This window comes from Anaerovorax sp. IOR16 (assembly GCF_017168145.1).
Lineage (GTDB): Bacteria > Bacillota > Clostridia > Peptostreptococcales > Anaerovoracaceae > IOR16.
Genome location: NZ_JADQTL010000010.1, coordinates 346,030 through 403,700 on the forward strand (window position 1 = coordinate 346,030; position 57,671 = coordinate 403,700).

Genomic DNA, 57,671 nt, shown 5'->3' on the forward strand with positions numbered 1-57,671 from the left:
TACTGTAAAATAATCTGTTCGTTCTCTCAGAAGAGAACTTTCTGCTCTATATTTGCTCTTACCATAATAACTCTTAGGATGGAGTGGTGTCTTTTTATTAATATAAATCGTTTCTCCTACTTTTCCTTCTAATCCGTAAACTGCCATTGTACTTAAAAAAACAAACTGTGAAACCCCTTCCGCTTTTGCTTTCTTAGCTATTGCAACAGGAAGTTCACAGTTTATTTTTATGTACTCTTTTTCTGTATACTGAGATTCATTCTTATGTACAATAGCTGCACAAAACAGTATAATATTATAATTAGAAAAATCCATTTGATACCATTGATTATCCTTTACGGATATCTTTTTTACTTTTATGAATTTTGTATCTATGTATTTTTCAAATGCCGTTGCAATATAGCTAGTAGCCCCAACAATTAGTACATGTTTCATATACAACGCTCCTCTTTTTCCTGCATCGGGGGGCCTACTACTGCATCCTCTGCTTCATCCACTGTGCCTTCTCGGATTCCTTTCTTGGTTATAACACTTAAAATTGTTAGAAGTAATATTTTAATATCCATTAGTAGGCTAATATTCTTTAAATAATATTCATCCAATGCAATTTTTTCTGTAATACTGATTTCATCTCGCCCATTAATCTGTGCCCACCCTGTAATCCCTGGTTTTAAAAGTTCCACCATTACCTCTTTCCTTCCTTTAATCAAGTCGAATTGATTCCAAAGTGCAGGTCTTGGTCCAATAAAAGACATTTCACCTTTTAAGATGTTATATAGCTGCGGCAATTCATCTAAGCTTGAATTTCTTAAAAACCTTCCACTTTTCGTAATCAAGGAATCCGCATCATGCAAAAGATGAGTAGGTATGTTTTGGGGGGCATCTAACCTCATGGATCTAAATTTGAATATCTCAAACACTTCATTATTTTTACCAATTCTTTTCTGTCGAAATAAAATTGGCCCAGGGCTATCAAGTTTTATCCATATTGCAATAGAAAGAAAAAGAGGCCATAAAAGCAAAAATAATATCCCTGCAAAAATGCAATCAAAAACATTTTTAAATACTATATATTTTTCTACTCTCATAACCTTTTCACCTTTTCTTCTTTTTCACTTATAAAGAAATTCTCTCTGTTCCAACGCCCTGTGCATATTGATATGCATAAACTGCTAAATCATAGTTCGCAATCGCCTTTGCAAGATTCATTTCTGCTTCAAACTTACTTATTTCTTCACTTTGTACATCCGTTAATGTCTTAAGCCCTGCATCATAAGAAATCATCGCTAATCGGTATTTTTCTTTTGCAAGCGCTGCAGTATCCTTTTCAGTTTGTAGCTGTGCTTTTGCCTCTTGTAACTCCATATACTTTTTACGGATTTCTTTTTCAATCTCAAGAGGCTGATTTTTTAAGTTTTGCTCATAACGCATATATGAGACCTTCTCATTCAAATAGGTAGATGATGTCTTAGAAACAGTATATTGTAAATGATCTAATAAGATAGCCTTTGTCTCTACATCAAGCTTTGCTCTTTTAATTTCCATACGATTTGCCTTTGCATTTGCAATCGCCTTATCTAAAGTAACAGAAGGCATTTCTAGAGTTTCTAAACGATCCGTAAACGCGATACTTTGCATTAATGGATAACCTAAGCGAATATTAAATGCCATCTTTAAATTATCCAAAGCAATCTTTGCTTCTAATACTCCAGTTTCTGCTGTGGCTAACCCAGTTTTGGCTGATTGTAAATCTATTTTTGCAGCAACACCTAAATCAAATTTCTTCTGTACATTATTTAAAATTGTTTTTTGTGTCTTAAAATGATCTTCTGCAGCCTTCAGAGAATCCTGTGCCTGTAATATATTATAATATAAATTTATGGTATCACTTTCAATTCGATTCATGTCTGCTTTGTAATTATTTTCTACATTAGCCTGTGCAAAATCTCTTGTAAGCTTACTTACTTTCTGCTGAATCACAGATTCGCCCGATGACCTTATAATTTCACTCAGCCCATCCGATTTCTGTAATTCTTTATATAACCTGCGTGCACTTTCACTGTAACCAGCTGCAATTGCTTGATCTGCTTTTTTATTTAATTCCGCAGCCTCAGCATCGATCCCCTGTGTTTGCATACGTTTAATGGCATCCTTTAAAGACAATTTTATCGAAACCCCAGTAAAATCTACACTTGTCTTTGTTTCTGCTATGGTTGTTTCTGCTATATTGTTAGGTGATTTTACTTCTTCCGCAAAGGCAAATGTACTAGCAGACAAAATCAATGTGCTTACCAGCAGCCAACTTAAACTTTTCTTATTCATAAAAACCTCTCCTCTTTACCCCATTTCCGTTATTCAACGATTAATATCCTATTTTTGATGCTTGCTTACTTTCGACAATAATTATTACATTTGCAAGATCACATGAATCATCAATAACATCATAAGCACGTATTACACTGTCCTTCGTAATATCACTTAAGCTTGCACTTTCATACCCATCAATCTGTCCACCAGAAAACGTTGCAAGATAAAATGATGCATCTTTAATTGCAGTAAAATCCTCTTCGCTACCTCCATTTGAAACAGAAATTAAACTACCATTTCGATTTGTAACTTTACTCCATCCTGAAGTCAGCTCTTCAAAATGTTTTGCTTTCAATACTTTTCCGTCTGTTGCAATGTCTTTTACAACTCCATTTACTACATTTAAAGTATATAATACTCCGTCATAATCTATAGGGTTGGGTATATTACATTTTGTGTCAGTATTTAAATAACAAATATCATCACCAATCAAAAACTCAAGCTGATATACACTCTCTCCGTCCTTATTCACCACCTTGGCAGTATCTAAGATCATTCCATATGCACGTCCGGAGTAGTTTGCCAATTTCCCGCTGGATTCCACTCTATTTTCCTGATCTGCAGAATCGCTATCCTTATCTTTTTTGTCAGTAATAGTAGAATCTTTTATCTCTTCATCCTTAACAATTCTATCTACTGCTAGATTAACAATCAATGCAGCATTCCCTCTGGTAGCCGCTTCATTAAAGTCTAGATTAGTATTATCCGTAATCACAGCATTTAAAATACCGAGCTCAGTTGCCTTATTTAAATAATTATTAGGCCAGCTTCCTTCTAATTCGCTAGATTTATAACCCATCGCATTAATCAGCATTGCAACTAATTCTGAATAAGAAACCGTCTGACTTGGTTTAAATCTTCCATTTCCGTATCCAGTTACAATATCTTTTGCTGCAGCGTAATTAATACTTGCTTTAGCCCAAGTATAGCCGCCTTTTAAATCATTAAATCCACTATCTGCGGCTTCCTTTAACTGTGTTTCAGTGGGTTTCAATACTTTTGTTACAGCAACACAAGCCTCTGCTCTTGTAATGGTAGCCTCTGGACGATATGTTCCATCTTCAAATCCTGAAATAATACCTTTAGTGATTAAGTTGGCTACAGCCGTTTCATATTTTGTTCCCTTAACATCACTCATTTTCTGATTCGCAAAATCTGCATCTGCAAATACCATAGTTACATTTCCCAAAACCATTAACATTGTTAAAACGATTATTAGGTGCTTTTTCATTATGTACCCCCCTTTAAATATTTTATTATGTATTAGCATACATGTTTTGTTATACATAGCGATTATATCGCGAAAAAACACGAATTTCAAGAAACAACTTTATTGTTTCTTGAAACTTAAAGATTTTGTAATATAATCCTTACAAAAACAAACCAAGAGACGGGTATTAAACCTGTCTCTTGGAAAAAATGTCTTTCGACTATTCTTTTTGATTTAATTAGGATTAGTAGATAAGAACTACATCCATAACTCTATCTTCGTCACCGTCGATGTCATAGAATACAGCAGTCTTTCCATCAAGAGCCTTTAAGTCAGATGTGCTTCCGATAGTCCAGTCGCCATCATCTTCTGTATAGATTGCTACCTTGCTGTCAAGGGTGATTCTATCTCCATTTGTAGAGAATGAAGCACGAACAGCATCAGAAGAAGTAACCTTTGTAGAATCTGCTAAAGTAACGACTCTGCCGCTGTAAGTAACAGCTGCATCAGATGTCACAGAAATCTTAATCTGAGCATAAGTATCTCCATCACCTATAGCATCTGTAACACTCTTAACAGCTCCATTGGAATCAAATGTTAACTTCCAAAGTTTCTGGCCAGCAACTGCATCAGCAGCTGTACTAACATCACCATAAGGAGTGCTCTTTGCGTTGTAAGTTACAGTCTTTCCATCAATGTAGAATTCGATTTCATAACCAGCATCAGACTTATTCTTTGCCTTGTCAGTTACAACACCGTATACATCATCGCTGATGCTGTAATCATAGATTAACATAGCAACGATCTTGCCATCATCTAATACATAGTCAGCGTGTACATCGTCGGAATCCAATACTTTTTCTAATGTTGTTACACTGTAGTTATCTTCATCTCTTCTGTCAGCAGAATTCTGAGCAATATTGTATGCGAAGTCTGCAGCATAAATTACAGCATTAGACTTGATAACATAACCGTCGAAGTATCCCTTTTCAGTTACTTTGTGAGCAGTTGCACCAGCAGCTACAAAGTCATAATCTCCAGCAGCTACATCTTCAAATGTATCAACTACACCATTCTTGTCAACACCATACTTAACAATCATTCCAGCTTTATTTTTAGCAAGGAAATCATCATTCCAAGTATCATCCGCATCAACTAAACCAGTAACTGCATCTTCCATTGCATCGCTATCAACAGTGAATACTTTATCAGTACCATCGTTTAAGAACAATTTAATTTCTTTGTCAGCGCCGATGCTGGTAGAACCATCTCCAACTTCTAAAGCGACAGCAAAGTTGTCCGCTTTACCGGAAATAGATTCATAATCATAAGCGAAGCCAAAAGCGTCTAAGAATAATTTTACTTCATCTTCTGTATCGATCTCGTTAGCAGTTAATTCACCAGCAACACCATTGTCAGCTAATTTAACGCTAGACATTGCATATTTCTTTCCATCAATAGTAAGTTCGTCACCATCAGAATTTCTCTTAGTAACTTCGCCAGATACTGTTTCAGCACCTACAGCAACCTTAGTAATTTCGTTGTCAGCACCACCTACGTATACATAAATGATGTTGTCTTCTTTAATATCGCCTAAAGAATTAACGCCTACTAATTCGAAAGAATTTAAATCGATTTCATCATTTCCATCTAATGTAAATTCTTTTCCTAATAATTTCTGATTGTCTTTGATTGTTTTGATATCGTCTTCATCAATCTGAGCTTCAGCACTTGCAATCCACTGAGAAGCAGAGTAAACAGTGTCTACAGTTTTGCCAGAAAGATCTACAGCCAATGTATAGTAACGATCTTCTACAGCAGAATAAATTTTGTCAGCAGTCATAAAGTTGATTGTCTTATCAACGCCGTTTTCAAATTCTGTGTAATTATCGTCAACATTCTTATCACCATCATCAGCCATCTTAGAATTAGCTAATTTGTATTCTGTACCATCAGCAGCTTCTAAAATATCAGTGCCATCCCAAGTACCAGTGATGAACTTAGATTTAACGTCAGAAATTGCAATAATGCAATCTTCATCGTCACCCTTAGTTACAGTGAATACCTTAGCATATGCACCGATGTATTCTCTGATGTTTACTAATGCATCTTCAGCGTCAGCCTGATCAATGATTTTATAATCTTCAGCTTCCTCTACATCTAAGTTAGTAGCAACTTTGATATCTTTGCCATCTTTGTCTTTTTTGTTTTGGAATACACCATCAGAATCTGCATAACCCATATCTGCAGTTAGCATGTTGTAAAGCATGATAGCGATATCACCTCTGTTTGCACCAACTGCACCGCCAGCTTTTACATCATCAGTAAGTCCTAATACTCTAGCCTTCTGCACATAAATTGCAGGCCAGCTTCCATTCATTTCTTTACAAGCTTTAGTGTAACCTAATGCTGCTACCATCATAGTAATAGCTTCATCATAAGATACAGTCTTTCCAGGCTTGAAAGTTCCATCTCCGTAACCGTTGATGATACCTAAGCTCTGAGCATATCCTACAAAGCCTTCAGCCCATCCGTAGCCAGCCATATCTTTGAATGTGCTCTTAGAACCAGTTGCATTTGCTTCCAATCCTAATTCAGCAATGATTAACTTAGCCATTTCAGCTCTAGTTACGATATTAGCAGGCTTATAAGTGCCGTCTTCGTAACCGCTAACTACTTTTAAAGCAGTTAATACTGTTACAGCATCTTCGTAAACGGTGCCTTCAACGTCAGAAGCAACATTTAATGTTGTTTTTGGCGTTGTAGCAAACGCGAATCCGAAGCTTCCAAGTACTAGTGTAAGAACTAATACTAATGAAAGTACTTTCTTCATGTTAAAATTCCTCCTTTAAGGCATTTTCTTCCGAAGGGGACTCATATGTTTACTTTTTGCGCAAATCATCCTCCCCTTCTGAAGATAATTTGACATTATTTATAGAAACGCATATGGATAACCCATTGCATATTCTATCACAGTGAATTATACCCTTATCCACTTATTGCCGTCAACAAAATGGGGGAATTGTAATATTACTGTAATAAAATAATCTAACTTCATATTCACCCAAAAATCGTTGATTTTCATTAAGTTTCAATGGAAATCTGTTGTAATTATTATTATATCCATTACAATGAAAATGTCCATTACAACGATATTACAAAATGGTTATGCTTTTGGGTCGTAAACAAATAAAATCATGTCATTTCTGTTAATTGAGGATAGTTTATGCTTCCATCATACTCCCAAACTGCCTTTTCCTCATTTCCATTTAATGCATTCATAATTTCCAGAATCAGTTCATCCCCTTTGCTTGTACGCAACGTATCTTTACCAGAAAGCTGTTCTTCGCTAATTTGATATACTTGAGATAAACCAGATGTATTTTGATTGATGCCTATATTTTTATTTGCCGTATCCTTAAGCCAAAAACAATAATTCAGTGAACCTAAATTTCTTCCTGCAAGACTTCCGCTTTGCCCGGTTTCTGTAATTTCTCCCGCATTATATGTATTTAGAATACGACCAATATTTTTTCCTATAATACCTCCAATCGCATTTTCACCATGAATTTTACCTGTGTTATAGCTATTACTAATAAGTGTAGAAGATTGTCCTGCAATTCCGCCTGTATTGCTAGCATCACTTTCTTTCCCTATGCGACCCTCATTATAGCACTTTACAACTTTCGATTTTTCCTCTTGTTGAAATCCAATAATTCCTCCAATAGAATTTATGCCATTAACTTCACCCTCATTCCAGCAAAGTTGTATTATCCCTTCGTTATTTCCGACAATTCCGCCTGCATTTGCTCCATAGACTTTATTAAAATTCGCACATTTATTTAGAACTGCTCGATTTCCTTTTGTATAGCCTGCAATACCACCTGTAACTCCATTAGACGTTATATTCCCCTTATTGGTACAATTATATAATGTTACACTTGCATTACTGCTCTCAACTAAACCAACAATCCCCCCTGCATTACCTTTTTCTCCTTCAACGGTACCATAATTGTTTGAATCTTTCAGTGCATTGCTCGTAACTGCTATATCTTCCCCTTCAAGGCGACCGGCAATGCCTCCAACATTTTGACTACCTATTACCGTCCCACGGTGTTCGCATTTATTTAAGCTTTGAATCCCCGCGTGATATACACCAACAACACCTCCAGTATATGTACCCGTACTTTCTACTTTAGCGTAGTTTGTACAGCCCGTTAAGTTTCCGCCACTATAGCCAACGACACCTCCTACACTATTTCCTTGTACTATAGAAGTAGAACTTTCCACGGTACAATCAGAAATTATGCCTAAGGCATAACCTGCAATGGCTCCTGAATAAATGCCTCCCTTATTTTTTATTTCACTGTCTGTAATCCGGATATTTTGAATTCGACTGGAAGAACCTGTCCATCCAAATAAACCTGCCGCATCTGCTTTCATTTTCTCTGATCTGCCGTCTTTGTCACTGTTACTATCAATCTTTAATCTGGAAATGGTATAATGATTGCCATCAAAACACCCAAGAAAAGGAGATTCTTTTGTACCAATCGGTCTCCAATTTCCATTTCGCCAATCTGCAGAAACTTCACCCACCGGAGGCGCTTCTATCGCAAAATCTGTTGTTATCTCAATGTTTTGAACCAACTTAAAATAAACGCCCTCTTGATTATGTTCTCTTACATGATCCAATTGCTCTTGCGTTGCAATTTCATAAGGTGCACTTTCTGTTCCGCTGCCTTGAACAAAAACGCCTTTCGGTAAACGATCAAGTGCTTCCTGATTCGTATCGGAACCATCTGCGGTTTGCGGTAGATGTGTTTTCATACATCCACTGATTATAATTGCCGGCTGTGTCGTTGTCGGTTCAGATGTACCTTGTCCTTTCCCGACTATTACACTTTCTTTCTTCTTAATCTGCAAAAGAAGCTGTACTGCTTCTGCTCTCGTAATGGCATTCGTCGGACGGAAGTTACCTTCGGAATCTCCCTTCATATACCCTTTTTTAAACATCAAGTCCACTGCATTGTATGCCCAAGGGTCGATGAGCGCTTTGTCCTTCGCCGTTTCTGCACCCGAATGACTTTCCGTAATGGTAGAAGGAAGAACTGTAGACGCTACTTGTGCCGCTTCCTGACGTGTCATCATCCTGCCGATACCAAAGGTACCATCGGGATACCCCTTAGTCATACCACCTTCCACCGCCGTTTTCACCGTTGGAATATACCATTCAATCGGATCAACATCGGAAAAGCTTATCTTTGTGTTTGTTATATCCGGCTTTTGTGTCAATATCTTACTCATCAGCGTATAGAACTCTTCCCGCTTAATTAGGTTGTCCGGTAAAAACGTACCGTCCGGATACCCTCCTGCAATATTAAGTCGTACCGCTTCTTCAATGGTACCCTTTGCCCAATGATTGGAAATATCGGAAAAAACCATGTTTTTTGTTACATTCCCAGCAGGGGTGGTACCCTCTGCAGTTGCTGCAACACTACTTATCCCAAAAAACAATGTTACCGAAAGCAAAACCGATGTGATCTTCTTTAAATTCATGATTTTTATTTCCCCCTTACTACATTCATCATCATTTTTTCAAAAAGCTACATTTATATATCTATTTATACACATGATATAAATTAAGATTGCTTTATTAAAACAACCTTCTCATAAAGCTATTATAACCCTCTCGTCAAAGCAGTGTCCAGCGTATCTATAGATTTAACCGTTTATACATACAAAAACCACACCCATCAAATGCAGACAAGTGTGGTTTGTTGCTTAATTTTTCATAGAATGCATTACCGAACGTTGTTCAATAATTTGACACAAACGCTCAAACTCCTTTAGCTCTAATACATTCTTTTTCTCATCCTGAATCATATAGATGCTATCGCTGTGCTCATTCATAAACGCTACGATATCTTGAAACGATAGAAACGGGTCGATAAATATAACATCTCTCGATCCAATTACGCACACATCCATTCTTTCCGGAGATATGGATCTTGACTTACTGCGTTTTTCCATCACTTTCACTAAACTATATTTTCCATACATTACGCCACCTCCATTTTCCATGATCTCCCAATTTAATAGCCTTTTGCAGGTGCGAAACGATTATAATAATTTGAAACAAAATTAATACAAAGTTATTTTTCACTTTGTTTTTCTATTATACCCTATTCCACATCAATACGCATTAAAAAAAAATTATATTTTGTGATTATTTTTTCTTTTTGAAGAAACTTGCTTTTTGTTGATACACCTATATTTTTCTGCTATAATTTCAATATTGTTTGGGCATACCGTCCAAAAAAAAGAGAAATATTGGAAACAACACTAAAATTGTTTTATGTAATAAACTTAAAACAATTTATTTCATTGTGTACGGAATGGGGGAAAATATGAAAATCGGTTTTGATGCAGACAAGTACATTGAAGAACAAGCAAAGTATATCTTAGAACGAATCAACTCTAACGAAGGTGAACGACTCTATCTTGAATTTGGCGGTAAGTTGGTTCATGATAAGCACGCTATGCGTGTTTTACCAGGTTTTGACGAAAATGCAAAGATTAAGCTTTTGCAGAGAATGAAGGAGCACGCAGAAGTTATTATTTGTGTTTATGCCGGTGATATCACCACCAATAAAACACGTCAAGACTTTGGTATCACTTATGATTTAGAGGTTCTGCGCCTAATCGATACATTCCGAAAGTACCATCTGAGCATCAACAGCGTTGTCGTGACTCGATATCAGGACGAGCCTGCTGTCAATATGTTCATTAATAAATTAAAACGCCGTGGTATCAAAACGTACAAACATGGCTATACAAAAGGTTATCCAACCGATGTGGAAACCATTGTAAGTGATGAAGGTTATGGAGCAAATCCATATATTGAAGTAACGAAACCGATTGTCGTGGTAAACGGCCCGGGTCCAGGAAGCGGAAAACTGGCAACTTGCTTAAACCAGCTTTATCATGAACATAAAAGAGGACGAAAGGTTCGCTATGCAAAATTTGAAACCTTCCCAATTTGGAACATTCCGCTGAAGCATCCTGTAAATATTGCATATGAAGCTGCCACTGTCGATCTGCGCGATGTGAATATGATCGACTCGTTCCATTTGGAAGCATACAATCAAATGGCAGTAAACTACAACCGAGACTTAGAGGTCTTTCCGGTTGTAAAAAGAATCATTGAAAAAATTACAAACGAACCATCCGAATACAAATCACCAACAGATATGGGTGTAAATCGCGTCGGTTTTTGCATTACAGATGATGGAACAGTAAGGGAAGCCTCTTGCCAGGAAATCATCCGTCGCTACTTGCTTTGCCAATGCGACTATAAAAAAGGAATTATTGATGAAGATGCGCTTCTTCGTTCCAAGCTTTTAATGGACGAATTAAACTTAAAAGTAGAAGACCGTATCGTCGTAAAACCAGCAAAAGATTATGCAGAATATAAGCGTAATCAAGATCAAAAATACGAAAATGTCATTGTAATGGCAATAGAACTTCCGGATGGAAAAATTATAACCGGAAGAAGCTCCAGAAGAATGGTTGCAGGTGCTGCATTGATCTTAAATGCCATCAAGGATCTTTCCGGATTTCCGGATGATATGCTGCTCATTTCTCCGGAAGTACTGCAAACCATCCAATATTTAAAAACGGATATTTTACACAAAGAAAAATCAACGCTTAACTGTGAAGAGGTTTTGAGTGCCTTGACTATCTCGGCGACAACAAACCCATCTGCAAAAGCCGCTGTGGAGAAGCTTCCATTGCTGATTGGCTGCAAAGCGCACTGCACTGCCATTCTAAGTGATGTAGACGACCAAATTTTCAGAGATTTGGGTATTGATGCCACAAGCGAAGCAGAATATTCTACAAACAATTTATATTTGAGCTAATGAACGATTTAAAATCACTTGTGCGCGAAGCAGCTGTCGATAACCTTAAGATGGAAGAGCTTATTAAAAGATATGAATCTTTTATTTTAAGGTGTGCTTCTTCTACCACCCATAGATATATTACAAAGAATGATGATGAATGGTCCATTGCACTGCTTGCGTTTTCGCAGGCAGTGCATGATTATAATGTGGAAAAAGGTGCATTTCTTTCTTTTGCTGAGCTTGTCATCCGACGTCGCATGGTCGATTTTCTACGCAGCGAGATACGTTATAAATCCGAAATTCCAATTGAACCGACACTCTTTCATTCTGATCCGAGTGAAAATGCCAGTTCACTGGCACTACATATAGAAGTTACAAAAAAAACCATCAAATCAGATCAGATTGACTTAAAACTAGAAATCGAAACGGTAAGTGAAATCTTTTCTTCCTATGGATTTACCTTTTTTGATCTTACGGATTGCTCTCCAAAAGCAGAAAAAACAAAAAAAGCTTGTGCAAAAGCTGTCTGTTATGTATTAAAAAATGAACTTTTGTTACATAATTTACGTAAATCTAAACTACTTCCTATAAAAATAATTGAAAAAAATGCAAAGGTACCCCGAAAAATATTAGAGCGTCACCGAAAGTATATAATAGCAGCAGTCGAGATACTATCCGGAGAGTATCCCGGCCTAGCAGATTATATGCGATTTATCAGAGAGGAGATAGACAAATGAAAGCAGTAGTAACAGAAATAAAAGATACATTTGCCGCAGTCTTATCTGATGATGGTCGCATTATTAAGGTAAAAAATAATAATTATGCGATTGGACAGGTGATTACGATGAAAGAAACAAAATTAAAAGCGAAACACAAGATGATTCCATGGGTAGCTGCTGTGTTTGCAGTCTTTACCATTAGCGGTGCCAGCGCCTATGCGTATTATTCTCCTTATTCCTACGTCAGTCTTGACGTCAATCCTTCCATTGAATACACTCTAAACCGCTTTGATCGTGTACTCGATGTAGAAGCTGTGAATGACGACGGACAGGATATTTTGGAAGAAATTGGGCTTACAAATATAGAAAACCAAACGATTGAAGAAGCCATTGAACAAACCATAGAAGAAATTGCAGAAAACGGATACTTTGATGGTACCGAAGAAGGTGGAATTGTCATTGCCACCTCTGGAGAAGACACTGAAAAATCCGATGAATTAGCAGAAAGCTTACAGGAGACTGCGGAAGAAGCTACTGATAATGAAGAGGTAGAAGTTGTTGTTGAAACAATCAGCGTAGGACTAGAACGTGTACAAAAAGCACGCGAATTGGGTGTTACTCCTGGAAAATTAAATCTTGTAGAAAAATTGCAAGCTAGTTCAGAAAATCCAGATGAAGTAAAAATGGAAGACTGGCTCAATAAACCTGTTAAGGAAATCATGAAGGGAATCAAAGAAAATCGTAAAGCTGCACAAATAAAGGGTGGCGATGACGAAGATACCCAGCAGGAAGATTCTGAAAACGAAGCAACAGAAACCAATGCAAAAGCAGCCGTTGAAAGCTTAACAACTACTTTAAAAGTTCAGCAACAAACACAAACAAAGACAGAACAAAAAATAGAACAGAAAACACAAAATAAGACTGAACAAAAGGCAGAAGAAAAAGCACAGAAACAAGTTGAGCAAAAACTTGAAGAAAAAGTTCAGCAAAAAACACAAGAAAAAGTTCAGCAAAAAACACAAGAAAAAGTTGAACAAAAGATCGAGGATTCTAAAAATCAATCCAATAACAAACCGGAAAAAACAGCAGTAACCGAAGAAGAATCCATTGAAAATGAGCTTGACGGACAGCAAGATAAAGCGAATGATACAAAGAATGAAAATGGAAATAACAGTTCCTCAAAATCTTCTGGTTCAAACAAATCTAAGAGCAAATCAAATTAATCCTATACAAAATAATATTTTTGTATAAATTTTATACACCCCCCTCAAATTATCTATTTTGAGGGGGGTGTTTTTTTATTATACTATGTTTGCAATCAAACAGAAAGGATACAGTATGATATGATAAATGGCACGTATACGATTACGCTCCGAAGCCCTTTGGGACCAAGGCATGGTACATTAACACTTTTGCAGAGTGATTCAAGCTTATCAGGTAGCTTTGACGTACTTGCCTCTCACAATGTATTTGAAAACGGTCATATTCAAAACAATCAATTTTCATTTACAGCGGAAATGCATACCCTATTAGGAAAAAAAATGATTAACGTCACCGGATTTCTTGAAGGAGATGCTCTTGTTGGATTTTTAACCATCGCTTTTAAGCAATTCCCTTTTACCGGTATTCGCTGCTCATTGGATTAAATCTTACACTTTAGAAAAGCGTTCCGTCGCACCGCGGATGTTATTGCTGATTGTAATAGAAACCATTTCAATGAGCTCTTCGGCACTTAACTTAATTTCACCCTTCAACCAGCTAATTAATATAGCAGCAAAGGAAACGGTATAAAAATGTGCCAAAAAATCCTTATACTTTTCCTGTAAGATCAAATCTGACGCGCCCTCTTCGATCACGCTGCGAATAATACTGTGAAGATCTTTATAAAAGAAGGACTCCAAATGAGAACGCCCTAACGAATTTAACGTACACGTACAAACTTCCCAATTTTTCTCAATGTATTTTAATAAATACAGACAGCTGTCCTCCCAGGTTAAGAAGGTCATGTTTTCCCTCAGCAAGCGTATCGCTTCCTGCTCAAACATCCATTCCACTAAATCATAGATGTCTTTAAAGTGATAATAGAAGGTTTGTCGATTTAAACCACAGTCTTCGACAATCTCACGAATGCTGATTTTATTCAATGGCTTCTGTTTCATTATCTTCTTTAAAGATTCTGCAAGTGCTTTTTTTGTTCGATCGCTGGTAACTGAATATGCCATGATACCCTCCCTGTTGTTGTAATTACCTTATTGGTATTATATCACTTCCTTAGACAAATTTCAAAAAATGTCTAAATTTTATACAACACGTATGGATTATCTATTTTAAAAAGCACTTAAATTTCGTAGGATAATATAGAAAAGATAACCGATTTAAGTTAAAAATTAAAAAGTTTATATAATAAAAAATATATACATAAAAGGAGAAATTAATATGGACACTTGTTCAAACACAACAAAAGCAAATAAGAAAAAAACACTTCAAACCATCGCATTGGTTGGTGTCGTTGCTCTCGTAGTTGCTGCATTTTTTACAATTACTTCCGTAACGAAAGCAAAGGAAAAAACCGCTGCGCTTCAAATACAAGGGAGTATTAAACTTGAAGAAATCACTTTGAACTCAAAAATAGCGGGTAACATTGAAGAAGTGGTTGCCTCGGAGGGTGATTCAGTCAAAAAAGGCGATCCGATTCTGCGTATCGACAGCTCTGCTCTTGAAGCAAAAAAACTACAGGCAGAAGGTGCGGTTGCTGCTGCAAAAGCAACGGCAGAAAAAGCAGCAAATGGTGCAAGAAATCAAGAAGTCGCTCAAGCAAAGGCTGCTTTTGATTATGCACAAAAAACTTATGACCGTGTGAAATCTTTATACGAAGAAGGGGCTGTATCTGCAAATACTTATGACGAAACCTATGCAAAATATACGGCAGCCCAGCAAACCTACAACATGGCCTTAGAAGGCGCACGCTCTGAAGATGTATCTGCAGCAAATGCTCTGGTAGCACAAGCGGAAGGCGCTTTGGCTGAAGTAAATTCATATTTAGAAGATTGTACCATCAAAGCACCTGAAGATGGTATTGTTACAGGCATCAACGTAGAAGCAGGTGAACTTGTTTCCACTGGTATGGCACTCGCAACCTTATCCAGTAATAAAACCCCTTGGGTTGAGGTTAGTGTAGAAGAAAATTTACTATCTAATGTTTCTTTAAACCAAAAGGTTCCGGTAACATTAGCCGCCTATTCCGGAAAAGAATTTGCCGGTGTTGTAACGAAAATCAGCCAGCAGCCTGACTTTGCTACAAAGAGAGCAACCAATAACAATGGTGAGTTTGATGTCCTATCTTACCGTGTCACAGTTACTTTAGAAAACTTGGATGTCGATGTGTTTTCCGGTATGACTGCCGTAGTAGATTTTTCAAAGAAAGCCGGTAACGAACAATGATTTCTTTGTTTCATACAGTTGCCGAGCGACTTTATCAATTTAAGCTGCGTCATACAAAAGCCATTATGAATTTATTGATCTTTATTATCATACCAACGATTACCGGAATTGCCTTCGGCTATGAAATGGGTTACAACCGAATTGAATCCGTTCCGATTATGATTGCTGATTACGATCATTCTGAATTCAGCCGCACCCTTTCCGACTATATTGCAGACAGTGAAATTTTAACGATTAAAGAGTATGCTTCCAGCAATGAACAAGTTAAGGATGCTTTGGATTCCGGAGAAGTAATGGCCGCTTTGATCATTCCTGAACAGTTTAATAAGGATCTTCTGAGCGGAAAAGGTCCTAAACTTGAGGTTCTTTATGATGGTGCGCAAATGACGGTAGCCAGTGCTGCAAAATCGGCTCTATCTGAAATTCTATTAACCGTAAAAGCTGGTTATATGAAAAATATTTACCAAGGAAAATTGTCTGTGGTCGAATCCGAATCGATGAAGCAAATTCAGCCGATTGGAGCCACCTACCGCGTACTCTTTAATCCAACAAAAAATTATCGGAACTTCTTGTTGCCCGGTATGCTTGCCGCATTGATGCAGGTTGGATTTGGTATCATTGGCTTATCCAGATCCAAAGAAGAACGTTGTGGATTTTCAAAATCCATAAGTAAAATTATCGGTTGGGGTCTCGCCGGTGCAGGAAGTATGACCATTTGTTTAGGAATACAATATCTGTTTTTCAATCTTCCTTATCGGGGAAGTCTACTGGCAGGTGCGCTGATGACTTGTTTTTTTGCCATTGCTATGACTGCATTTGGTTTTATCATGGGACGTATCGTCCCAGATCGGGTCTTCGCAACCCAGCTTACCTGCGTATTAATTTTACCGACAAGTATTTTGAGTGGATATACATTCCCTGTTATGGCTATGCCGGAACCATTACAAAAGCTTAGTATTTTATGGCCATTGACTTATTATGGTGACGGAATTCGCAGCCTTTGTATGAAAAATATCGGTCTGTCTTACTTTATACCTCACCTAACCGCTTTGGGTACGATCATTGCGGTGGAACTTTTATTTATGGCTTGTATCGTACTAGTGGAGAGAAAATACTATGATTACCAACTTTCATAATACATTCATTAAGGTTAAAGATATATTGGTAGTCCTGTTTCTTCCGATTTTCTTTACCTTATTATTTGGCTATGTTTACAGCAACACTTATGTAGAGCGTATTCCGTTTGCAATTTTAGATTTGGATGAATCCCCATCCTCTCGAATGATAATTGATCAATTCTCTGAGCATAAAGGAATGGATGTTATTGGAACTGTGAGCACTCAAGATGAACTAAAGGACCTCATCTTATCCAATCAGATTTATGGGGGGCTTGTGATTCCTGACCATTTCGATGAAGACATCAAAGCGAAACAATCGCCAGACTTGCTCGTTTTAATGGATGGAACCAATCTTGTCATCGGAAACAATCTTCATGCCTATACGACAACGATTATCAACACCCTTGGCGTTGGCGTGCAAATGAGTATATTGGAGGGAGGCAGCATTGTTCCATATAACGCAGAACAATATTTGACAGCCCTATCCTTTACCAGCCGTATGCTCTACGATCCTCAAATGGGGTATTTCCTGTACGTATTTGCAGGGATACTAGGTATTTTAATTCAACAAACTTACCTAAGTGTCCTCAGTTCACGATTATTGGAGTCAAAAAACGAACTTGCACAGAATCCATATCAATCATCAATCGGATTTCCAAATACACCGCTGCTTCAATCAATCTTACGATTACTCTGTCTTAGCACAGTATCCTTTTTCCTCTGTCTTTTATTTGCGAATAAGGTATATGGTTATCCGCTTCGAGGAGATACACTTTCCCTCTTTGTATTGGTCGTTCTGTTTTTAATTGATGTAACAGCAATGGGAATTCTAATTACCTCCTTTTTTGATGATGAAGCACACTGCGCACAATTTTGTATGTTTTTGTCCGTACCAACGTTCCTGACATCCGGATACATCTGGCCGGAGTTTATGATGGCACCACATTTTGCTTCGATTATTAAATCAATTTGGCCGCTTTACTATTTTGTAAATCCACTTCGGGGACTGTGTATGAAAAATGCCAGCTTTTCCGACATTCTCCCATATTTAATTGGAAGTGCTATGTTTGCAGCGGTTTGGTTAACATTATCTATTTTACTTTTCCGTTACAGAATTCGTTTGATGCGAAAAACCAAATCAGATAATCTTGACATTTGCAAAAATCAGCTTTAAGATAGTAAATAAGTTTTTCCGACTCTTGGGTCGGCAATAAAAAACAATCATAGAAAAGAGGACAACGAGAATGAAAAAACAATATATTAGCGCATTATTGATTGCTTCTATGCTCCTAGGCGGTAGTGCGCTCACGTTTGCAGCCGATTCTAAAGAAGATGCTGTGGAAACAACTCCATCTGCTATTTCTGTAAAAGAAGATGCTTCAAAAGTAGCAACAAATATACCAAAAAAGCTGTCGCTGGATGAGGCAATCAAAATTATGCAGACGACAGGTGCCAGTGCAGAAACAGCCGAACTGAACCGTAAATCTGATGATGCCATTGCAAGGGGCTATGCAGAAACCGTTACTAGTATCAAAGAAGCATTTGATGGATTAGATAAACTCCAATACCTAATAAATATCGGCTATCCAGGAGTCAGCAGTTCTGACTATATGTCTGCAAGTTCCAGTGCCGAAGCTGCCGGTGCAACCGTTACCAACCAAAAAATTATGAAGCTGCGCCGCGACTTTGCAAAAGCACAAGGGGAAAACAATTATAAAGCTGAATTGAATTCCATCGAATATACAACCGTACAACTCTATTCGGGAGTTCTTTTAGCGCAGGATAATTTAAGAATTGCAAAAGACAATTTAAAAGTACAGCAGGACATTTTGAAAAATACCCAAACGCAATATAAGGTAGGTATGGTTGCACAGAAGGATGTACTTTCTGCACAGTCTTCTTTGGAAGCTGCAAAAAGCGATGTGCAATCAGCAGAAACTAAACTGGAAACAGCAAGAATGAGTTTTAATTTTCTGCTCGGATATCCGGTTATGCAGGAAATTACTTTTACCGATACTTTAAAGGAACTTCCTGCTCCAAAGGATAGTTTGGAAGCTTCCATTGATCATGCAATAAAAAACCGCAATGAAATCAAAGGTGCAAACTTTGCAAAGGAGGTACACGGAATTTTATTGGAAAGCTTAAAATACCGCTATCCTCAAAATTCTTCAACTTATTTAAAGCAGCAGGTTGCATATCTCAATGCGGAAAAAACTGCTAAGGATGCGCCAAATAAAATTGAAATTGACATTCGAAGCCAAAAATCAAGCTTAGATGATTTAAAAACGGCTTTGGAATCCGCAAGAGCAAGAGAAACATATGCAAAAGAAGGGTATCGTTTGACAAACTTATCCTTCGAAGCCGGTATGTGTACCTTAGCCGAATTGCAACAGACACAGGTACTTTCTTATAAAGCAAGTTTGGGTGTAGCCGCTGCCATTAATGATTACAACTTGGCAATTTATCAATTTAAGTATGCGACTGACGTAGGAACCACTCGTTTACCGCTATAACAATACTATTTATCTATAATTAAAAGCAAAAGAGCTTTTCCTTTATATCTTAGGAAAAGCTCTTTTTTATGTCATAACATACCAACTACCTTATTAAAAAATATTACTATACCTTTCATCCTTTCGCATATTATGAGATATCAATATATAAATACATGTGTCTTGTCACATGTATTTACTTATGTTATACTGTATCTAATTTATTACTTATACAAAAATAGATGAAAATAGGATGGTATTTAAAATGTATAACGAAATTCAACGGTTAAAAAATGAAACCGATGCAGTACTGCTCGCTCATTATTATGTTGATAAAGAAGTTCAAAAGGTATCGGACTACGTGGGAGATTCTTATTATCTGGCTAAAATAGCAAAAGAAATTCCACAAAAGACGATTTTGTTTTCCGGTGTTTATTTTATGGGCGAAAGTGCAAAAATCCTTAATCCTGAAAAAACAGTGCTTCTGCCTGAGCTTTCCGCAGATTGTCCAATGGCACATATGGCACGTACTGAAAAAATTCAACAAATGCGTGCAGAAATCGATGATTTAGCAGTAGTATGCTACATCAATTCCACAGCTGCATTAAAAGCAAATTGCGATGTATGCGTCACTTCATCCAATGCAAAGACCATTATTCAAAATTTACCGCATAAAAATATTTTTTTCATCCCTGATGTACATTTAGGGCGCTATATCGCTTCCTTAGTTCCAGAAAAAAAGTTCTATTTTAACGATGGATTCTGTCCGGTTCATCAGCGAATTACGGCAAGCCAAGTAGCAATTGCAAGAAAAGAACATCCTTTTGCGCCAGTGTTGGCTCATCCGGAATGTGATTTTTCTGTACTGCAATCGGCTGACTATGTAGGCAGTACAAGCGGAATTATCGCTTATGCTTCATCCTGTGATTCACAGGAAATCATCATTGCAACAGAAGTTGGTGTTTTATATGAATTGGAAAAACGAAATCCACATAAGAAGTTTTTCGCAGTGACATCGGAACAAATATGCAATGATATGAAAAAAATCACCTTAGATAAGGTAATTTCTACCTTAAAAACAAAAACGAACCAGATAGAGATCTCTGAAGATTTACGTAAAAAAGCTCTAATCCCATTAAATCGTATGTTGGAATTGGCCGCAAAACCAACCCTATAGAAAGAAGGCATGCCATGATACAGAACGTTGATGTTGTGATTGTAGGAACCGGGGTTGCCGGACTTTTTTGTGCATTAAATCTCTCTTCAGACAAACAAATCGTAATGATAACAAAAGATGCGCCGGAATCCAGCAACTCTTTTTTAGCACAGGGTGGTGTTTGCATCAAACGAGGCAATGAAGATTATAGCAGCTTTTATGAAGATACCATGAAAGCCGGACATTATCAGAACCGTCCCGAAGCAGTGGACACGATGATTCAAAATTCTCAGGAAGTAATAAGAGATTTGCTGGAATATGGTGTAACCTTTGAACATGATAATGGACAGTTACTCTATACAAAAGAGGGTGGTCACTCCAAACCTCGTATTCTTTACCACAAGGACCAGACTGGACAAGAGATTTCCAATACATTACTAAATCGAGTTAAGCAGTCGGACAATATAACCATTCTCGATCATGTTACTATGATTGATTTACTGATACAGAACAAACGATGCCTGGGCGTTGTTGCAACAAATGCTCAAAATGAAGTTCTCGAAATTCGCAGCCGGGAGACGGTACTCGGAACCGGAGGCGTTGGCGGGCTGTATCAAAATTCAACCAATTTTCACCATATTACAGGAGATGCTTTGGCACTCGCTTTAAAGTATAAAATCCCATTAAAGGACATGGATTGCATTCAGATTCATCCTACCACATTTTATGATTCTACATCTGAACGCTGCTTTTTAATCAGCGAATCGGTACGTGGAGAAGGAGCGGTCTTATATAACAAAGACGGTAAGCGTTTTGTTAATGAACTCATGCCCAGAGATTTGCTATCGCAGGCAATTTATAAACAAATGAAACTGGATGGGACAAACCATGTATGGCTATCGATGATCCCAATCGGAGAGAAAGAAATCAAACGACACTTCCCCACGATTTATAAGCATTGTCTTGAAAAAGGCTTTGATGTTACAAAAGAATGGATTCCGGTAGTCCCGGCCCAACACTACTGCATGGGAGGAATTCTTGTCGATTTGCAAAGCAAAACAACCTTTAAGCAACTATATGCTGTAGGAGAAGTCAGCTGCAATGGAGTTCACGGTGCAAATCGTTTAGCCAGCAACTCTTTACTGGAAAGCTTAGTCTTTTCCAAAAAAGCTGCAAAACAGATTGAATTGGAATTTGAAGAAACCTTTTGTTTGAACTCAAATACTCCAGAATACAAAATCAATGCAAAACAGCTGCAGATGATTAATCAGCAAACACAACAACTTGTACGTGATGAGATAGAAAGGATGATGAAACACAAATGAAAAACCATGGATTTGTCATTGCACAAAGATTAAATATAGACCCTTTACTACTGCAAGCTTTACAAGAAGATATTACACAAGAAGATGTTACGACCAACGCAGTTATGCGCGAAGCTTGCCAAGCCGAAGTTCAGTTGCTTTGTAAGCAAGATGGAATTCTAGCCGGAATTGATGTCTTTGAACGAGTCTTCGATCTCCTAGATTCTAATGTAAAAGTTGTTAAAGATTTTAAAGATGGAGAGATTATTAAAAAAGGCAATCGAATCGCCTTAATTACCGGAGACGTACATGCCTTACTGTCAGGAGAGCGTGTCGCTCTTAATTTTCTGCAACGTATGAGCGGAATTGCCACCTATACCTATCATATGGCTCAAATTCTAAATGGTACAAGTGCCAAACTCTTGGACACAAGAAAAACAACTCCTAACATGCGTATTTTTGAAAAGTATGCCGTACGAGTTGGCGGTGGTTATAATCATCGCTTTAATTTATCCGATGGTATTTTATTAAAAGACAACCATATCAATGCAGCAGGAGGAGTAAAAAAAGCTATTTCTATGGCGAAAGATTATGCACCTTTTGTTCGGAAAATTGAAATTGAAGTAGAAAATTTAACGATGCTTGAAGAAGCCTTAGAAGGTGGTGCTGATATCATCATGCTCGATAATATGTCACCGGAAGATATGAAAATTGCTGTTTTAAAAGCAAAAGGAAAGGCAAAAATCGAGTGCTCTGGTAATGTAACTCTGGAAAATTTAAAACAGTATGCAGACATCGGAGTCGACTATATTTCCTGCGGCGCTTTAACTCATTCTGCGTCCATTTTAGATTTCTCTATGAAGCATTTGCATATTCTTAATTCATAAAAAAACATCATTCATAAGTTAAAATTTGGCACCCCAAATATTAGTTTCTTTCTACCATTTGGGGTGCTAACTTATTGACTGATGTGCTTTCTCAATTATACTTTTAAGTTTAATATTATTTTTAAATAATACCTATGTATTAACATTAATGTCTCTAATTCTTTAAGATTTCTATTGCTTTTTTCAGCTGCAGATCATCATCTTCTGTACTTGCAGTTCCAGTCGCATATTCCCATACAGCCTTATTAAGGGTGTCAATGGTTGCATAATCCAAGCCACCATAAGCGTACAATCCATTTTCTTTTTGAAATTTCTTTATAGCTGCAACTGTTTTTCCATCCATTGTTGCATTCAAAGGTACATCAAACCTTAACACTTGAAGTCTTTGCTGTGCACCGTAAACATTCAAACCAACTTGCCCAGTCGTTGCTTTTACCTTTTCAACCATTGGAACAAATGCATCTATTTTAGAATTTAGTTCTTCAATATCTGCTTCTCCTCCATTGTATACAACATAATCAGGAGTAATCCCCACATGATCAATCGTATTTTTGTTCGGAGTTAAAAAATAAAAAGTGGAAAGTTTAATCTGAGAACCGTTTTTCAGTTCTCCAACCTGCTGAGCAACCCCTTTACCAAAGGTCTTTGTTCCAACCAAAACAGCCTTTTTACTATCCTGCAACGCTCCTGCTAAAATTTCAGATGCACTTGCTGAATTTTTATTTACAAGAAGCACAATCGGTAAATTTACATATGCCTCTTCTGTTGCTTCTAAAGTCTCAATCACTTCGTCTTTTTGTTTAAAATGTAAAATTGGGCCTTCTTCCATTAATTGATCTGCAATTTCTGCTGTCTGTCCAATCAAGCCTCCGGGATTGTTTCTTACATCAATAATCAAAGATTTTGCTCCTGCTTCCAAAAGACGTTTTAAAACAGATTGAAACTCTATATGACAGTCACTGTCAAAGCTCGTAATTCGAATGTAGCCAATGTTTCCTTCTAACATTTTATCCGTCATACAAAGGCTTCCAATCACATCTCGTACCAATGGAAAAGACAAGCTTTTTCCATTGCGATCCACCGTAATGGTTACCTTCGTTCCCTTTTCTCCACGCATTAAAGCAGCGATTTCATCCACACTTTTTCCGCTTGCACGAACTCCATCGACTGCCATTACAACATCTCCTGCCTGAATGCCTGCTTTTTCCGCAGGAGAACCGACAAACGTCTGCGTTATGCTGCATTTACCGTTAACATCCTTAACCGCAACACCAATTCCACTAAAGGCACCATTGACACTCTCAACAAATGCCTCTCCCTCTTGTCCATTTGCAAAATAAACGCTATAAGGATCGTCCAGCGCCTCAAAAATACCTGCATACGCACCATCAAGCAATTTTTTATAAGTGATTTCATCCTTATAATTATTATGTATGGTATTAATTAGCGTCTCCATAGTAGTAAATTCGCTCTTTAAATAAGCATTGCTTTGCGTTTCACTGTCTGCCGCATACACAGCAAACTCACTTGCTCCCAGTAAGCCCGGAAAAAACATCACAAATGAGAAAGAAGTCAGTATCAGTGCTACAGCAACTAAAAGTGCCAAAAATCGTGCTATTTTTTTTGTCTTTTGTGAATGCATTATTACATCCCCTTTCCAATAAAACAATCTTTTAAAATATGATATATCATTTAATCACCATAAATCATTTAATTACCGTAAATTATTTATATAATCTCAATGTCCAATTTACTTCTGCCTTCGGTAAGACCTCGCAAGCTGATATGGTAGTCAATCTTTAGCGTACCTTTTCCAATATCACCTTGTAGTTGATTCTCAACATCATTAGTCAAAACTTCCATTTCGACAGCACCAAACGGCGTATCGTAATAGCCTTCAAATCGCTTCCCTTTTTCAAATTTAATTACAGTATCCAAAGGAATTGAATCTCCATATCGCCGCATTTTAACGGTGTCCCCTTTGATTTTCAATGAAGTGGTGCACCCTTCCATTCCTGAAACTTCGCTTTCTTTATATACCAAATATATGGAATCTCCCTTTTCGTAGAACTTCCCCTCTGTTATAAATTCTAATACGTTTTCTTCCTGTTCACTGGTAATTTGCTTACCGATGATTTTTAGCATAATGTCTTTCATAGCCTAATGTAATTATCCTTTCAATCAATGTGGGATAGGGTACTCCTACCGCTTCCCATAAAAGTGGAAACATACTGTATTTTGTAAATCCTGGGATGGTGTTGATTTCATTGAGATAAATTTCACCTGTATTCTTACTGATAAAAAAGTCCACTCTTGCGAAACCACAGCAGTCCGTCGCTTTATAGGCTTTTTTTGCAATCTCCTGAATCGTTTCTGTTTGTTCTAATGTAAGATTTGCCGGGATACAAAGTTTTGATTTTCCCCCGTCAAAATATTTTGCCCGATAATCATAAAATTCCGATGATGGAATAATCTCTCCCACAGCAGCCACCTCAGCGTCATAATTTCCAATAACCGCCGTTTCAATCTCTCGACAATCAATGAATTCTTCTACAATGATACGTTGATCATATATCGCTGCATTGCAAAGAGCTTCCTTTAATTCTTTTTTATTTTTTGCTTTTCCTATCCCTACACTGGAACCCATATTGGCAGGTTTTACAAACATAGGAAATCCCAGATTATCGGAAAGTTCCTGCAGAATTCGAGATTTTTCTCTCTCAAGCTCTTCACTTCGAACGACACGATAGCGAACCTGAGGCAATCGTTCCTGTGCAAAAATAGCTTTTGCCAATCCCTTATCCATACAAGTCGCAGAGCTGGCTACACCACAACCACCATAAGGAAGATTCATCATTTCAAACAACCCTTGCACAGTCCCGTCTTCTCCATAAGGACCATGTAATATCGGCAAAGCAAAATCAATCTGTTCTTTTAGTGAATGGCCTCCTGTGCCCAAAACGGTAATTTCATAATTCTGAGGGTCACGCTCTAACGCTTCTTCTGCAATGTTCTGCCAGCTTCCATCTTCAATATGACAAAATGGGCCATCATATTTTAACCATCTCCCTTGTTTCGTAATTCCTATCATTACAATTTTATATTTCGTCTTATCAATTGCATTGATTACAGATGCTGCGGACATTAAAGAAATTTCATGTTCACCAGATCTTCCGCCAAATAAAACGCCTATTGTTGTCATTTTTTATATCCTCCAAAGCCTTTCCTGCAATTACCTCTTTTTCGAGTACATTATATCGTATCAAGGTGGAACTGCATTCATGCCTTTTTCTTTTTTTAACTTTCAATTTTTTTCATTTATTTTTCATCTAATTCTGCAATTAAGCGTTTTAAATGGGGTTGATCAAACTGATATTTTTTTGTACAAAATTGACATACAAGCTCCGCTTGTCCGTCCTCTTCCAAAATGGTCTGCAAATCTTTTTTCCCAATACTCATCAACACTTGCTCCAAGCGCTCTTCACAACAATCGCATTCCCATCCAATTTCTCTGAATCCCAGTGTTTCTACTTTAAATTCTTCCGGCATCTCGGAAAAAATGGTCTGCAAGAGCTCCTCTAAAATTGCGTCCTCTGTTTTCCCAGCTGCTTTGTTTGTCATTTCTTCAATTAAAGTACTGATCGGCGTCATCTTATCCAACATCGCTTCAAGCGCATCCACTGCTTCCGGATTGCCTTGCGGCAGCATTTGAATGATCATACCTCCCGCAGCCGTTACCGAATAATCTCGGCCAATTTTCACACCCAAAGCAACAGACGACGACTGCTGCTCCGACACAAAAAAGTATGCAGTCAAATCTTCTGCAATTTCTCCCGAAACCAAATCAATTCTTCCAACATAAGGTTCTTTTAAGCCTAAATCCTTAATAACAGTAACCGCCCCAATACCAAGTGCTCCCCCAACATCCAGTTTCCCATTTTCTTTTAATGGCAAATCGACGAATGGATTGGAAATGTAACCTTTAATCTTACCATCTCCCTTAGCGGTAGCTAAGATTTCTTTAGCGGGACCATCTCCTTTAAATTGAACGGTAACCTTATCCTTTTCATTTTTCATCATCAGTGCCATCATTCCTGTTCCGGTAAGCACTCTTCCTAAAGCTGCCGTAGCAAGCGGCGTTGCCTGATGTATCTTTCTTGCCTCCTCTACCATAGATGTGGTAATGGATAAATAGACTCGAAAAGACCCACTTTTGTCTATTGCAATTAATGCTTTGCTCATACATTCTCTCCTATTTTTAATCTTTGTTTTTTATAATATTAATTTAACCTAATAGTCTGTAGTTATAATCAACTAACAATATTAATCTGATTGATTATTGTTCAATTTATTACTTTTATTACTATAAATTCTCTGTTCGTTAACAATTTGTATGTACCAATTTTGAAACTTCTGCTTTTAACGCTTCCATTCTGCCATCAACGTCAGATTCATTACTCCCCTGTACAAAGAAATAAATCTTCAGCTTTGGCTCGGTTCCCGAAGGGCGAACAATAAAACGGCTTTCATCCTGAAGGTTAAATTGCAGGACATTGGCTTTTGGAAGCCCGGTTTCATCCTTCGCATAGTCGATCATCGCAGAAACCGGACTGCCTGCGATACTCGCAGGCGGATTGTTTCGCAATCCGTCCAAAAGCCTCTGCATCTCCTGCATGCAATACACACCTTCAAATGCAAAATCCAAGAGATCATTTTTATAATACCCAAACTGGTGATATAATTCCTCCAAACGGCGAAACAATGTTTTTCCTTGCTTCTTATAGTAAGCGATCATTTCACAAAGAAGCATCGAACCATTTACAGCATCCTTATCTCTGACATAACTTCCTGCTAAATATCCATAGCTTTCTTCATAGCCAAAGATAAAACGATCTTCTTCACCCTTATCTTCTAAAAATCCAATTTGCTCCCCAATGAATTTAAAGCCCGTCAATACTTGAATCAATTCCAGCCCATAATGCTTTGCAAGAATTTCAATCATTTTACTTGAGACAATGGTTTTAATCGTTATCGGTTTTTTAGGCATCGGTCGTGGAACTCCTTGCTTTTTTGAACCACTTCGCATCTGACATAGATAGTCCAACAGCAAAATTCCTATTTCATTTCCACTTAATAATCGGAATGTGTCTTCCCCAAGAACACCTTTCACACGTACTGCAATTGCAACACGGTCACTATCCGGGTCGGTTGCTAACAGTAAGTCCGGTTTTTTCATTATTCCCCGGGTAATCGCACCCGGCCCCACAGCCATCGCCGTTGCTTCCTTGCAGCGCTTCTCACACAAGGCTAGTCCAAGCTTTAAGGCTTCGATCTTCTCCGGATTTGGATATGGACACGTCGGAAATCTGCCATCCGGCTTTTCCTGCTCAGGAACGACTTCAAGCTCACGAACTCCAATTTCCTTTAAAATACGACGTACCGGTTTATTCCCGGCGCCATTTAATGGTGTATAAATCACCGATAAATCAGAACAATCCACCCCAGTACGTTCTTTCTTAACCGTTTCAATATATTCCGTAATAACATCTTCTGAAATATATTTAATCCTTCCGGTTTTGGCCGTTTCCTTCCTTTCTTGAAATGGACCAGTCAAACAACGAACCCCATGGAAAAGATCAATCTCATTGATGAGAGAAATCAAAACTTCCGTCTCCTCTAAATTTAATTGACAGCCTTTATGGTTATAGGCTTTATATCCATTATACATTGCCGGATTATGACTTGCCGTTATCATAATTCCTGCACTGCATCCAAAATGTCGTACAGCAAAAGAAAGTGCCGGTGTTGGCATCAGCTCTTTAAACAGATAAACGTCGATGTTGTTTGCCGATAGCACCTGCGCTGATTTTTCTGCAAATTCTCTTGAATAAATCCGACTGTCATAGGAGATGGCTGCCTTCGGTCTTACTCCTATGGGTGTTTTTCGATTGATATAATCCGCTAACCCTTGCGTTACCTTGGTAACAGTATATTCATTGATTCGATTGGTTCCGGCTCCTAAAATTCCCCGTAATCCACCTGTGCCAAATTCAAGTTCTTTATAAAAACGCTCATAGACTTCCTCCAAAGCTGCTTTGCAGTTTGTCTTTATATTTATTTTTCTATCTAGAGAAATCAACTCCTCACGAAGCTGCGGATCTAAAGCAGGATATTCCAACCATAGCTTCATTTTTTGAATGACTTCGGTATACTTCTCCATTTGCCTTTTCCTTTCTCGCTCTATCTATTTATCTTTTTGTTTCACTTGCTTTATAAAATACTTGATACTTTTTATTCCTATCAAAACCCTAATAAATCCATTACAAAAATGGTTTATATTATAGTTTACCATACTCTAAGAAATATGAAAACCTTCCTATCATCAATTCCGTATGCTGTCACAGAAACTTCACGGATTCATTGATAAAAAGAAAAGAGTGTTTTATAATGGGTTCAATAAACAAAGATGGGAGTGCTCGGCATGATTGATATTGCAAGCTTAAAACTGAATCATTTGGATTATTTATTGGTGGTCAACCGAAATTATTCTATTGTATACGGTTCTCGTTATGATATGAGAGTGCATGATTCTCTAACCTTAGATAATAGAGATTATATGAACCGCAATCTCTTTGAAGTTTATCCTTCCATACACAGAGAAACCAGTTCTTTTGTAAAATGCATGACGACCGGTGAAATTGTTGTAAAGAAAAATCAGCAATTCTATAATGACAAAGGTCATCTTTTCTGCACAAATAATATCACCTTTCCCCTCATTCTAAAAGGACAAATCATAGGTGCTGTAGAGCTTTCCCAAGATGTCACAACCATAGACAATCTAAGTCATAAAATGAAGCTGAATCAAAATAAAAAATTTGATGAGTTGGCAAATTCAATCAAAAGAGATGCAAATGGATTTAGTTTTAAGGGTATTTTAACAAAAAATGAAACGATGAAAAAGAACATTGAGCGTGCTAAAGTATTGGCTCAACTGCCCAGACCAACACTCATTTACGGAGAAACTGGAACTGGGAAAGAATTGTTCGCACAAGCGATGATCAGCAGCAGCGGTATTTCGAAAAAAAAGGTTGTCATTCAAAACTGCGCCTCTGTCCCAGAAAACTTAATTGAATCCATATTATTTGGTACAGCAAAAGGGGCTTATACAGGCGCTGAGAATCATAAAGGTTTATTTGAAGAAGCGGACGGTGGTATCTTTTTTTTAGACGAACTCAATTCTTTGCCTTATCATGTGCAAGGTAAACTTCTGCGTGTTTTGGAAGAAGGTACCTTCCGTCCTGTCGGTGCAAATACAGAGAAAAAGGTATCAGTAAAAATTATTGCCGCAATCAATGTAGATCCTCTTGATGCCATTGAACGGCACGAACTGAGAAGAGATTTGTTCTATCGATTGAGCAGCGGTATGATTTATCTTCCTCCGTTAAGAGAACGTAAGGATGACATTCTTTTTTACACGAAGCATTATATTCAGGAATGCAATGAAATTTATGATAAAAATATAAGCGGAATCACGGATGACTTAAAGAATATTTTCTTAAACTACCGTTGGGACGGAAACGTACGCGAATTAAAACATATTGTAGAATCCATGATCAGCATATCTGAACATACAATTTTAGATGTAAAGGATCTGCCTGCTTATATGCATGACCGAATTATTCAAAAGGACGAACCGAATCTATCGCGAAACCAGGCTATTCAAAAAAAAGGAATTCCAAATCTAACTAAAATCGATAAAGAATACTTTGATTTAAAAAAGAATTTGGAACGTACCGAAAAGCAATTGGTAATAAAAGCGTTACAGATATCAGAGGGGAATAAAACCAAAGCCGCAGAATTGTTGGGAATACCACGTCAAACACTAAAATATAAAATTGATAAATTAAATATTTTATAAAATAGTAAAAAAGTAGCTTTTTATCGATATTTCTTTTATCGCATGTGACAAATTTTCGTCGCAAAATTATTCAATCGACAGAAAACCGTCTTTATTCATTATGAAGAGACAGTTTTCTGTCATTTTTATTCTTTTCTTATTATCTTTAAATGAATTGTAATATATATTATATTAAAACGAAAGAAATAAAACGTTTAAATTTCAACGTTTTATTGTTATGTTTTTGTTTATTATCAACATTGGCATAATATTTGCCCTATAGGGTGGTGTAATTAATCTTTATATTAGCAGGAAAAAAGAGAGGAGTAAATTATGGATAATTACGGAATTTTATCGCTAGCTCCAGCAATGGTTGCATTGGTGCTTGCCTTTGTAACAAGAAATGCACTCATATCAATTTTATGTGGTGTTCTAGTTGGAGTAACCATTACAGGACAAAATCTCCTGTTTGGGTTCACGGGCATTCTGCAAAACGCTTTGGGCAATGCTGATTTTATTTGGGTAATCAGCATTGAAGTGTTTATTGGTATTATGGTTGCATTATTCCAAAAATCAGGTGCCATTGATGCCTTTGCCGAAATGATTGCCAGAAAAAACATTAAAGCAAGAGGTGCACAGGTTATTTCCTGGCTTCTTGGTATTTTTATCTTTTTCAGTGATTACTTCAGCCCACTTTATGTTGGTACCGTTATGCGTGGAATCACGGATAAGGCACGCGTATCCAGAGAAAAGCTGGCATACATTTGTGACTCTACCTCTGCCCCGGTTATCACCTTGCTTCCATTTGCTGCATGGGGTGTTTATCTGGCAGGCTTAATGGTAGGGATCGGACCAATTGCCAATGCAAGCATGGCTACGGATGTTGTTATGCACATGGTTCCATTTAACTTCTATGGATTATTTTCAGTTGTTATGGTAGGACTAATTGCTACAGGCACCCTTCCTGATTTCGGTCCAATGAAAAAAGCAGAAGAAAGAGCGCGATTGGAAGGCAAGGTTATTTCCGATACGGCAAGACCTTTAATCTCTGATGAGTTAGAAAAAATCAGACCAAAAGAAGGCACGAAGCCAAGTCTTGCTTTAAACTTCTTTGCTCCGGCAATTATCATCATTGCAATGACCCTATTTACATGGCTCGTTATGGGCGGCGCAAAGGTATTAGAATCCCTTGTTATCGCGGTAACCTATCAATTTATTGTTATGTATTTTCAAAAGATGGGAACGATGCAGGAATTAGTAGATACTGCAATTGAAGGTGTAAAGAGTGTTATGAGTGCAATGCTTATTTTAGCAATGGCTTATTGCATCAATGTAATCAGTAAAGAAGTAGGCACTGCAAATTATGTAATCAGCGTTACAGAAAACTGGATTACACCAACCGTATTATTAGCCATGACCTTTTTACTGTGCGCATTTATTGCTTTCTTTACCGGAACCTCTTGGGGAACCTATGCCATTATGACACCAATTTGCATGCCTTTGGCATTCAGCATGACTGGTGGAGAAATCAACACAATTATTTATGCGACCGCAGCAGCAATCATGGGAGGAGGATGTTTCGGAGATCACTGTTCTCCACTGTCAGATACCACGATTTTATCTTCACTGGCTGCCGGTGCCGACCATGTTGATCACGTAAAAACACAACTTCCTTATGCAGTTACAGCAGCAACATTATCTGTAGCTGGATTCCTGGTTGTTGGATTTGTTCTAAGCTAATTTTAAAAAATAAAAAAGAAAACAAAAGAAAAATAAACAAAATGCAATAATATGGAGGCTTAAAATGATTATTGGTGTTTTAAAAGAAGTAAAACAAAATGAATTCCGTGTTGCAGCAACTCCAAACGCTGTAAAAGAATTAACACATAGAGGACATGAAGTATATGTAGAAAATAACGCTGGAATCGGAAGTGGTTTTTCCAACGAGCAATATGAACAGGCAGGAGCTGTCATTGCAGATTGCGATACCGTTTATGAGAAATCAGACTTGTTTTATAAAGTTAAAGAAATTTTTCCGCAAGAATACAAATACATGAAAAAAGATAAAATTGTTTTTACATACATTCATTCCAATGCACATTTAGAAATGACAAATGCACTGCTGGAAAGTGGAGTAACTTCCATTGCGTATGAAGATGTCATTGATAAAAATGGTAAATTTCCGCTCTTAAAGCCTATGAGTGAACTTGCAGGCAAAGGTGGTTTTCTTGCAGGCTTACATTTCAGTCAGGCAGTGAATGGTGGAAAAGGTATTTTATTTAATAATGTTTGCGGTGTGCAAACACCTGTTGTAACGATTATCGGTGCTGGAAATTCCGGACTTGGTGCTGCAGAGCTTGCTGCTTCCTTTGGCAATCAAGTTTATATTCTTGATGTAAGCTTAGAAGCTTTAGAAGAAGCAAAAGCAAAGCTTCCATCTAATGTAACCTGTCTCTTCTCAAATCGTGTAAATTTAGAGAATTGTCTAAAGAAAACCGATATGTTAATCAATTGTATTTTATGGAATAAAACTAGAAAAGATCACCTAGTAAACCGTGATGATCTGAAGCTTATGAAAAAAGGCTCGATGATTATTGACGTAGCTTGCGATGACCATGGTGCAATTGAAACCTGCCACTCAACGACTCACAACAATCCAATTTATTATGAAGAAGACATCATCCATTATGCAGTCGACAACATTCCGTCCGCATTTGCCCAGACAGCGTCAACGACGTTATGCAATGCAACCTTACCGTATTTAATGGAGATTGCTAACAAAGGCTTAAAAAAAGCTCTAAAAGAAAATCCAGGGTTACGTAGAGGTCTTACAACTTATGAAGGAAAGTTAACCCTTGAGGAGACTGCGAAAAAATATAACATTAAATTTGTATCTCCGGATGCGATCATCGCAAACTTCTAATTTTATTGAACTGAACGAACATACTAATTTTATTTCAACTCCGCTAACCAAAGAAACCTCTAAATCTAGACTTTCAACTAGATTTAGAGGTTTCTTCTTACTTTTTATAATCTGCTTAAATATTCTTTTAATCCCTTTCTAACTGTGCCTCGAACACCGACTACAGTTTCTGCATGATAAAGTGAACTGATAATTGCTTCTTCTGTAGCCTCAGTAGCAGCTTTAAAAACAGGATCCAAATGTTCATCATACATCATCTTAGTGGATAGAATATCATCCTCACTATAATGTGCAACTCGATTCGAGGTAGAAAAAGCAACAGCAATATCTCCGCTTCCATTCCCATAGAACGAGCCGGTTCTTGCCAGTCCCGCTCCCGCACGTTTTGCCACGCGCTTTAACTGACGTTCATTTAATGGTAAATCCGTTGCAATTAGCATGATGATCGAACCCTTATCACCTTCTTCGATTTCCAATGTTTTCTTTGACAAAAGTGACTCTTTCTCAGCGTTATCTTTATCCTGAATCTGACGAATACGTTCACCAATGGGATTACCTGCTAAAATTAAATCCCCTCGTTCTCCAAAATTGGATAAAACAAGTGCACCAATCGTATAAGATTTCTCTTCTACTTCAAGTACTCTGGAAGCAGAGCCGATTCCGCCCTTTACGCCAAGACAGCACATCCCTCTTCCGGCACCGACTGCTCCCTCTTCAAAAACTTCCGAAGCAGTTTTTAAAGCTTTCTGCACATGTTCTTCCTTGACATGAAGTCCGCGTATGTCGTTAAGCTTTCCGTCATTACACTCCATAACCAAAGAATTAACCGTACCCGTCGTCACTCCAATGTCTTCATTTTTTTCCAGCATATATTTTACCAAAGCAGTGACTGCCGTACCAACACTTAACGTATTCGTCAGCACAATCGGTGTTTCAATGGTTCCCAATTCTTCCAACTGTACTAAGCCTGCACTTTTTCCAAAACCATTTATAACACAACAACCAGCCATTACTTTATCTTGAAACAGATTACCCTCATGAGGTAAAATTGCAGTCACTCCGGTCTGTATATCTCCTTGATCCAAAGTCACATGTCCAACCTTTACCCCTGGCACATCGGTAATTAAATTTTTTGTTCCTTTTTTCATCTTACCAATGACAATTCCAGTATCTGTATTTAAACCCATTCTCGCTTCCTCACTTTTCTAAACATAATAATAGGTTTAGTATAGTATACTCACTAATTTGACGCAACTAATTACTAATTTTCTATTTCTCATCTACTTCTCAAATAAAATCATTAAATCTTAAGAAATTGACAAGTTTTTATTAAAGTACATTTTTGACTTTTGGGGTAAAATAGCAACGAACAAAATTATGGAGGCTATTTATGTTTGACTATATACAACACGCTATGAGTTATCTAATACCAGGATTTATTGCAACAATTTTATTTTTGATTATTTATGAAATACAATTACGAAAAAATAAAATTCATCGAAGTAAAATGGACAAAATTTTATTTTTAATCCTCGGTTGCTATCTAACATGCCTTTTCTCTTTAACCATATCACCTGTATATGGTTTTTCTCTAACAGAAATTGGATTAAATATTAATTTAACTCCATTTAAAGTGAAATATACCATTGTTGGAAATCCTCTGCAATTCTGGGGGAATATTTTTATGTTTATACCTTTTGGAACTCTTATAGTTCTTTTATCAAAAAAATGTCACAACCTATTTATTACACTCTTTTTGGGTGCACAATTATCAATATTTATTGAATTGGTACAGCTATTCGAAATACGAGGTACCGATATTGATGATGTTATCTTAAATGTTCTTGGAACCTTTTTAGGGTTTATTTTAGGAAAATTTATTTTACTCTATGCACCGTCCTTTCGAAAAAAAATAGGAGGGATTAAACAAATCCGGCCCAGTCACTTAAAAAATGAGATCGGCAGCATTTACACGCTAACTTTCATCGTTATCATCGCTGTTTTCTATATTGGATTTGCAAAGATCGATCCAGAAACTCCATTTGCACACAGCAACGTTACACAAGAAACATTAATACCTACAATACCGTCCTATAGTGAAGAACCAATCCAAGCAGAAATTCAGGCAAAAAATGCGATTCTTTGGAATATCGGTACAAATACCATCTTATTTGACAAACAAAGTGATGAAAAAATTGCCCCGGCGAGCACGACAAAAATGCTTACCGCTCTTACTGCTCTGGATTATAGTGATATGGATGATGAAGTATTGGTTGGTGAAGAAATACACTATATGACGCAAGATGCTTCCAGAGCTTGGTTATTAACTGGCGATCGATTAACAATGAGACAATTGCTTGTTGCTTTACTTTTACCCTCTGGAAATGATGCCGCTTATTCCGTTGCGGTTTATACAGGTAGAAAAATTTGTGATGATGATTCCATTTCAGTTGATGAAGCCATCTCCGTCTTTATGGAATCTATGAATAAAAAAGCTGCCCAAATCGGGGCAGCTGATTCAAACTTTATCAGACCGGATGGCTATGATGCACCGGATCAATTTACCACAGCGCATGATTTGGCCTGCATCGCGAAAGAATTTTGTCAATCAAAAGAACTTCTTGACATTGCAAGCAGTCATTCTATTTCAAATGTTTGGACTAACGGCAAGGACGTGACCTACTATAATACCAACGAGCTAATCAATCCGGAAAGTCCATATTTCAATGCAGATGTGATCGGATTAAAAACGGGAACCAGTGTAGACGCAGGTTACTGCCTAGTCTCTGCTGCAAACATAAATCATGAGTTATATGTCTGTGTCGTAATGAACAGTACACAGGATGGTCGATGGATCGATAGTCTTGACTTATTGCAGGCAGTCCGCTGATGTGGTTCACCATATACGCAACCGTACAACCGCTTCCTTAAGCTGCTGCATTGCACTTTTTAAAACGTTTCGTGAGCAAGCAACATTCATTCGCATAAAGCCGTCGAGACTGCGGCAAAAGTCATTTCCATTATTTAATCCGATTTTTGCCTCTTCAATCATAAAACGCCATAAGGCTTGACGATCTAATCCTAATCCTCTACAGTCTATCCAAAGCAAATAAGTGGATTCTGGAAGGTTTACCTTAATTTCCGGAATTTCAGTACGGCAAAATTCTCTTACAAACAACATGTTTTCCTGCAAGTACGCAATGAGCTGCTTTAGCCATTCATCACCATATCGACAAGCCGCTTCAACTGCAACTAAACTAAAGCAATTGTTTCTGTGAATATCCAAAGCTCCCCAAAAGGAATCAAAACGATGCTTCCACTCTTTGTTGGGAAAAACAACAGAAGCTGCCTGCAGTCCTGCTAAATTAAAGGTTTTCGTCGAAGAAATGCAGCTGATTGTTCTGCTAGCTACCTCTTTTGAAATCGTTGCAGTTGGAATGTGTTCATTTCCCCACAGCAAAAAGTCAGAATGGATTTCATCTGACACAATTGGTACATCAAAGCGAATGCATAAATCGGTCATAGCTTTTAGTTCTTTCTTTTTCCATACTCGCCCTACTGGATTGTGTGGACTGCAGAACAAAAATAGCTTTGGTCTCATTTTTAACTTTTCTTCCAAATCTGCAAAATCCATCGTATAATAACCACCTTGTTCGAAAAGTTGATTTTCTAAAACCTTACGACCATCCCAAGCCTCAATGACATCATAAAATTCAGGATACACTGGTGTCTGTATGAGTACGTAATCTCCTGGCTCAGTAAATTCACGTACAAGCTCTGATAACGCCGGAACAATCCCTGGTGCAAAACTCATCTGTTTGGGATCAATATCCCAATTATGATGCCTCTTCTGCCATTCGCAAATAGATTCGTAATAAGAAGTCGGCCGGGAAGTATATCCATAAATCCCCTGATCCGCTCGCTTTTTTATCGCATCTATAATTGGTTGTGCCGTTTCAAAATCCATATCGGCAATCCAAAGCGGGATGAGATCATCCCGCTCGAATTTTTTGAAACGCTCATCGTATTTTGCCGCATTACTATTACTACGGTCAATTATTTTGTCAAAATCATATTGCATATGTTTTCTCTCCTCAAACTTTTAATTACTCTATTATTATGTTTTTGGATTACAATATAGCCCTTTTACGTTAAGCGACTTCTTCATTTTCTGTTAACTTTTTCTTCATCCAATCTTTTCCTTCTACAAGTCTCGTTACCATCATCGAAGAGACAGCATCTCCAGATGCATTTACCATGGTAGCTGGTGGATCAACTAAGAAGCCAATTGTTGCAATGATAGGGAATGCTTCTGGCGGGAATCCATATAGATTTACAATCAACATTTCTCCGATCAAACCACCACCGGGTACACCAGACATAACCACTCCACCAAGAACGGATATGATGATTGCTGTTGCAAACGTACCTATTCCAGTAAAATCTTGTCCGAACACACCAAATAAGAAAGAAATCTTTAAAATAGAGGACAAACATGTGCCATCCATATGCATGGTTGCACCAATTGGTAATATAATTTCACGAATATCCTTTGGCACGCCCATTTTTTGTGCAGCTCCTAAGTTAACTGGCAGTGTCGCGATAGAACTTCCAGTTGCAAAAGCAGTAACCGCTGGAGGCATTATGTTTTTAAAGCAAGCTTTCGTTCCTTCTTTGCCACCTGCAAAATAAGAATAAGCAGCAAAAGCAACAATAAAGTAAATTAAGCAAACTGGATAATAGATCAGCATTGCTTTCATGTAAGCACCTAAAAGCTGTGGTCCAAATTCTCCAATTAAGGCTGCAAAATAAGCACCCAGTCCAATTGGAGCGTAAAGCATTATGATTCCAATTAACTTCATTAAAACCTTTGACAATGCTTCCAACCCTTTAGCAACCTTATTATCTTCACCACCCGTTGTACTAACACAATATCCAAACAAAATGGAGAAAATGATAAGTGGTAACATATTAGATTTCGATAAGAGACCTACAAAATCTGGTACAGTAATTGCCTTTACAATCTGTTCACCCAGATTAATCTACTCTAACTCTCCTGCTGCTTCCAGTGCAATATTTGCTCCGGCAGCCGGTGGGAAAATACTTACAACAGTAATAATAATAACAGATGCAATAATACCGGTAACACAAAATACTAAAAGCATATTTCCTAAAATTTTTCCTAAACGCTTCATGTTAAGCATGCTACCAACAGCGCTACTTATTGTAACAAAAACTAAAGGTACAACGGCGGTAAACATTAGATTAATAAATACCTGACCAAAAGGCTTCAGCACAATCGCCTTTTCTCCCATAATAAGACCGATAATGCTTCCAATGATAATACCTGCAAGTAATATGATTGGAAATCTATAATTTTTCCAAAAACTTTGCTTTTCTAAGGTTGTCATAACAAGCCCTCCTTCTTAACTAACTATAAAATCCTCATCTGTAATTTCACCAACAGCAACAATGTTGGTATCTCCGATTAAATACAAGTCCTCTATAAAACCTTTCTCAACAATGGCATCCACAAATAACTCTCCTCCAGGTACGGTTAACTTTACATTTTTACCACTAACCAACCCTTTCAGTGTTAATGCTGTAACCACGGAACCAGAACCCGTTCCACAAGCCAATGTAAAATCCTCTACACCTCGTTCAAAGGTCTTTTCCAAAATTAGATCTTTTCCAACTATTTCATAAAAATTTACATTAGCACCCTTTGGAAATGCGCTGTGGTAGCGTAGCTTTTTCCCTAAATCAAAAAGCTCTTTTTCTGGTAATTCTTTAAATCCATTCAGTCGAACCACTGCATGAGGAATTCCAGGATTCCCAAGCTCGATATACGAACATTCATATTCTTTACCATCTACTTCTACCGGATAATCCAAACGTACCTCCTCAGGGCGGTTAAGTTTAATTTTATACAGGCGCTTACTCTGTCTCCACGCAAGTACATCACCGGCAACTGTTTCAATTGTCATACTTTCCCCAGCAATTTTATGTTCATAAGCATAACGTGCAATGCAGCGAGCACCATTACCACACATTTCTGCAATGCTGCCGTCTGCATTATAAAATCTCATTTTAAAATCACCGCCAGTTGTAGGTTCATCGACCACCATTAGCGCATTGCCTCCAATCGACAAGCCTCTCTTACAAAGCCGAGAGGCCATTTGCGGAAGCTCTTCAAGCGGAATTTTCAACTCAAGATTATTGATAACAATAAAGTCATTTCCTGCGCCTTGCATTTTTGTGAATTGCATTTTGAAAGCTCCTTTCCAACTATTTTAGGAATTTTGGAATTATCTCGTTTTGAATCATATCTTCATAGCTTTGTCTTTTTACAATCAGCTCATCATGACCTTTGCAAGCTAAAACCACTGCAGGAATTGGATTTTTATTATAATTATTTGCCATTGAATAGCCATAAGCACCTGTAGAGAAAATTGCAAAAACATCGCCGCTTTCTGCCGATCCTACCATAATATCCCGTATTAAAATATCTCCAGACTCACAGCATTTTCCACAAACGGTTACTTTATCATCTTTTGGCTGATCAGCTTTATTTGCAAGAATGCCCGTGTATACTGCCTGATAAAGTGCTGGTCGAATGTTATCCGTCATACCACCATCCACTGCGATGTATTTGCGAACCCCTTTGATTTCTTTGATGCTTCCAACCGTATATAAGCTAATTCCAGCTTCACCTACGATGCTACGTCCGGGCTCAATAACCACAGCAGGGCGATCTATCCCAAGTTCTTTTGAAAATGCTTCGATTCTCTTCATCATTGGATCCAAGAAATATGCATATGTTTTTCTTTCTTCCGTGGTATAAGAAATTCCAAATCCACCACCAATGTTTAACTCGGTCACAATATGCCCATATCTTTCTTTTGTGTCCTTTGTCAATTTTAATGAAGTTTCTAATGCTGCCAAATGTGAGTGGTTATCGAACAGCTGTGACCCAACATGGAAATGAAATCCAAGAAATTCTACATGCTCCGACTGGATCGCTGCTTCTATGGCTGGATAAATGACATCTTCCTCTAGAGGAATTCCAAATTTAGAATCCTTCTTTCCGGTAACGATGTAATCATGAGAATCACTTTTTACACCCGGAGTAATTCGGTAAAGAACATTGACCTTTTTATTTTTTTCTTTACAAACTTTTTCAATCAATTCAAGTTCTTTAAGCCCATCAATAATGATTCTTCCGATTCCATAATCAATCGCCATTTCTATTTCTTCTAATAGTTTATTATTCCCATTAAATTCAATGCGTTCTGGAGGGAAATTTGCCTTTATTGCGGTATAAAGTTCTCCGCCTGACACAACGTCAATACACAGCCCTTCTCTTTCAGCAATCTTATACATGGCCAATGTACAAAATGCCTTCGAAGCATAGGCAGCTCTTGTGTTTTCATACTTATTTAGAAAGGATTCCTTTAATTCGTCACACCTTCCAATGATGTCGCTTTCTGAAAAGACATATAAAGGTGTACCGTATTTTTTTGCCAGTTCGACGGTATCGCAACCGTCAAAAAATAAGCGATTATTTTTGATTTCTTTTATCATTTTTTATCATTCCTCCTTTGTCCTGAATAAACACCACAATTGTAACCGGTTAAAACAAGTGTTTATTTCGTCATAAATTATCTTTGAAGATTTCAAATCAAATTTATGATATAATGTGCACAAACAATTTAATTTCTAAAAAGAATGTACACAGCATCGTAAATTGAAAAAAGTAAAGCGATAAATTTTACGATATTATTTTAAAGAGCAAGTCCAATGCCAACTAACAAAAATCATTCAAAATATTTTTAATATTTTTTAGATTAAGTTAGAAAAGCTTATAAAATAAAGGACATCCTCGAAAATTTTATTTTTTTATTATCTGTTTATTCATTTTATTCTCTGTTAAAATATTGTTTACTTTTCCGGTTTTTCGGAAAACTATTTGAAAAAACGAAATCAATACAAAGGAGGAAAATCGAATGACATATGAACAACTTCTCCATATCTTAACTAATTACATTAGTGAAGGGCTTATCTACATTGACTCAAGCAGAAAATTAAAACTCTTTAATCAAAAAGCAAAAGAAATAACCGGTTTGGTTTTAGATAAATCGAGCTCTCATTCAGCAGGGCGTATAGAAAAAGGAGATATTGTTATTATTGCAGACAACCAGCTTGGATACGATGACGGAGACTTGACATCCTCTGATTTGCAGCGAATTGGTATAAAAGATAAATCCATTCATGAAAATGATATGTTCGTAGGAATTGGAGTTTATGATACACCAGGAATTACACCGATTTACAAACACTTACCAGATCATCTACCAACCATTGATTTTTCGGTTAGTGCTCAGTTTATGGGGTTTCACATCGAATCTACCATTCACTCTGCAGATAAAATTATGTCCATAAAAGTAAATAACATGGTTTTTGATGTATCTTATATAAAATCGGTTGGTCATCTTGTAATTCTTGACGGACAAACCCACGAAGTTAAATTTTTTCAAGCAAAAGGTTACAGCATACGCAAGGAGACCATTCAAGAGATTTTGCAAGGAAAACCTTTTCTTGCAAAAGGTGATGAAATGGAGGACATTAATGTTATTAATATGCCAGTCGATGACATTATTGAGTACGATGAATTAACGGAACGAATGGATGCTATTTTTGAAAAAAAAGAAAAAGAAATTATAGATGCTTTTTTAGATATCAACAAACGCCCTACTTTATGCTCTCTTTTCCCGATTATGGAAGACAAAAACGTATTAGGAGTATTGATTAAGATACGTGATGTTTCGGAAATAGAAGAATTATTAAAAGATCGAAATAAAATGATTGAAGAAGTGGAAAAAATTCACATGAATTTATTACCTGGAAACGACCGCTTTCCAGGTGCTGATTTTTCAGAGATTGTCGGCAATAGCCCTGCAATGCAAAATGTGAAATATTTAGCTTATAAAGCCTCAAAAATTAAATCAAATGTATTAATTACCGGTGAAAGCGGTACGGGAAAATCACAGCTTGCTTATAAAATTCACTCTTTATACAAAGAAGAATCTCCATTTATTGAAGTTAATTGTAGTTCCATTCCACCGACTCTTTTTGAAAGTGAATTATTCGGTTACGTAGGTGGGGCGTTTACAGGCGCATTACCGCAAGGAAAAGCAGGATATTTTGAATTAGCTAATAACGGTACGATTTTCTTAGATGAAATCGGCGAATTGCCGATTGATATTCAAGCAAAATTACTTTATGTCCTCCAAAATAAAAAGTTTTACCGTGTCGGGGGCTCTAAACCCATTCATATCAACGTTCGAGTAATCTCTGCTACAAACAAAAACTTAAGTGATGAAGTCCGAATGGGAAATTTTCGTCTTGACCTTTATTACCGCATTAATGTATTTCCTATTGAAATTCCACCGTTACGGTCTAGAAAATCGGATTTATATTTGTTAATTAATAAGATTTTAACAAAAATTTGCATGGAATATGATATCCCTATAAAGGAATTTACTGGAACCGCTTTAAATAAAATGCTCCAGTATGATTGGCCGGGAAACGTTCGAGAATTAGAAAATGTATTAGAGCGTGCAATAACACTTTGTGAAACCCCTATCCTTTATCCTGAACACATAGAAATTGATGCAAAGGAAAACAAAACAACCTTAAAAATATTGGTGGAAGAAACAGAAAAACGTGCCATTCTATCTGCACTCGAAGAATTTAATGGAAATAAACAACTTGCAATGGAAGTTTTAGGTCTAGGAAAATCTGCTTTTTATGAGAAAATAAAAAAATATAATATTACAAAATAAAAAAATTTCCGCAAATCCGGCTTGTTTCCGGATTTGCGGAAAATTTAATCAATGTTTAACATTTCTAATGTCTTAAATTTTAATTTTAATGTAGTAGGTTTTCTTTTTGGATCCGTCGCTGCTTCAATCAATTCCTTATAGGTATCTTCTGTTAAAGCTTCACGATAAATTTCAGCTACCTTTGGATCAATCGGTACGACAGGAACCAAATCACTATCAAGCTCCTCAGGAACTTCCGCGCCAATTAAGCATAAAGGCGGAAATAACACACACCACCAATTTTGTCCTTTCCCCTCTCCTATGCTGATATTCAGTGCTTCATAATTTCCAGCAGGAAACGTAACATTCCCATAGCTTTTTTTCGGTACCCAACGATTTCCCAAAACGGCAGTTGCTTTATACGTATAACCTTCTTTTTTTATAACACTCTCAGCTGCTTGTTCAATGTCTACCAAATGATTTTTTATATAATCTCTGGAATCATTTAAAGTTAAAGACACTTCCTTTGCTTCTTCAGTAGCTTGTGCAATCGCTTCTTCTACCAACTCTTCGTTGATTTTTTTCAAAAGCTCATCTCTCACTTCTCTTTTTAATGCCTGATCCTCTTCGGTATCACTATTTGCAATTACATGAAACCTTATAAAATCTTCATTACTCATTGAAGGATTCATCCTTTTTTGCATGTTCCATGTTGTATAAGCAAACAGGCAAAGCAAAACCAAAAGCAAGAATTGCATCTGTTTTTTCTTTAATCCCATAATAAAAACGCTCCTTTAAAAAGATTTTTGTTATTTTAATTCTTTCCAAAGTAAAGCGTTTTTATTCATTCGATGGTTTTATTTTACAATTAATAATTTAGTACCTGGTTTAATTTCATTGCTATAATCAATGTTATTGATTTTTTTAATTGCATCAATTGTGGTACGATATTTTTTCGCGATTTTCCAAATGTTATCACCAGCTTTGGTGATGTATAATACCATACTTGGTGCATTTTCTTTTTGCTCTGGCAACTCTACAAAGCATACATTTTTAATCAATGCATGTTTTTCTGGATTCATTACACTTGTGGATACCAAAATTCCTGCATTTACTTCAATTTGATTTTGATTCATTTTGTCAAACCAAATTTCTTTTAGTACCACATCATTGTCAGAAATCATATCACTTTTGATTCCCGGGATGTCAATGCTGCTTCGGAATGGTAAATCTTGATTAATGCTAAATGGTGTTTTGTTTTCATCCATTCCAATGCAAATCATTTTTAAGGTTACAACACCCTCTACAATGTTTTTGCCGGCATCAATGAAAGATTTAGTTTCTCCTATATTTCCGGATAAAAATACGACACGATCAACGCCACTGTATCTCTCCGGTACGTTAATAATTTCTCTTGCCGACACTTCAGAATTACCCATTCCACATAAACTCATAAGGCTTATTTCGTCTGTGTCATACTGCATCTCTTTAATATGATGATATACATCGGTTACTATTTCCTGCTCCGTATCTTTGTAAACCTCAATGGTTGTATCTGCAGTGAGTTCCAATGTAAAACCTTTCACATTCTCTACTTCATCTTCCTTTGGTTTGATGCTTGTATTTGTAACAGCAAAGGAAACACGACTTCCAGATGGAACGATTCCGCCAGGTGAATCTTCATCCAATTTAATAAATTGAGTAAACTCTGTTTTTCCCTGATAAAGTACCGGTATTGATTTGTTTGTATGTTCCTCATCTTGATCCATCGATTCAATATCGCCTGCCGATTCTGCACTCAAATACATCACATTACAATATACCGTTGCATTAACTACGGCTTTTTCACGACTAACCTGCTTATGATTTTCTACAACGTTCACATCATAACGAAGAATTTTCCCAATTTCCGGCATACTATCCTTTAATAGCAAATCTTCTTCCAATTCTATCGCTTCTGTTTTTCGTAAAGCAACGTCAGTAGCATGAATCTTTTCTTTTAGTAGCTGTACCTCTTCTCCTTGAATTCCTTCAAAAATCTGTACATCTAAAGCTCGGTATTCCTTAACATTAATTCCTACAGTAGCCTTCACACGGAATTTACGTTCATTAACCACGGAATAATCAATGGCTTCCAAAGTAGGAGTCACGATCAGCTCTGAATAAGGTTCTGCCAGAACTTCAGCCTCTTCTTTAAATGGCAATCTTGAATCAATTGCAACAACAACTTCATTTTCTTGTATTTTATCTGGTATGTACACGGTCTGTAACATAAAGTCACCGCTTACTTTCAGTGTCGTTACTCCCGAAGGTCCGGCAGAAACTTGTTTATCGGAAAGTTTAAGCTTTCCATCCATAGAAAGTATCGATGCCAAATCCGGTTTTACATCCGGTACTAATATATCCTCTTCAATGTATACGCGGAATTGTGGTTTCGCTTTAATATCAGTTAGTTTTAAACGTCGGCTTAAAAGATTTGCACCAATCGGCTGCACTTTATGCGGAACTGGCTTTTCTGTTGGCCTTTCTGTCGGTTTTTCTTTTGGTAATTCAGCCGGGATTTCAGCTCTTCCCTCTTCAAGTGGCTCTGGTACAATCGATGCAGATGGTGCAATCGGAGTTACTTCCTGCTTTGGCTTTTCTACTGCAGGTACAGATTCTTTCGGTTCTTCCATCGTCTCTTTTTCTTTTTCTTCCACTATATCGAATTCATCTGGCACTTCTTCCAAGACATCGGTTTCCGCTGGTGTCTCTTCTAAGGCATTCGATTCCTCTGGCGCTTCTTCCAAGGCATTTGATTCCTCTGGTGCTTCTTCCAAGGCATTCGATTCTTCTAGTGCTTTTTCCAAGGCATTAAATTCATCGAGTGCTTTTTCCAACATATCAAATTCCTCTACCACTTGTTCCAAGACATCGGTTTCTTTTGGTGCTTCCTTCATTTTCTCTGTTTCTTCTATTTTTTTTGGTTGTTCTTTTTCAATAGCCGGTTGCTTTACGGCTTTTTCAAAATCAGCCGCTGTTTGCGGACTTACTGCCGGAAGATCATAAAACAGCTTGTCATAGACACTTGGATCAAAGGCTTCATCTATCGGCATGGCCGTTTTCGGTTCCAAAGGCACATCATTTTTCGTACGTGCCGGTTTTAATGCAAAGTCTGGAATCTTATCAAAATCGTATGGATCTTTTTCATATGCCATGATCGTTCCCCCTGTATCACTAAATTCAAAATTTCTTTGTAATTAGTGTATGTAGAGAAAGGACTTGTTATGACAAGGTTCTGATCAAATATGTCTCATTGCTTTTTTTCTTACTATTAATATATGCTAGTCTTGCTTTCTTACGATTTGTATATAGTGCGAAAATAGTTGGACCACTACCGCTCATAAGAACTTGATATGCTGTTTCAAAATTCTCCATATATTGTTTCATCTCTGCAACCAATAGATAATCACGTAATGTAACTGTCTCCAGTACGTTAATCATATTTTTTTGTATTTTTCTTAAGTTTTTTTCTTTTAGACCTAAAATTAATTCTTTCGTATCTGGATGACTTTTAATATCTTCCAAGCATAAGCCATTATACACGACTGCTGTTGATACATCAATGGAAGGTTTAGAAAGCAAAACCAAACAATCTAAAGGTGGCAATGGAGTAAGCTTTTCCCCAATGCCCTCTGCAAATGCGCAAGTGGACGCCCATTCTTTACCTCTTAATTGCAAATTCTGCATTTTTTTAGCTTGACCCATGATACAAAATGGCACATCAGCTCCTAATTGAACACCTAACTCCATAAGCTCTTGTAGTTCTAAATGTAAGTGCCAAAGCTGTGAAAGCGCAAGCAATACTGCAGCACCATCTGCACTCCCTCCTGCCAATCCAGCTGCAACCGGAATATTCTTTTCCAAATGAATATAGATTTCAGAATCCTGTTTATAAGTTTCCTGCATAAGCTTTGCTGCTTTATAGGCTAAATTCGTCTCTCCAACCGGAAGATCATTACGACTTGCCGTCACCACAATCGGATCCGTTATCTGTACATCATTTTTCTTTTTCTTCATTGGATTACACTTTACAGTAACCACATCATATAAATCTACCTGCTGCATTACCATCTCAACCTGATGATAACCGTTCGCTTGTTTTCCCAGCACATCTAAGCAAAGATTAATTTTCGCATACGCTTTCATAGAAATCTCGTTCATAAATTACTCCTTCCTTACAAGGTAGTATAATCGCCTTTTACAAAAATTACAATCCAGTCTTAATCGGAGAAATTTTACATAATATTCTCTTATTATATATAGGAAAGAATATGTCTTAATATTAAAAAAATTATGGCGAATCTCTTGACAAAATCATTAAAATATATATAGTATATAATATACAATATAAAGCAGAGTCCGTTTAAGCGGGAAAAATAATGTTCAGGGAGGACAATAAGATGTTTAAAAATGTAATCGTAAAAAAACCTTGCAAAGCTATGGTAGAAGGTATCACATCTGCACCGGAATTAGGAAAGCCAGATTATGAATTAGCATTAAAGCAACATGATTCCTACATTAAAGCATTAAAACAATGTGGCGTAGAAGTCACTATATTGGAAGCAGATGAAGCATACCCAGATTCCTGCTTCGTAGAAGATACTGCTGTTATTACAAGAAAATGTGCTATCATCTCCAACCCTGGTGCATTATCCAGAAGAAAAGAGGCAGAAGTAATGTTGCCGACAATTAAAAAATTCTTCAGTGATGATAAAATTGAATTCATAAAGTCTCCAGGAACTCTAGAAGGTGGCGACGTTATGATGGTTGGTGATCACTTCTATGTAGGACGAAGTGCAAGAACAAACGAAGAAGGGATTCGTCAGTTCATTGAAATTTTAGAAAAACATGGTTTAAGTGGATCAGAAGTTCCTCTTGAGTTGGTACTTCATTTAAAGACGGGGGTAAATTACATAGAAAATAACAATATGCTTGTTTCCGGCGAATTTATTGAAAAACCGGATTTCGCAGAGTTTAATAAAATTATTATTCCGGAAGATGAAGCTTATGCTGCAAACTGCATTTGGGTAAATGATAAAGTAATTGTTCCGGAAGGTTATCCAACCGTAGAAAGAAAGATAAGAGAAGCTGGTTATGAAGTCATATTAGTTGATACTTCTGAATACAGAAAGCTTGATGGCGGTCTTTCTTGCTTATCCTTACGCTTCTAATCAACCATTCTTTTTTAAGATGGGGTAAAGAAAATCTTTGCCTCATCTTTTTTTAATGTAAAATATCGACTAAATCTCTATAAAAAAGGCGGGGAATTAAAACTCCCCACCAATTAAATTCTTTTATGCAATTATCAATTAAATGTTATGTTTACATTTCTACGATTAATGCAGTTCCCTGACCGCCACCGATGCAAAGAGTTGCCAAACCGGTGTGAGCATTTCTTTTCTTCATCTCGAAAATTAAGGAGATTAAGATTCTTGCTCCAGAAGCTCCGATTGGATGTCCAAGAGCAATTGCACCACCGTTTACGTTTAACTTTTCTTCAGGAATAGCAAGATCTCTTCCTACTGCCAAAGACTGAGCTGCGAATGCTTCGTTTGCTTCTACTAAATCGATATCATCCATTGTCAATCCTGCTTTTTCCATTGCTTTTCTAGAAGAAGGGATAGGTCCGATACCCATGATGGAAGGATCTACACCTGCGGATGCATAAGACTTAATCGTGCAAAGGTAGCTTAATCCAAGTTCGTCTGCCTTTTCCTTAGACATAACAACCAAAGCTGCACCACTATCATTGATACCGGAAGCGTTTGCTGCAGTTACCACACCATCTTTCTTAAATGCTGGCTTTAATTTAGCAACCTTTTCAATCGTTGAACCAAACTTAGGGAATTCATCGGTATCGAATACGATTGGATCGCCTTTTCTCTGAGGAATTTCAACTGGAACGATTTCATCCTTAAACTTTCCGGCTTTTACTGCAGCTTCTGCTTTATTCTGAGACTTAACAGAAAACTCATCTAGCTGTTCTCTGGTCAATCCCCACTGCTCAGCTACATTTTCTGCAGTGATACCCATGTGATAGCCATTAAATGCATCAGTTAATCCATCATGTACCATCATATCGATCATCTTAGTATCGCCCATTCTTGCTCCCCATCTTGCAGATGGAGCAACATATGGAGCCATGCTCATGCTTTCTGCACCACCGCAAACGATGACATCAGCGTCTCCAGCTTTAATAATCTGTGCAGCAAGACCTACAGAACGAAGTCCAGATCCACACACCTTGTTAATGGTCATGGAAGGTACTTCCTTTGGAATTCCTGCAGCCATAGAAATCTGTCTTGCGATATTCTGTCCAAGTCCACCCTGAAGTACATTTCCAAGAACAACTTCATCAACCTGTTCTGGAGTAATTCCAGCTCTCTTCATTGCTTCCTTAACTGCAACGGCACCTAAAGTTACAGCTGGTGTGGATTTCAGTGTTCCGCCAAAGCTACCGATTGGAGTTCTAGCTGCACTTACGATTACTACTTCTCTCATTTCTTTTCCTCCTAAAAATAATTAATATTTATGCTTATTCATTCGAAAAACCTAAAATTTTTCGAATTATTTTGCACTGTAATTGATATCATATCATCTTCTATTTAAAAAGACAATACCCCTAAGAGCCTAATAAGAGGTGCGAAAAACGGCTATTTTCCAATATTTTTTACTGATAATATGCAAAAACACCTTAATTATTCGATTGTACATCGACAAATATTTAACAATGTCATAGATTTTTCTGAAAATGCTTCATAAAATTATTTTGTTAAAAGCAATAAAATATTTAGGAACTCCTGTCAGTTTACAAATCCGCCTTAAAAACACCGATATACTTTTCGACAAGCTTGATAGGATTATACGAAAGTTTTGCTTTGCGTAGTCCAAGAATCCCCATATCTTCCTCTCTATTTATATATTTCACTCTACAAGTAACATTCTTCGAAAATTCATTATTAATTGCTTGATATAACCCTCGAAATTCAATGTTTGCCTTCTCAATATGCACCGTTACCGTTCTTCTTCCTAAATTTCCTCCAATACTCAGTGCCTCTATTTTATCGTCTATAAGAATGGCTCCCGCATCATAGCCGACTTTTTCTAAATTATGAAACACATCCTTCATTGCAACTTCTTCCATAAGCAGCAGCTCACGCTCATGGCCCGTAAGGTTTTTTCTTTCATTAAATTCTTTAATAAATTGTTCCGCTTTTCCCGCCATAGCTGAAGTTAAAGGCACATATTTATAATCATAATGGTTTAAGAAATAATTGAGATGATTTCTCTTACTATGGAAGTCTCTTCCCGAAAGTTCAATTAAATCCTTTGTTAAATAAAGATAATCGTAATTTGGACGATCTGCAATAATATGAATTTCCTTTGGGAAAGCCGCTTTGATCGCTTCCATGATCTGAATGGGCACCAAACGCAGTGTACATACAAAACCACACTCTTCAAAGATTTTTTTTGCTTCTAAAATGGAATTTCTCAATCCTTCTGGCTCATAAAACCCTGTTTTGGTCAGAGGGGGAAGCAAAAATGGTTCCTCCTTATCCTCCTCCAGTTGACTCATTCCAGCTATGCAAAGATAATCCCCAAAGATTTCCCAACTAAAATAATTTATATTTCTCCACATATAAAGGGAACTAAATGATAGTCCTGACGTTTTGTATTCATAGCTTCCAAGATACTTGTCCAATATTTCTCGATTTTCCAATGTAATTTTGTTTTTAAATAAATACATACTCTCTCCCATTTTTAAAAACCCCCGCATAATTGCGTGGGGTTTTTATCCTATTTTATAATTGCGGATATTTCCTTGAATCCAGGTTCCTTTGCTCCGCCACAAAGTTCGAAAAGTATGGATTCCATTGATGTAAAAACAGCACCTGCTGCAATCATCCGTAGCTGTGCATATTCTTTATCCATTGCTTTTCTTGAAGAAATACAATCCCCAACAACAAATACATTATACCCGTTATCAAGTAAATCAATCACTGTCTGCTCTACACAAATATGCGATTCAATTCCAGTCATTAATATCGTCTTTCTTTCTTGCTTTTTTACTTCAGCTACAAAATCTGCTTGTCGCATTGCGCTAAAGCTCGTTTTTTCAAATGGTTCATACATTGCCTTTTTCCCTGCAATTTCTTCAGTCAATGCAGTGTCAATCGAAGGAATGGTTGCTCCAAGTCCCTTTGTATACTGCTGTGTCACTAAGATCGGAACATCCATAACACGACAGCCCTTCACTAATTTTACCATTGCCGCTTCTAGCGCTTCCTTCTCATTTATGACAGGCATTAATTTTTCTTGAAAATCAATTGCAATTAATAATGTTTCTTCCTTTTTTATTTTTTTACTTCCATATGTCTCTCCTTTGTAATTTAACGATAACTTTCTTAAAAAATCATATTTTATCGAATAGTGGGTGACTTTTCATTTCTTCTAAAACACTATAATTTGTTAAATCATGATGCAGCGGTGTTACCGTAATATAATTATGCTCATGTGCTGCTACATCTACATCATCGGAAAGGCCTTCATAAGCAAGAGCTTCTCCTGAGTATTGATAATGAATGATACCTTCTTCATTTTTTATTGGATGAAAATGATCCGCATATTCACGTTCCCCCAATCTTCCAAGTTGAATACCTCTGATTTCTGAAAGAGGTAAATCCGGTATATTTACATTTAATATAGTATGTTCATCCAGTGTTTCCAAGGCGATGTCTAACATACGTACAGCTATATCATAGCAACTTTCAAAGTATTTTGGGTGATGACTGCAGGAGGAAATTGCAATGGATCGTTTTCCACATAAAACACCTTCCATTGCCGCCGAAACTGTACCGGAATACAATGTGTCTGTTCCTAAATTTGCTCCGTGATTAATTCCGGAATAGACTAAATCCATTTCAATACCGATTGCACGAAATGCACGTAAGCCAAGCTTTACACAATCAGCCGGAGTTCCAGAGCAAGAATAAGCCATTTCTGCCCCATCAAAATCCCATTCTTTTAAAATCAAAGGTTCCGATACTGTAATACCGTGACCTGAAGCGGTTCTTTGGCGATCAGGCGCACATACATAAATTTTTATTTCATTTCGTCCTCCAAGTGCTTTTACTAACTCTTGAATACCCTGTGCTTCAATTCCATCATCATTTGCAACTAATACATTCATTCTAATTCTCCATTTTTTTATTTTTAATTTCTTTTTTAGTGTATCATATATATCAATTTATAAATTACAGCCTATATTTTATTATACCATACTCTCTGCATTTAAAACTATACCTCGGATTTACTGCAGAAAGAATACTGTCAGAATATTTAACTTTTATTGTTAGAAACATCTTTTTATGATATAGATGATATTAAACAATATTCTTTATTTTATGAAGGGTGAAGATAATTATGAATGAAGATGCAAAAAAGAACCGGCAAAAACTTATAAAAGTTTTTTGCTGGTTCTTCTTATCTTTTTTATCTCAAAAGTTAATATGAATTAAAACATCTTAAAAAAGCTAAGACCTAGTTTTAAACCGTAAAATATAATTACTATGCCACAAATAACATTAATTATTTTAAGAATTTTATCATTGAACTTAGAACGAAAGAAATGCGTTACAGTAGATACTCCCATAAACCAGCAAAAGGATGCCGTTGCTACACCTAATATAAACTTTGTAGACTCTGTCGCAGGCAATGCTCCTTTAAACGCACCCAGTAATAAGGATCCATCAATTAATGCCTGAGGGTTAAACCAAGTAACTACGCAAGCCATAGTAATAACCTCCACAATCGGTACGTTCACATTGGTCCCTGTATCCATAGAGGCTTTTTCTAAAATTAATTTGATTCCCATTATTAAGATTACTATACTGCCAATCAAAAGAATCGCCATTTTCAAAAAGCGAAAATGATCCATTAAAGCTCCAATTCCAAAAAAACATGCAACAGATAAAGTAATATCAAAAAAAATTACGATTAAAGCTGTCAAATATACTCTTGCACGGCTTTGTGTTAACCCTGTATTAATGACAAACAAGTTTTGTACCCCAATGGGCGCTACATAAGCAAGTCCAATCGTCAACCCTTGTAAAAAATACATCATCTTATTTTCCTCCAGTTATTCCGTCCATTTTTTTATAAACCATATGCTTTATAGGCTTATAATAACGGATTTTTATTTACCTGTATCCATCCAACCATTGACTTTTTTCCCATCCAAGTTTACATTGATACTAGATGTTTTTCGTAAGAAAAAAGAAAGGATATCATAATGAAATCAATTACCTCAAAAGAAGTTACTATAGAATGGATACCGGATAAAAATAATAAGGAACCTCTTTATAAGCAAATTGTTCGCTTTATAAGTACAAAAATTGCTTCAGGAGATTGGGTAATTGGAAGTAAATTACCCTCTCAACGGAAATTAGCCGAGATCTTCGGTGTAAATCGCAGCACAATTATGATGGCCATGGAAGAGTTGTCTTCGTATGGTATATTAGAGGGCAATGCAGGAAAAGGTACGCGTGTAGCCAGTAACACCTGGTCACTTTTAATGTCTGCCGCTCCTCCTGACTGGGGCAGCTATTTAACATCGGGTTCCTTTAAAGCGAATGTTCCTACCATCCAAATTATCAATAAACTTGAATTTGAAGAGAATTTTATAAGACTGGGGACCGGCGAATTAGCCCCTGAACTTTTTCCAAAAGAAATGATGCGGGAAATTTTTATGCGCCTTCCGGAACGAATTCCATCTTTAAATTATTTAGGGTCGCTCGGTCTTTTGGAACTTCGAGAGATTCTTTCAGAACGATTAAAAAAGCAAGGCATCCAAGCATCTCCTTCCAGTATTTTAATCACTTCGGGATCACTGCAAGCCTTACAGCTTATTTCGGTTTGTATGCTGCCATCAGGTTCCACAGTATATACAGAGGCACCTTCTTACTTAAAATCCTTACAGGTATTTCAATCTGCTGGCATGAAACTGAAAGGACTGCCAATGGACAGTGAAGGTCTCTGTCACTGGCATATGGCGGCACAATCACACCATGCATCCAATTCAAAAGGATTAACAAAAGAGAAAAACTCACTTCTTTATACGATACCTACGTTTCACAATCCAACAGGTGCAGTCATGTCCACACAACGTCGTAAGGAATTATTTCGTTTTTGCAATAATCAACGTCTCCCTATTATTGAGGACAACGCTTATGGCGAATTATGGTTTGAGGAAGAACCTCCTAAGCCTTTAAAAACAATGGATGAAAATGGGATGATTCTTTATCTTGGTACCGTATCCAAAACAATAGCACCAGGCCTTCGCATCGGTTGGCTCGTCGGTCCGGAATCAGTAGTGGAACGTTTGGGCGATGTTAAAATGCAAATGGATTACGGTGCAAGCTCTGTTTCACAATGGGCACTTTATGAACTATTTTCAACAGAAAACTATGATATTTATTTACAGCAATTACGCAAAAAATTAAAAATGCGCAGAGATCATGCACTCCACGCATTGGATTTATATTTCAAAGATATTGCAACATGGAACGTTCCAAAAGGAAGTTTTTATATTTGGTTAAAGCTTCACCGGAATATCTCTACGGATGATTTATTCTATGCTGCACGCAAAGAAAAACTTTTACTCAATCCAGGGAGTGTTTATGACTTTGAAAAAAATCATGCTCTCCGACTTTCCTATGCTTATGCAAAAGAGGAAGAGATTGAATATGGTTTAAAAAAGCTTTCCAATATTATACGATCCAATTCATTCATAAATGCGAGCCACTCTCGGCCCAATGGTTCCAAATAAATATTCAAACGTATTCCCGGTAAACTGCTCTATCTCCCAAGTGGTAATCTGCTCCTCACCATCTCGACCAATCAATGTAACGGATTGTCCAATCTCACACGGTACATCCGTTACATCAATAAACGACTGATCCATGCAGCATCCTAAAAATCTCGTACGTTTCCCACTTACTAAAACAGGAGCCTGCCCTTTCATCCACATTGGATAAAATCCATCTGCAAACCCTACTGTTAAAGTCGCCACCTTCATAGGCTTTTCTACTTTGAAATACCTACTATAGCCTACACTTTCCCCTGGTGTTACATGATGTATGTTTGTAATAAACGCACGAATTTCCACAGGCTCTTCCAGCCCAATGGGTTCTCTTCCATCTTCCATTGCCATATGCCCCAAAACCGAAGAGCAGGAGCGAACATGAGTCCCATAAGCTTCCTTAAACCAAGCAGTCGCCGCAGAATTACAGCAATGTATGTATTTTAAATGAATGCCATGTTCTTTTATTTGCTTTATTCCCTGTTGAAAAATATGATATTGCTCTAATGCAAAAGAATCATTATAATCTGCAGTTGAAGTAGCAAAATGGGTATAGGCTCCTACGATCTCTATATTTCTTAAAGTATCTACATAAGACAAAAGTTCGGAAAGAGCCTGACCAGGCTTTACGCCCAAACGATTCATTCCAGTCTCAATCTTGATATGTACCTTCATCGTTATACCTGCTTTTTCTGCAGCTTCATTTAAGTTTTTCGCGGTTATTTTTTCAAACAATGGAATTTGTAAATGATACTGGACTGTAGCCGGTATTAAATGCTGCGGTATTCCACCAATAATAAGAATCTCACACTGTACACCGGCCTCTCTCAGTTGCACCGCCTCATATACTGCTGCATTCGCCAATAGTTCTACGTGACATCGCTCTTCAAAAATCTTTGCCATGGGAACCAATCCATATCCATAAGCGTTTCCTTTCAGTACTGGAATGACACCCACATTATCTCCTACATATTTTTTTACTTTAAAATAATTTTCAACTATTTTATTTGTATCCACTTTAAAATAAGAATTACAATACCCTATTTTATTTATATTTTGGTCCATATGATTCTCCTCTAATTTGTTTTGTATTTTTTCTTTCATCTGTCTCATATTTAAAAATACATGAAACAATGTTTGTTATATAAAAACAGTATTTTCTATTATATAAAAAACAGGCACCCTTATAAGAGTGCCTGTTTTTGCATCAAGGGCCTCATTGATTTTTATTTATTGAACGGCTTTTGCAGCAAGTTCTGCATCAATCTTTCTCTGCTCCAATATTTCTTCATATTCCTCGTCAGTCATCTTTTCCATTGTGAATCCGAGGTAGCCATACAGTATTGAAACAAGTGGATTTAACCAGTTTAAAACTGCATAAGGTGCGTAAGCTGCAGTTGGAACTCCTAAGAAGCTCGACATGGTAGCACCGCATACATTCCAAGGAATAAGTGGAGAAGTCAATGTTGCAGAATCTTCTAAACATCTGGATAAGTTCTTCGCCTTTAATCTTCTATCTTCAAATGCACTTCTGTACATTCTGCCCGGTAGTATGATTGCAAGGTATTGATCGGCAGTAATCAAATTAACAAAAATACAAGAGCAAATGGTTACTGTAACCAAGGATCCTGTGCTTTTAGCAAATCCCAAAACTTTTTGAGCAATATCATTTAACATACCTGTTGCTTCCATAATTCCACCAAAGGACATGGAACAAAGAACAACACTGACAGACCATAACATATTGTGGAATCCGCCTCCACCGACTAAATCCGCTACCATATAATCATCATTTAATTGAACTTCACTGATGGATGCATAGCCATAATGCATGGTTGGGAACCAATCCGCAATAGAAATTCCCTGTACTGCCGTCATACAAAATAGACCAATAAGAATTCCAAGATAAATTCCAGGAAGTGCTGGAATTTTAAGAACTACAATCGCAACTAAAATAAGTATTGGTAATAATAACAAAGGACTAACTACAAACTCTTTTATAATTTCAGACTGTAATAAATCTGCTTCAGCTACAGAAACATTATCACCAGCAGAACTTCTTCCAATAATAGCAAAAACGATAAGTGATACTACCATAGAAGGGGTTACTGTAAATACCATGTGTCTGATATGATCAAACAGGTTTGTACCCGCTACTGCAGGTGCTAAGTTCGTAGTGTCAGATAACGGGGACATCTTATCTCCAAAGTAAGAACCCGCAACTACTGCACCAGCAGTCATTGCAGGGCTGACACCAAGTCCGATTGAAACGCCGATCATCGCAACACCAATGGTTCCGGCTGTCGTATAGGAACTTCCAAGGCATAACGATACAACAGAACATAAAATACAAACTGAAACTAAGAAAATAGATGGGTTTAAAATATTTAATCCATAATAAATCATTGAAGGGATAATGCCAGCTGCTTTCCAAGTAGCGATTAAGATTCCTACTGATAAAAGAATCAAGCACGCTTGCAATGAACGGCTGATTGCAGAAAGCATACCGCTTTCCATATAAGACCATTTC

The 57,671-nt window shown here is 37.1% G+C and carries 45 protein-coding genes and 1 pseudogene (2 of these 46 only partly in view); 18 read left to right on the forward strand and 28 right to left on the reverse strand.

Annotated features, from left to right (window positions below; all coding sequences use genetic code 11):
* The 7 genes from I2490_RS12185 to I2490_RS12215 all read right to left on the reverse strand — a co-directional run.
* Positions 1–435, reverse strand: partial view of an NAD-dependent epimerase/dehydratase family protein gene (locus I2490_RS12185; RefSeq protein WP_206460031.1) — the 5' portion only. 372 nt of this gene lie to the left of the window's left edge; the window shows 435 of its 807 coding nt (coding positions 1–435); the start codon lies at positions 433–435; its stop codon lies beyond the left edge, outside the window.
* A complete protein-coding gene (locus I2490_RS12190) occupies positions 432–1,088 on the reverse strand; it encodes a sugar transferase (protein ID WP_206460032.1) in 657 nt (218 codons plus the stop codon). The genes I2490_RS12185 and I2490_RS12190 overlap by 4 nt, the downstream gene beginning before the upstream one ends.
* A 28-nt stretch (positions 1,089–1,116) precedes the next feature.
* Positions 1,117–2,322: a TolC family protein gene (locus tag I2490_RS12195; protein WP_206460033.1), complete on the reverse strand. Its 1,206-nt coding sequence runs from the start codon at positions 2,320–2,322 to the stop codon at positions 1,117–1,119.
* A 40-nt stretch (positions 2,323–2,362) separates the two neighbouring features.
* Positions 2,363–3,598: an S-layer homology domain-containing protein gene (locus tag I2490_RS12200; RefSeq protein ID WP_206460034.1), complete on the reverse strand. Its 1,236-nt coding sequence runs from the start codon at positions 3,596–3,598 to the stop codon at positions 2,363–2,365.
* A 223-nt stretch (positions 3,599–3,821) separates the two neighbouring features.
* Entirely contained in the window at positions 3,822–6,410 is a 2,589-nt protein-coding gene (locus tag I2490_RS12205) for an S-layer homology domain-containing protein (protein WP_206460035.1), read from the reverse strand.
* Positions 6,411–6,772: 362 nt separating this feature from the next.
* Positions 6,773–9,133, reverse strand: coding sequence for an S-layer homology domain-containing protein (locus I2490_RS12210; RefSeq protein ID WP_206460036.1), 2,361 nt, complete (start codon positions 9,131–9,133; stop codon positions 6,773–6,775).
* A gap of 225 nt (positions 9,134–9,358) precedes the next feature.
* Entirely contained in the window at positions 9,359–9,637 is a 279-nt protein-coding gene (locus tag I2490_RS12215) for a hypothetical protein (protein WP_206460037.1), read from the reverse strand.
* Between the two features lie 347 nt (positions 9,638–9,984).
* Here I2490_RS12215 and I2490_RS12220 point away from each other — a divergent pair, with 347 nt between their 5' ends.
* The 4 genes from I2490_RS12220 to I2490_RS12235 all read left to right on the forward strand — a co-directional run bounded on the left by I2490_RS12220 (position 9,985) and on the right by I2490_RS12235 (position 13,843).
* The gene (locus I2490_RS12220) at positions 9,985–11,496 is read left to right on the forward strand and encodes a DUF1846 domain-containing protein (protein WP_206460038.1); all 1,512 of its coding nucleotides are present in this window, start codon (positions 9,985–9,987) and stop codon (positions 11,494–11,496) included.
* A complete protein-coding gene (gene sigI / locus I2490_RS12225) occupies positions 11,496–12,215 on the forward strand; it encodes an RNA polymerase sigma-I factor (protein ID WP_206460039.1) in 720 nt (239 codons plus the stop codon). Before I2490_RS12220 ends, sigI begins: the two co-directional genes overlap by 1 nt.
* Positions 12,212–13,420, forward strand: a complete 1,209-nt coding sequence (locus I2490_RS12230) for an anti-sigma-I factor RsgI family protein (protein WP_206460040.1) — start codon at positions 12,212–12,214, stop codon at positions 13,418–13,420. Before sigI ends, I2490_RS12230 begins: the two co-directional genes overlap by 4 nt.
* Before the next feature lie 120 nt (positions 13,421–13,540).
* On the forward strand, positions 13,541–13,843 hold the full coding sequence (locus tag I2490_RS12235; RefSeq protein ID WP_206460041.1) for a hypothetical protein: 303 nt from the start codon (positions 13,541–13,543) through the stop codon (positions 13,841–13,843).
* A gap of 3 nt (positions 13,844–13,846) precedes the next feature.
* On the opposite strand, the gene I2490_RS12240 is transcribed toward I2490_RS12235, so the two are convergent.
* Positions 13,847–14,419 (reverse strand): TetR/AcrR family transcriptional regulator C-terminal domain-containing protein, encoded by a 573-nt coding sequence (locus I2490_RS12240; protein WP_206460042.1) that lies wholly within the window; start codon positions 14,417–14,419, stop codon positions 13,847–13,849.
* Positions 14,420–14,633: 214 nt separating this feature from the next.
* On the opposite strand from I2490_RS12240, the gene I2490_RS12245 reads away from it, so the two are divergent.
* The 7 genes from I2490_RS12245 to nadC all read left to right on the forward strand — a co-directional run bounded on the left by I2490_RS12245 (position 14,634) and on the right by nadC (position 22,595).
* Positions 14,634–15,638: an HlyD family secretion protein gene (locus I2490_RS12245; protein ID WP_206460043.1), complete on the forward strand. Its 1,005-nt coding sequence runs from the start codon at positions 14,634–14,636 to the stop codon at positions 15,636–15,638.
* Positions 15,635–16,774, forward strand: coding sequence for an ABC transporter permease (locus I2490_RS12250; RefSeq protein WP_206460044.1), 1,140 nt, complete (start codon positions 15,635–15,637; stop codon positions 16,772–16,774). The genes I2490_RS12245 and I2490_RS12250 overlap by 4 nt, the downstream gene beginning before the upstream one ends.
* Positions 16,755–17,930: an ABC transporter permease gene (locus tag I2490_RS12255; RefSeq protein ID WP_206460045.1), complete on the forward strand. Its 1,176-nt coding sequence runs from the start codon at positions 16,755–16,757 to the stop codon at positions 17,928–17,930. Before I2490_RS12250 ends, I2490_RS12255 begins: the two co-directional genes overlap by 20 nt.
* 70 nt (positions 17,931–18,000) lie before the next feature.
* Positions 18,001–19,269 carry a TolC family protein gene (locus I2490_RS12260; RefSeq protein ID WP_206460046.1) on the forward strand — a complete coding sequence of 423 codons (1,269 nt, stop codon included), beginning with the start codon at positions 18,001–18,003 and terminating at the stop codon, positions 19,267–19,269.
* A gap of 244 nt (positions 19,270–19,513) precedes the next feature.
* Positions 19,514–20,425: a quinolinate synthase NadA gene (gene nadA / locus I2490_RS12265; protein ID WP_206460047.1), complete on the forward strand. Its 912-nt coding sequence runs from the start codon at positions 19,514–19,516 to the stop codon at positions 20,423–20,425.
* A 14-nt stretch (positions 20,426–20,439) separates the two neighbouring features.
* Positions 20,440–21,729, forward strand: coding sequence for an L-aspartate oxidase (locus tag I2490_RS12270; protein ID WP_206460048.1), 1,290 nt, complete (start codon positions 20,440–20,442; stop codon positions 21,727–21,729).
* The gene (gene nadC, locus I2490_RS12275) at positions 21,726–22,595 is read left to right on the forward strand and encodes a carboxylating nicotinate-nucleotide diphosphorylase (RefSeq protein WP_206460049.1); all 870 of its coding nucleotides are present in this window, start codon (positions 21,726–21,728) and stop codon (positions 22,593–22,595) included. Before I2490_RS12270 ends, nadC begins: the two co-directional genes overlap by 4 nt.
* Before the next feature lie 154 nt (positions 22,596–22,749).
* On the opposite strand, the gene I2490_RS12280 is transcribed toward nadC, so the two are convergent.
* The 5 genes from I2490_RS12280 to I2490_RS12300 form a co-directional block, all read right to left on the reverse strand.
* Complete coding sequence (locus I2490_RS12280; RefSeq protein ID WP_206460050.1) at positions 22,750–24,237, reverse strand: S41 family peptidase; 1,488 nt, start codon at positions 24,235–24,237, stop codon at positions 22,750–22,752.
* An 86-nt stretch (positions 24,238–24,323) separates the two neighbouring features.
* On the reverse strand, positions 24,324–24,752 hold the full coding sequence (locus I2490_RS12285; RefSeq protein WP_206460051.1) for a DUF1934 domain-containing protein: 429 nt from the start codon (positions 24,750–24,752) through the stop codon (positions 24,324–24,326).
* Positions 24,721–25,797: a D-alanine--D-alanine ligase family protein gene (locus tag I2490_RS12290; RefSeq protein ID WP_206460052.1), complete on the reverse strand. Its 1,077-nt coding sequence runs from the start codon at positions 25,795–25,797 to the stop codon at positions 24,721–24,723. The genes I2490_RS12285 and I2490_RS12290 overlap by 32 nt, the downstream gene beginning before the upstream one ends.
* Positions 25,798–25,913: 116 nt before the next feature.
* Positions 25,914–26,837: an Hsp33 family molecular chaperone HslO gene (gene hslO, locus I2490_RS12295; RefSeq protein WP_206460053.1), complete on the reverse strand. Its 924-nt coding sequence runs from the start codon at positions 26,835–26,837 to the stop codon at positions 25,914–25,916.
* A 139-nt stretch (positions 26,838–26,976) separates the two neighbouring features.
* A complete protein-coding gene (locus I2490_RS12300) occupies positions 26,977–28,815 on the reverse strand; it encodes a phospho-sugar mutase (protein ID WP_206460054.1) in 1,839 nt (612 codons plus the stop codon).
* A 261-nt stretch (positions 28,816–29,076) separates the two neighbouring features.
* Here I2490_RS12300 and I2490_RS12305 point away from each other — a divergent pair, with 261 nt between their 5' ends.
* The 3 genes from I2490_RS12305 (at position 29,077) to I2490_RS12315 (ending at position 33,415) form a co-directional block, all read left to right on the forward strand.
* Positions 29,077–30,513, forward strand: a complete 1,437-nt coding sequence (locus tag I2490_RS12305; protein ID WP_206460055.1) for a sigma-54 interaction domain-containing protein — start codon at positions 29,077–29,079, stop codon at positions 30,511–30,513.
* A 312-nt stretch (positions 30,514–30,825) separates the two neighbouring features.
* Positions 30,826–32,232 (forward strand): Na+/H+ antiporter NhaC family protein, encoded by a 1,407-nt coding sequence (locus I2490_RS12310; protein ID WP_206460056.1) that lies wholly within the window; start codon positions 30,826–30,828, stop codon positions 32,230–32,232.
* 64 nt (positions 32,233–32,296) lie between these two features.
* Complete coding sequence (locus I2490_RS12315) at positions 32,297–33,415, forward strand: alanine dehydrogenase (RefSeq protein WP_206460057.1); 1,119 nt, start codon at positions 32,297–32,299, stop codon at positions 33,413–33,415.
* Between the two features lie 104 nt (positions 33,416–33,519).
* Here the strand turns inward: I2490_RS12315 and I2490_RS12320 are convergent, their stop codons facing one another.
* Positions 33,520–34,602, reverse strand: a complete 1,083-nt coding sequence (locus I2490_RS12320) for a DmpA family aminopeptidase (RefSeq protein ID WP_206460058.1) — start codon at positions 34,600–34,602, stop codon at positions 33,520–33,522.
* Positions 34,603–34,805: 203 nt separating this feature from the next.
* Here I2490_RS12320 and I2490_RS12325 point away from each other — a divergent pair, with 203 nt between their 5' ends.
* The gene (locus I2490_RS12325; protein ID WP_206460059.1) at positions 34,806–36,305 is read left to right on the forward strand and encodes a VanZ family protein; all 1,500 of its coding nucleotides are present in this window, start codon (positions 34,806–34,808) and stop codon (positions 36,303–36,305) included.
* A gap of 6 nt (positions 36,306–36,311) precedes the next feature.
* Here the strand turns inward: I2490_RS12325 and I2490_RS12330 are convergent, their stop codons facing one another.
* The 4 genes and pseudogenes from I2490_RS12330 to lysA all read right to left on the reverse strand — a co-directional run bounded on the left by I2490_RS12330 (position 36,312) and on the right by lysA (position 40,999).
* Entirely contained in the window at positions 36,312–37,496 is a 1,185-nt protein-coding gene (locus I2490_RS12330; RefSeq protein ID WP_206460060.1) for a MalY/PatB family protein, read from the reverse strand.
* Between the two features lie 70 nt (positions 37,497–37,566).
* Positions 37,567–38,826: pseudogene (locus tag I2490_RS12335) on the reverse strand (dicarboxylate/amino acid:cation symporter).
* 15 nt (positions 38,827–38,841) lie between these two features.
* Positions 38,842–39,684, reverse strand: coding sequence for a diaminopimelate epimerase (dapF, locus tag I2490_RS12340; RefSeq protein ID WP_206460061.1), 843 nt, complete (start codon positions 39,682–39,684; stop codon positions 38,842–38,844).
* A 19-nt stretch (positions 39,685–39,703) separates the two neighbouring features.
* A complete protein-coding gene (lysA, locus tag I2490_RS12345; protein ID WP_206460062.1) occupies positions 39,704–40,999 on the reverse strand; it encodes a diaminopimelate decarboxylase in 1,296 nt (431 codons plus the stop codon).
* A gap of 422 nt (positions 41,000–41,421) precedes the next feature.
* Here lysA and I2490_RS12350 point away from each other — a divergent pair, with 422 nt between their 5' ends.
* Entirely contained in the window at positions 41,422–43,260 is a 1,839-nt protein-coding gene (locus tag I2490_RS12350) for a sigma-54 interaction domain-containing protein (protein ID WP_206460063.1), read from the forward strand.
* Positions 43,261–43,304: 44 nt separating this feature from the next.
* On the opposite strand, the gene spoIIR is transcribed toward I2490_RS12350, so the two are convergent.
* The 3 genes from spoIIR to ispE form a co-directional block, all read right to left on the reverse strand.
* Positions 43,305–44,018, reverse strand: coding sequence for a stage II sporulation protein R (gene spoIIR / locus I2490_RS12355; protein ID WP_206460064.1), 714 nt, complete (start codon positions 44,016–44,018; stop codon positions 43,305–43,307).
* A 78-nt stretch (positions 44,019–44,096) separates the two neighbouring features.
* The gene (locus I2490_RS12360) at positions 44,097–46,436 is read right to left on the reverse strand and encodes a DUF3794 and LysM peptidoglycan-binding domain-containing protein (protein ID WP_206460065.1); all 2,340 of its coding nucleotides are present in this window, start codon (positions 46,434–46,436) and stop codon (positions 44,097–44,099) included.
* A gap of 67 nt (positions 46,437–46,503) precedes the next feature.
* Entirely contained in the window at positions 46,504–47,442 is a 939-nt protein-coding gene (ispE, locus tag I2490_RS12365) for a 4-(cytidine 5'-diphospho)-2-C-methyl-D-erythritol kinase (RefSeq protein ID WP_206460066.1), read from the reverse strand.
* A gap of 239 nt (positions 47,443–47,681) precedes the next feature.
* On the opposite strand from ispE, the gene I2490_RS12370 reads away from it, so the two are divergent.
* Entirely contained in the window at positions 47,682–48,452 is a 771-nt protein-coding gene (locus tag I2490_RS12370; protein ID WP_206460067.1) for a dimethylarginine dimethylaminohydrolase family protein, read from the forward strand.
* A gap of 151 nt (positions 48,453–48,603) precedes the next feature.
* Here I2490_RS12370 and I2490_RS12375 read toward each other — a convergent pair whose 3' ends face one another.
* From I2490_RS12375 to I2490_RS12395, 5 genes are all read right to left on the reverse strand, one after another.
* Positions 48,604–49,782, reverse strand: coding sequence for an acetyl-CoA C-acetyltransferase (locus tag I2490_RS12375; protein WP_206460068.1), 1,179 nt, complete (start codon positions 49,780–49,782; stop codon positions 48,604–48,606).
* Between the two features lie 307 nt (positions 49,783–50,089).
* The gene (locus tag I2490_RS12380; RefSeq protein ID WP_206460069.1) at positions 50,090–51,028 is read right to left on the reverse strand and encodes a DUF2156 domain-containing protein; all 939 of its coding nucleotides are present in this window, start codon (positions 51,026–51,028) and stop codon (positions 50,090–50,092) included.
* A gap of 50 nt (positions 51,029–51,078) precedes the next feature.
* The gene (locus I2490_RS12385) at positions 51,079–51,705 is read right to left on the reverse strand and encodes a hydrolase (RefSeq protein WP_330634670.1); all 627 of its coding nucleotides are present in this window, start codon (positions 51,703–51,705) and stop codon (positions 51,079–51,081) included.
* The gene (gene surE / locus I2490_RS12390) at positions 51,695–52,471 is read right to left on the reverse strand and encodes a 5'/3'-nucleotidase SurE (RefSeq protein ID WP_206460071.1); all 777 of its coding nucleotides are present in this window, start codon (positions 52,469–52,471) and stop codon (positions 51,695–51,697) included. Before surE ends, I2490_RS12385 begins: the two co-directional genes overlap by 11 nt.
* Positions 52,472–52,795: 324 nt before the next feature.
* Positions 52,796–53,404: a LysE/ArgO family amino acid transporter gene (locus tag I2490_RS12395; RefSeq protein ID WP_206460072.1), complete on the reverse strand. Its 609-nt coding sequence runs from the start codon at positions 53,402–53,404 to the stop codon at positions 52,796–52,798.
* Positions 53,405–53,572: 168 nt separating this feature from the next.
* Here I2490_RS12395 and I2490_RS12400 point away from each other — a divergent pair, with 168 nt between their 5' ends.
* Positions 53,573–55,108: an aminotransferase-like domain-containing protein gene (locus tag I2490_RS12400; RefSeq protein ID WP_206460073.1), complete on the forward strand. Its 1,536-nt coding sequence runs from the start codon at positions 53,573–53,575 to the stop codon at positions 55,106–55,108.
* On the opposite strand, the gene alr is transcribed toward I2490_RS12400, so the two are convergent.
* Complete coding sequence (alr, locus tag I2490_RS12405; protein ID WP_206460074.1) at positions 55,064–56,206, reverse strand: alanine racemase; 1,143 nt, start codon at positions 56,204–56,206, stop codon at positions 55,064–55,066. The genes I2490_RS12400 and alr overlap by 45 nt on opposite strands.
* A 165-nt stretch (positions 56,207–56,371) precedes the next feature.
* Positions 56,372–57,671, reverse strand: the 3' portion of a protein-coding gene (nhaC, locus tag I2490_RS12410) for a Na+/H+ antiporter NhaC (protein ID WP_206460075.1). The gene runs 155 nt beyond the window's last position; only the last 1,300 of its 1,455 coding nucleotides appear in the window; its start codon lies off the right edge, out of view; the stop codon is at positions 56,372–56,374.

Bases quoted from the DNA above. Each gene is read 5' to 3' on its own strand.
- I2490_RS12395 (WP_206460072.1), bottom strand. From the start codon at position 53,404: ATGATGTATTTTTTACAAGGGTTGACGATTGGACTTGCTTATGTAGCG.
- dapF (WP_206460061.1), bottom strand. From the start codon at position 39,684: ATGCAATTCACAAAAATGCAAGGCGCAGGAAATGACTTTATTGTTATC.
- I2490_RS12330 (WP_206460060.1), bottom strand. From the start codon at position 37,496: ATGCAATATGATTTTGACAAAATAATTGACCGTAGTAATAGTAATGCG.
- I2490_RS12300 (WP_206460054.1), bottom strand. From the start codon at position 28,815: ATGGAGAAGTATACCGAAGTCATTCAAAAAATGAAGCTATGGTTGGAA.
- I2490_RS12190 (WP_206460032.1), bottom strand. From the start codon at position 1,088: ATGAGAGTAGAAAAATATATAGTATTTAAAAATGTTTTTGATTGCATT.
- I2490_RS12380 (WP_206460069.1), bottom strand. From the start codon at position 51,028: ATGTATTTATTTAAAAACAAAATTACATTGGAAAATCGAGAAATATTG.
- lysA (WP_206460062.1), bottom strand. From the start codon at position 40,999: ATGATAAAAGAAATCAAAAATAATCGCTTATTTTTTGACGGTTGCGAT.
- I2490_RS12200 (WP_206460034.1), bottom strand. From the start codon at position 3,598: ATGAAAAAGCACCTAATAATCGTTTTAACAATGTTAATGGTTTTGGGA.
- I2490_RS12230 (WP_206460040.1), top strand. From the start codon at position 12,212: ATGAAAGCAGTAGTAACAGAAATAAAAGATACATTTGCCGCAGTCTTA.
- I2490_RS12315 (WP_206460057.1), top strand. From the start codon at position 32,297: ATGATTATTGGTGTTTTAAAAGAAGTAAAACAAAATGAATTCCGTGTT.
- I2490_RS12250 (WP_206460044.1), top strand. From the start codon at position 15,635: ATGATTTCTTTGTTTCATACAGTTGCCGAGCGACTTTATCAATTTAAG.
- I2490_RS12290 (WP_206460052.1), bottom strand. From the start codon at position 25,797: ATGACAACAATAGGCGTTTTATTTGGCGGAAGATCTGGTGAACATGAA.
- nadA (WP_206460047.1), top strand. From the start codon at position 19,514: ATGTATAACGAAATTCAACGGTTAAAAAATGAAACCGATGCAGTACTG.
- I2490_RS12260 (WP_206460046.1), top strand. From the start codon at position 18,001: ATGAAAAAACAATATATTAGCGCATTATTGATTGCTTCTATGCTCCTA.
- I2490_RS12400 (WP_206460073.1), top strand. From the start codon at position 53,573: ATGAAATCAATTACCTCAAAAGAAGTTACTATAGAATGGATACCGGAT.
- I2490_RS12280 (WP_206460050.1), bottom strand. From the start codon at position 24,237: ATGCATTCACAAAAGACAAAAAAAATAGCACGATTTTTGGCACTTTTA.
- I2490_RS12285 (WP_206460051.1), bottom strand. From the start codon at position 24,752: ATGAAAGACATTATGCTAAAAATCATCGGTAAGCAAATTACCAGTGAA.
- I2490_RS12305 (WP_206460055.1), top strand. From the start codon at position 29,077: ATGATTGATATTGCAAGCTTAAAACTGAATCATTTGGATTATTTATTG.
- nadC (WP_206460049.1), top strand. From the start codon at position 21,726: ATGAAAAACCATGGATTTGTCATTGCACAAAGATTAAATATAGACCCT.
- I2490_RS12235 (WP_206460041.1), top strand. From the start codon at position 13,541: ATGATAAATGGCACGTATACGATTACGCTCCGAAGCCCTTTGGGACCA.
- I2490_RS12325 (WP_206460059.1), top strand. From the start codon at position 34,806: ATGTTTGACTATATACAACACGCTATGAGTTATCTAATACCAGGATTT.
- I2490_RS12255 (WP_206460045.1), top strand. From the start codon at position 16,755: ATGATTACCAACTTTCATAATACATTCATTAAGGTTAAAGATATATTG.
- I2490_RS12270 (WP_206460048.1), top strand. From the start codon at position 20,440: ATGATACAGAACGTTGATGTTGTGATTGTAGGAACCGGGGTTGCCGGA.
- I2490_RS12215 (WP_206460037.1), bottom strand. From the start codon at position 9,637: ATGTATGGAAAATATAGTTTAGTGAAAGTGATGGAAAAACGCAGTAAG.
- I2490_RS12310 (WP_206460056.1), top strand. From the start codon at position 30,826: ATGGATAATTACGGAATTTTATCGCTAGCTCCAGCAATGGTTGCATTG.
- I2490_RS12220 (WP_206460038.1), top strand. From the start codon at position 9,985: ATGAAAATCGGTTTTGATGCAGACAAGTACATTGAAGAACAAGCAAAG.
- ispE (WP_206460066.1), bottom strand. From the start codon at position 47,442: ATGAACGAGATTTCTATGAAAGCGTATGCGAAAATTAATCTTTGCTTA.
- alr (WP_206460074.1), bottom strand. From the start codon at position 56,206: ATGGACCAAAATATAAATAAAATAGGGTATTGTAATTCTTATTTTAAA.
- surE (WP_206460071.1), bottom strand. From the start codon at position 52,471: ATGAATGTATTAGTTGCAAATGATGATGGAATTGAAGCACAGGGTATT.
- I2490_RS12320 (WP_206460058.1), bottom strand. From the start codon at position 34,602: ATGGGTTTAAATACAGATACTGGAATTGTCATTGGTAAGATGAAAAAA.
- sigI (WP_206460039.1), top strand. From the start codon at position 11,496: ATGAACGATTTAAAATCACTTGTGCGCGAAGCAGCTGTCGATAACCTT.
- I2490_RS12375 (WP_206460068.1), bottom strand. From the start codon at position 49,782: ATGAGAGAAGTAGTAATCGTAAGTGCAGCTAGAACTCCAATCGGTAGC.
- I2490_RS12240 (WP_206460042.1), bottom strand. From the start codon at position 14,419: ATGGCATATTCAGTTACCAGCGATCGAACAAAAAAAGCACTTGCAGAA.
- I2490_RS12245 (WP_206460043.1), top strand. From the start codon at position 14,634: ATGGACACTTGTTCAAACACAACAAAAGCAAATAAGAAAAAAACACTT.
- I2490_RS12205 (WP_206460035.1), bottom strand. From the start codon at position 6,410: ATGAAGAAAGTACTTTCATTAGTATTAGTTCTTACACTAGTACTTGGA.
- I2490_RS12195 (WP_206460033.1), bottom strand. From the start codon at position 2,322: ATGAATAAGAAAAGTTTAAGTTGGCTGCTGGTAAGCACATTGATTTTG.
- I2490_RS12210 (WP_206460036.1), bottom strand. From the start codon at position 9,133: ATGAATTTAAAGAAGATCACATCGGTTTTGCTTTCGGTAACATTGTTT.
- I2490_RS12360 (WP_206460065.1), bottom strand. From the start codon at position 46,436: ATGGCATATGAAAAAGATCCATACGATTTTGATAAGATTCCAGACTTT.
- I2490_RS12350 (WP_206460063.1), top strand. From the start codon at position 41,422: ATGACATATGAACAACTTCTCCATATCTTAACTAATTACATTAGTGAA.
- hslO (WP_206460053.1), bottom strand. From the start codon at position 26,837: ATGAGCAAAGCATTAATTGCAATAGACAAAAGTGGGTCTTTTCGAGTC.
- I2490_RS12370 (WP_206460067.1), top strand. From the start codon at position 47,682: ATGTTTAAAAATGTAATCGTAAAAAAACCTTGCAAAGCTATGGTAGAA.
- spoIIR (WP_206460064.1), bottom strand. From the start codon at position 44,018: ATGGGATTAAAGAAAAAACAGATGCAATTCTTGCTTTTGGTTTTGCTT.